We start from the raw sequence: 57424 nt of genomic DNA on the forward strand, positions 1-57424 counted from the left end.
GCCGCTCCCGCGGCGTATCGAGAGGGTTACCCTTGGCCTGGGGGAGCGCGACCTGACGGAGGGGGTCTCTCGTTACGGTTTCCTCGAAACCTACTCGAGACGGGACGGACGGGGCGAGCTGTTGGGGGAAGTGAATCTCTCGAAGGGGCCTCTGCCTGACTATCAGACTCCGACCGATCTCCTCGAGTAGCCGCTCCCGCGGCGTATCGAGAGGGTTACCGTTGGCCTGGGGGAGCGCGCTCTGCTTGACAAAGCTCGGCCGTTCCTATAGTATGAGCGGGTGAATTTGTACCCGGAGGGCGCCGTGAAGCTGTCAGTCATCACCGACGAGATATCCCAGGACTTCGAGCACGCGCTGGACGTGATGCAGGAGTACCGCGTCCCCGGCGCGGAGCTGAGATGCCTGTGGGACGTGAACATCGCGGACATGGACGAGGACGGCATCGCCCGCGCGAAGAAGCTCGTCGCGGACAGGGGGGTGGAGGTCTCGTGCATAGCGTCGCCGTTCTTCAAATGCGAGTTGTTCGGCGAGGGCGGGGAGAAGGGAATGACGCACGGGGCGCACGACCGGGGCCTCGACGAGCAGATGGAGCTGCTGGAGCGGTGCATCCGGCTGTGCGACGAGTTCGGGACGAGGTTCATCCGGGTTTTCGCGTTCTGGAAGCGGGGCGAGCTTACCGATGATATAGAGAGCCGGATCGTGGAGGCGTTTATCGAGCCGGCGGAGCGGGCTCGCCGGGCCGGGGTGGTGCTGGGACTCGAGAACGAGCATGCGTGCTACCTGGGCACGGGGGTGGAGACCGCGCGGGTGATCGAGGCGGTCGGCTCCCCGGGGCTGATGGGCGTGTGGGACCCGGGGAACGCGTTCTGCGCGGGGGAGACGCCGTATCCCGTGGGCTACGAGGCGATGAAGCATCATCTGGTGCACGTCCACGTGAAGGACGCCGTGCGCGGGGATGACGGAAAGGTGAGCTTCGTGCGGATCGGGGACGGGGAGATAGACTACCGGGGGCAGTTCGCGGCGCTGAGGGCGGACGGATACTCGGGCTTCATCTCGCTCGAGACGCACTTCAAGCCGGGCGGGAGCTCCGAGGAGGGCTCGCGGCTGTGCCTCGCGGCGCTGAATGAAATGATCGGGGACGGATAGAGGCTCGGCGGGGCATCGGATCAGGGAAACATCACCGTTTGGAGGACGTTCATGTCAATACAGGGAATGCGGACGAAGATGTCCAGGTATCTCAAGTGGCTCGTGCTGATCATCGCGGCGACATTCGCGATCGGGTTTGTGGGGATGACGCTCGGCGGAGGCGGCATGGGGGGCCGGGGCGCCAACAAGCAGGTCGGCGTGCTGGCGAAGGTCAACGGGCAGAAGATCAAGTGGGACTACTACCTGGAGATCCTGCGCAGGCAGATGGAGCAGTACGAACGGCAGAACATTCCGGTGACGACGGAGATGGAGATCCAGATGCGCGGGTCGCTCTTCGAGCAGCTCGTGGACCAGGAGATGAAACTGCAGGCCGCCAAGAAGGAGCGGGTGCGCGTATCGCGGGGCGAGCTGAACAAGAAGATAGACGAGTACACCGACATGCAGATGAAGTCCCTGCGGGAGGCGGCCCTGCGGGGGAAGAAGGTCAAGGACGACAAGGTTTTCGCGGCCGAGCTTGCGAAGGCGGAGCCGGGAATGACCATCCAGAAGAAGCGCAAAGAGATACGGAAGCAGTTCGAGGCGGTTGCTGAGGAGATTCGCAAGTCGCTGATCCTGGAGAAGCTCGACAAGAAGATCGCGGAGACGGCGAAGACGGACGACAAGGCGTTCGAGGCGAGCTTCGACCAGGTCAAACTGAGCCAGATTACCGTCGCGTCGGTCGGGAAGCGCTCCGACGAGCAGGCGAAGAAGCGCGCGGACGACGTGGCGGCCAAGATCCGGAAGGGCGAGGACTTTGCGAAGGTCGCGGGCGAGTTTTCGGACGACATGTACAAGGGCTTCGGGGGGAACCGCGGCCCGGTGGTGAGAATCCAGCTCGAGGAAGAACTCCGCGACCCGGCATTCGCGCTGAAGGCGGGGCAAGTGAGCGACCCGATCAAGACCGCGGGGGGATACGTCATCCTCAAGTCGGCGGGGGTGAGCCGCAACGTGCCGACGGAGCTGAGCGATCCGGCTAAGAAGAAGCAGTACCGGGAGCAGTTCGTCCAGCAGGAGCAGGAGCGCGCAAAGGCGGAGTATTACGGGAAGCTCAAGAAGGCGATGGCGCTCGAGATAATGGACCCTGAGATGAAGGCGTACATGGCGATGCGCGATTCGTACGCCGGCATGATGACCGCGTCGGAGTCGGAGCGGAAGGCCCTGATCGAGAAGGTGGCCAAGCTGTACCAGGCGGCCGTGGACGGGGCGGGGGAGGACACCGGGATGCGCGCGCGGTGCAGCATCCAGTTGTGGCGCCTCTACGAGATCCTCAGTTCGTCGCCGATGTTCGGCGCGACGGACGCGGAGAAGAAGAACTACGCCAAGCTCGGGCGGACGGCGCTGGAGGAGGCGCTGAACTCGACGGAGGACGTGGACCTGCGCCTCGCCCACGCGAAGATGGCGCTGGAGGCGGGTGACAAGGCGGCGGCCCTCGAGAGCCTTGACATCGCGTCGGACAACGCGTACGACAACGTGCAGGCGATGGAGCAGATCCGGGACATGTACAAGCAGATGAACCGGAACGACCTCGCGGCCGCCCAGCAGGCGGAGATCGACGATTTCAAGCGGAACAACCCTGAAGGCGACTCCTCCACCGCTACTACGGAGCCGATCCGCATCCCGGCGGGCGGCGAGTAAGATGAACGGCTGATCCCCCGGCGGCTCGCGCCGGGGGATCGGGACAACCCGATGCCCGGAACCCTTTACCTCGTGGCGACCCCGATCGGCAACCTCGCGGACATCACCCTTCGGGCGCTGGACGTCCTCCGGGGCGTGGACGTGATCGCCGCGGAGGACACGCGCGTCACCCGGAAGCTCCTCGACCACTACCAGATCCCCGTGGCGATGACCCCCTATCACCAGCACAGCCGCGGCCGGAAGGCGGAACACCTCCTCGCGCTGCTGGAGGAGGGGAAGGACGTGGCGGTCGTCTCCGACGCGGGGACGCCCGGTATCTCCGACCCGGGGCACGAGTTGATCGCCATCGCCATCGCCCGGGGGATCAGGGTGGAGGCGGTTCCCGGAGCCAACGCGATCATTACGGCCTTGGTGGTCTCCGGCCTCTCCACTCGGAGGTTCACGTTCGAGGGGTTCCCTCCCCGGCCCGTCGGAGAGCGCAGGGCGTACTTCGAATCGCTCAGGACGGAGCCCCGCACGATGATCTTCTACGAGTCGCCGCTGCGCCTCCTCGCCACGCTCAAGTCCGCGCTCGGAACGTTGGGCGACAGGAAGGCGGTCGTCGCGCGCGAGGTGACGAAGAAGTTCGAGGAGATTCACCGCGGAACGCTCTCCGACGCGATCGCGCGCTTCACAGAAGTGAAAGCAAAGGGCGAGATCACGCTGGTCATCGAGGGGTCGTGCGTCGCGGCCGAGCCGGTGTCTGACGACCAGGTGCTGGAGGCTCTGCAGTCGTTCCTCGCTCAGGGGATGTCCGAGCGGGATGCGGTGAGGCATGTAACCGCGCTCTACTCGCGGCCGAGGAAGGAAGTCTACGCGCGAATGCTCAAACTGAAGGAGGAGGTCGAGGATGAAGAGTAGGCTTGCGGTGTACGTGTTGGTGCTGATGCTGTTGGGCAGATGCGTCTTCGCGCAGGACGAGCCGGCAAAGAATGCGGCACCCCCGGACTTCGCGTCAGCGGTTGTTCTCGCTGCGGTCGGATTCCTGCCCGATGACCTGAAGGCGCAGTTCTCGGCGGTCGGGACGCAGATCATCTCGGCGGCAAGGCCGAAGGTAGAAGAGCCGGACAAGTTCTTTGGATTTGCGGAGAAGAATGACGAGGCGGCCCGCAAGCTTTTTGCGGCGCAGTATGAGAAGCTGCGGAAAGCCGTCGAATCGGGGAAGTCGGCAGCCGACCTGAAGGCGGAACTCGGGATCATCGGGTGGCAGGTGATCGCGGTATGCGATCCGTATCGGGCGGACAAGGCGTCGTTCGAGAGCGAGGCGCGCCCGGCATTTACAAAGAAACTCGATGCGCTGGCTTCGACGCTCAAGTGCACGCGCGGGACGTTCGCGCGGGTAACCGATCCGGATCGGTTCGCGCTGGAAATGTCGGCTAAGGCGAGAACGGAACTGAAGAGCCTTCTCGCCGATGAGAAGAAGGGGAAGGACGCGCCGTCCGCGGTTTTCACGCGGGCTTCGAACTCGCTGGCAGATGTGTGGCAGAGTCTCTTCACCAAAGCTGAGGTGGGAGATTTCATCGGCAACAAATCGAGCAAGAAGTTCCATCGTGCGACGTGCAGGCATCTGCCCGCCGAGAAGAACCGCGTGCAGTTCAAGTCCAGGGACGAAGCGATCGAAGCGGGTTACGATCCGTGCAAGGTCTGCAAGCCCTGACGAAGGGGGAGGTTACGCGAGACTATGAAAGGCGTCGTATTGGCGGGCGGGCTGGGGACGCGCTTGTACCCCCTCACCTACGCCACGAACAAGCACCTTCTTCCAGTGTACGATAGGCCCATGATCTACTACCCGATCCAGACGCTCGTGTCGGCCGGGATCCTTGAGGTGATGGTAGTTACGGGTGGACCGCACGCGGGGCACTTTCTCTCCGTGCTGAGGAACGGCAAGGACCTGGGGCTGAGCCACATAGAGTACGCGTACCAGGAGAAGGAGGGCGGCATCGCGGAAGCCCTCAGTCTCTGCGAGGACTTTGCCGACGGCGGTGACATTGGGGTGATCCTGGGCGACAACACTACCGATGCCGACATCTCCCCGGCGGTGAGGAGCTTTGAGTCCGGTGCCCGTCTCTTTCTGAAGCAAGTTGTGGACCCCAGGCGTTTCGGTGTCCCGGTGTTCGACGCCGCCGGCGCGATCGCGGCGGTAGAGGAGAAGCCGGAGGAACCGAAATCCGGCTACGCTGTGACGGGGCTCTACATCTACGACAGCAGGGTATTCGAATACATCCGCGAGTGCCGGCCTTCCGGGCGCGGCGAGCTGGAGATTACGGACGTGAACAACCTCTACATCCGCGCCGGGAAACTCGACTACGTGGAGCTTGAGGGCTTCTGGAGCGATGCGGGCACGTTCGAGAGCCTCTACCGCACGAACAGGTTCTGGGCGGAGAAAGCTCTCGCCGGGGGCGCGACTTAACACCGATTTAACATCCGCGAAACGGCGGCGAAACCTCGATGGCGTAGACTGGCGTCAGTGAGACTACACTTTCGGGGGTATCGAATATGCGATTTCGCGCGACATTGCGGTTCTGCGTCGGGCTTGCGGGACTGATCCTCATCACCGCGATGCCTGTGTCGGCGGCCGACAGCCGCATAAACGCCGGCGACACTGCCTGGATGTTGATGGCGACGGCGCTGGTGATGCTGATGACGCCGGGCCTCGGGCTCTTCTATGGAGGGATGGTTCGCCGGAAGAACGTTCTCGCCACTATCCTTCAGAGCTTCATCCTCATCGGAGTGGTCGGGGTGCAGTGGGTGCTCTTTGGCTACAGCCTGGCGTTCGGCCCGGACAAGTGGCATCTGATCGGGGGGCTCGAATGGGCGGGACTGCGGAACGTCGGGCTTGCCCCGAACGACACATACTCCTCGACGATACCGCATCAGGCGTTTATGATCTTCCAGATGATGTTCGCTGTCATCACTCCCGCCTTGATGACCGGGGCGTTCGCCGAGCGCATGCGATTCAAGTCGTTCCTCATCTTTACGGTCCTCTGGGCGACCTTGGTGTACGATCCCGTCTGCCACTGGGTCTGGGCGCCGGGCGGATGGTTGCGTGAACTTGGCGCGCTGGACTTTGCGGGAGGCACGGTCGTACATATCTGTTCAGGGATTGCCGCCCTGGCGTGCGCCGTCGTCATCGGGAAGCGGCAGGGGTTCGGCAAGGACGACATGGTGCCCCACAACGTCACTATGACCATCATTGGCGCGGCGCTTCTGTGGTTCGGGTGGTTCGGTTTCAACGCAGGCAGCGCTCTTGCGGCGAACGCTCTCGCCGCGAGCGCATTCGTCGTCACGAACACCGCCGCCGCAGCCGCTGCTCTGTCTTGGACCTTCGTTGAGTGGTGGCATCGAGGCAAGCCGACCGCCCTTGGGGCGGCCACCGGTGCCGTCGCCGGACTGGTGGCGATCACTCCCGCCTCGGGTTTTGTCGGCCCGCTTGCCGCCATCGCAATCGGCTCGATCGTGAGCGTTCTTTGCTACTTCGCCATCGCGATGAAGAGCAGGCTCGGTTACGACGATTCGCTCGACGTGTTCGGCATCCACGGCGTGGGTGGGACCTGGGGAGCAGTGGCGACCGGCATCTTCGCGACGGTTGCTATCAACTCTGCAGGCGGCAATGGCCTGCTGTACGGCAATGCATCGCTACTGGCAAAGCAACTGATCGCCATCGGGACCGTGTTTGCCTATTCATTCATTGCCACCGTGATTCTGTTGAAGGTTACAGGAGCGTTTTCCGACCTTCGTGTGTCGCACGAAGAGGAGGAGTCGGGCCTCGATCTCTCCCAGCACGGTGAGATAGGATACTTGTTCTGAGGAGTCGGAGATGATCAAGATAGAAGCAATCATACGTCCCGCGAAGCTGGATGACGTCAAGGACGCGCTGACCGCGCTCGGAGTGAGGGGAATGACTGTGACACAGGTCACCGGAGCCGGGAAGCAGATGGGCCAAACACAGCACTATCGCGGAACGGAGTATGTGGTTAACCTGCTTGAGAAGGTGAAGCTGGAGACGGTGGTTGTCGGCTCGATGGTAGAAGCGGCTGTGGATGCCATCATCCAGGCAGCTTCGACCGGTGACGTCGGAGACGGCAAGGTGTTCCTGACGAAGGTGGAAGATGCCGTCCGTATTCGCACAGGCGAGCGCGGAGAAGCCGCAGTCTCATGACGTCAGTACGGATGTTCTCAGGCGATGCCGGGCGAGCCGGAGGCATCTCATGCCTCCGCGGGGGCTTCTCCTGAGTCGTCTGGAGGCTTCATCATCTCCTGTTCCTGCGCGGCGGTCAGTTGCTCCAGCGCCTGCTTGGCCGCGGAGTAGCTCGGATCGAGTCCCAGAGCGCGCAGGTATTCGTCCTTCGCGAGAGTCGAGTTGTGCGCCTTCTGATAGGCCACCCCGAGGTTGTAATGAATCTGCGGTGAGGTAGGCGCTACGTCAATCGCCTTCTCGAGAATCTCGATCACGTTCTCGAGGTCGTCCTGCCGGAAATACGCCAGCCCGAGATAGAGGTAGATCTGCGGATCGGACGGGTCCAGCTCGAGAGCCTGCTTCAGGGCCTCGATTCCCTGCTCGATCAGGCCCTGCCGGAGAAACTCCAGTCCTTGGTCACGGGGGCTTTGTCCTTCAGCCGTCATCGCTTTGTCCCTCCTGTCATGGAGCGGAGCGGCCTGCTGGGGTACAGCACGCGGCTAGTCAACGATCAGAGAGTGGTTTCAACAACCGGAGAGATATTTCCTGCTTGAACGCTGCGGAAGTATGGTGCAACGCGCCTCATACCGTCAAATGAGTCCTGGCGGCTCGGCAGGTACTCCCCGGCTGCTTGACCGCAGCAGGCCCGGACCCGTATACTGTGCGTGGTATGTCCTTCAACAAGCCGACCCGTTCCATCAGCTTCGACGACGAAGGTGCGGTGCTGAGCGATTCCGGTGAGGGATCGTCGCCGCTCGATCAGCGCAGTAGCGTCCTTTCCGTGCGCCAGCTCTCTGCATGCATCCGCGCTATGTTCGAGACCGAGGAGGCGATGCAGAACGTCTGGGTGCGCGGCGAGGTGAGCAATCTCACCAGGCATTCGAGCGGGCATATCTACTTCTCTCTCAAGGACGAATCGGCCGCTATACGCTGCGTGATCTGGTCCAACGTGGCGAAGAGTGGCCGGTTCGAAATCTCGAACGGCATGAAGATCATCGTCCGCGGACGGGTGACCGTATACGAGAGACAGGGGTACTACCAGATTGCCGTGAACGAGGTCACCCCCGACGGCGTCGGCGCGCTCTACGTTGCGTACGAGCAGCTCAAAGCAAGACTCCAGGCAGAGGGGCTCTTTGAGGACGAGCGGAAGATTGCGATCCCGCGGTTTTCCAGCAAGGTCGCTGTCGTCACGTCCCGGACTGCCGCTGCCCTTCGGGACATCGTCACGATTGCGGCGCGGCGTTGGCCGGCCGCGAGCATCATCCTCGTGCCGAGCCTGATGCAGGGAGACGGTGCTGAGGATGCTGTTGTGGAGGCGGTCCGTACCGCGGACGCCCTTCCGGATGTTGATGTCGTCATCGTGGCGCGCGGTGGAGGCTCGATTGAGGACCTTTGGACGTTCAACACGGAATCGGTCGCAAGGGCGATCGCCGCCGCTGAGAAGCCTGTGGTTTCCGCGATCGGGCACGAGACCGACTACACCCTGGCCGACTTCGTGGCCGACCTCCGGGCGCCGACGCCGTCAGCCGCGGCGGAACTAGTGTTCCCGGACTCGAAGGAAGTGTTGGGGAAGATCGCCCATCTACGCGATGCTATGACCGATGCGCTCAGGCAGTATGTCGTCGACCGAAGGAGCAGGCTCGAAGCCGCGCTGCGTTCGAGGTGCTTTGCCCATCCAGAGGACTTGTTGCGCGACGACTGGCAGACGGTGGATGCCTTCTCGATGCGCATCTCCTCGTCTGCTAAGGAGTTCGTCACGCAGTGTGAGAACCGGCTCGGCAAGGCGGCTGCCCGGCTCGACGCCCTCAGCCCGCTTCGAGTGCTGGCCAGAGGATATGCCGTGGTGCGAAGGCTGGACGACGGCCGGGTTGTCCACGAGGCCTCGAACGTCGCGGCGGGCGATGTGATCGAGACGCTGCTCTCGAACGGGCGGTTGATATCCGAAGTGAAGGAGACTCATGAGAGGTGGGACTGATGGCCGATAGCGAACAGACATTCGAGGATGCCTTGGCGCGGCTCGAGGAGGTCGCGGAGCAGTTGGACGCCGGGAAGCTGCCGCTCGATGAGAGGCTTGCGCTCTACGAGGAAGGGATGAAGCTTGTTCGTGAGTGCAACCGTCAACTCACCGAGGTTCAGGGGAAGCTCGAGGTACTGATCAAGGACGGTAGCGAAGTCTCCACAGAGCCCCTGGAGTTGTAGTCCGTCGTGGCGTCTGTCAACGTACTCGCTCCGGGGCGACGATGAATGGCCTTCACGGTCGATTCGGGCCGCCGCGAGCGCGCCCGCCGTCACCTTGAGGCGGCCCACATCGCGCCTCTCCGATCAACCCTCGCTTGACACGCGAGCGCCGCTCGGTTAGACTGTACGAGCGTACGCAGCCTCGCGCAACGAAGGCTGCTTCGCCAAGACCACTCGGTGCTGAACCCTGATAAGACTTCTGTCTCGGAGGACTCATTCATGTCTGATTCATCCTCGAGCTGCTGCAAGTGCGGCTGCTCCGATCCCGCTTCAAAGACGATCTGCTGCCTCGTGCTCGGATGCGATGAGCGCGCGAAGGGTTTCATGCCCGGTTGGGACGTCGAACTTGCCCGCCAGAAGCTACTCTTCTTCACCACGCCTTCCGACTTTGCCCGAAGGTTCAACGACGCAACAGGGTGCCTCTCGACCGCGTTCCAATCGGCCGACCTCCAGGCCAGGAAGAAGTGCATCTCTTTCCTCCTCGGAGTAACCGATTCGCTCGCTTCCGTCGTCGAACTGCGCCATAACCTGCAGAGCGCGGCGCTCCACGGCGATCAGTGTTTGAGCGACGATGCCGTTGCCAAGGTGCGTGGCGAGGGCGCGAAGCTGCTCGCCGAATGGGAGGCCGCCGCCCCGGACGCCGCGCGCCTTGCCCTCGACGAGATCAAGCTCGAAGACCTTGCGGTGAACAAGGGTGACAACATCTTCATCGCGTGGGCGAAGGACTGGCAGAAGCTTACTGGGGCAGATCCGTATGCCTCGATCGCCGAGCACCTGAAGTGCTTCGCGGCTCTGTATCAGCCGAAGAACTACTACGTGAAGCTCTTCCTCGCGTGGGAGCGCGGCGATACCAGGACCCAGTTCTTCAACGACTACGGCATGCAGGCCGCCAGATGCCGCAAGATCGGGAGCCTCGGGGGTACGACGAACCCCGCGATCGCCGTCATGGGCGAGGACGACCTCGATGCCAAGGGAAACATCCACGGCGAGGAAGCGGCCGCCTTCATCACCCGCTTCCCGAACAAGTGGAAGGCCGTCCGCGCCGTTATCGCCAGGGACCAGAAGGCCCGGAACGAGGCAGACGACTGGGGGGCGACCAAGTTTACGGAGTGGGTCGTCGTGGACGCGATGCTCGCGCTCCGTCCCGTCTTTCTGATGCGGGGCCTGGGGCGCGTCGCCTTCCAACTGCGGCCCGACTGGCACGACCAGGAGGAGAAGTGCGTCCGCGCCGGCGGCGAAATATACGCCGTCCTTGGCGAGAGGGTCAGGCAGTTCGACGACATCCTGCTCGAAGGGGCCGGGGAGCCGTATGTCTCCAAGGCCGCCCCGAGGGTCGGCAAGGCTAACAACCACTTCAAGGTATCATGCACCGGCCCAGTCGCCCTGAACGTCGTCCGCGCGTTCAACGCCGGATACCATCCTGACTTCCCCGATGCGTTGAAGGAGCGGATGTTCACCAACATGACCCTGAGCTACGAAGTCCCGCAGATGGTCGCCACATGGTGCGCGGTCAACGAGGGCATCCGGCAGTGGGAGAAGCGCAACGGCGAGAAGGCGGACGACGGGCTCGGCGGATCGGTCATCACTTCGATGATCGGCCGCTTCAACGATGCCATCCGGGTCTACCGCGTCGAGCAGCTCCTCAACTCGCTTCCCCAGGATTCGCCGTTCAGGTCGGAGATCAAGCCCGCCGCCGTCAAGTCGCTGGACGCCCCCCCGCTCAACTCCGAGGAGTTCAAGTCCGCCGTCGAGCAGGCCGGGATCGAGTTCGACCCCGAGGGCGAGGAAGACGCGATCAGCCGCGCCGGGACGCTCTGCACGAAGCGCGCGGCGAGATGGATCGAGTTCAAGTACGGCTCCCTGCAGAATCGCCTGCTCACCGCCTCGAAGAGGGCCGTCCACCAGAACACCGACCTTCTTGACGTGCCGTTCTCGACGGACTTCGGCAATATCCAGGCGATGTACGTCCGAAAGATGAAGAGGGACCGGCCGCAGATCAAATCGTGGACGACGCTGGAGGACGGCATCGACTCGCAGGGCTTCCCCCTTGCGGGCACCGTCTGGCACCTGCGTCATCAGACGCTCCGCCGTATCTGGCCCGCGTGGGACGACGCTTTCCACGAGGACGGCGTGCTCCCGTCGGAGTACATCAACACGATCTACGTCCCGCCCACCCTCAATCAGTTCCTGGGCTTCTGGGCGGACAATGTCGCCCGCGCGAAGGCCGCCCGCGAGGCCCTCGGCTAGGAGTAGAACATGCCTGCGGCAGAGAACGCGGCCCAGCCTATTCGCAAGGTGTTCGTCACCGGGGGGTCGGGCTTCCTCGGGATCAACCTCGTCCGGCACCTGCTTGACAAGGGATGCGAGGTCGTCTCGTTCGACATCGCCCCGTTCGATTACCCGGAGAAGGACCGCGTGCGCTCGATCGAAGGCGACATCCGCGACCTCGATCGGGTCCGCGAGGCGATGGCGGGGTGCGATGCCGTCGTCCACTCAGCCGCCGCCCTCCCGCTCTACAGCCGCGAGGACATCTTCTCGACCGACGTGGACGGTACGGGCAACGTGCTCGAGGCCGCCTCGCAAGAGGGCGTCCGCCGCGTCGTCTTCGTCTCCTCGACTGCGGTGTACGGCGTGCCTGACCACCACCCGATCTACGAGGACGACCCCAAGGTCGGCGTGGGGCCCTACGGCGAGGCGAAGATCCGCGCGGAGGAGGTCTGCCTCCGGTACCGGGAGCGTGGGATGTGCGTCCCGATCGTCCGTCCCAAGTCTTTCATCGGCCCGGAGCGGCTGGGTGTCTTCGCGCTGTTCTACGACTGGGCCAAGGACGGCAGGGGCTTCCCCCTTCTCGGCAACGGGCGAAACCGTTACCAACTCCTGGACGTGGAAGACCTCTGCGACGCGATCTGGATCTGCCTTACCGGGCCGGACGAGACGGTCAACGACGTCTTCAACATCGGCGCGCGCGAGTTTACGACGATGCGCGAGGACTTTCAGGCCGTCCTCGACCGCGCGGGCTTCGGAAAGAAGATCAAGTGCATCCCCGCCGGCCCCGCCGTCGCCGTGCTCAAGGTCCTTGAGAAGTTGAAGCTCTCCCCCCTCTACTGCTGGGTCTACGAGACCGCCTCCACCGACTCCTTCGTCTCGACCGAGAAGGCGGAGAAGGTCCTCGGGTTCGTCCCCAGGTATTCCAACAAGGACGCCCTCATCAGGAACTACGAGTGGTACCTCGCCAACCTCTCCTCGTTCGAAGGACAGAGCGGGGTCTCCCACCGCGTCCCGTGGAAGCAGGGGATCCTCAGCCTCGCCAAACGCTTCTTCTGAACTCCCTACAGCATCCCCCGCGCTCTGCCGATAATGGAAGTGCGCCCGCCGCGGTCGGGAGCGGTCCCTTCGGCGACAGGAGCATTCCCGCCCTTGAAGGGAAGGTTCCCCGCGGCGTCGGGAACCGTCCCTTCGGCGTCGGGAACATTCCCATCCTCAGAGGGAACAGTCCGATCGGGAGGGGGACCCTTCCCTTCGGCAGAGGGAGGCATCAGATGGCGAGGAAAGACGATTACGTTCCGGTCAACGATCTCGATATGAGTGAGTGGATCGGGCTGTTTGCGGACTACGTGGCCGCGCACGGGGTCGAGTACGGTCTCACTCCCCAGCAGATCGCTTCGCTGCCGGCCGCGCGTGAGGAGTTCGACGAGGCGCTCGAAGACTACAGGCGCGCCCTTCTGCTCCAGCGGAGCGCGTGCGCCCGAAAGAAGAGCGCCCGCTCGGCCCTAGAGGAGGCCCTGCGCCCCATAGCGCGCCAGATGAACCACCACTCGGGGATGACGGCCGACGTCCGGGCAATGCTCGGCCTGAAGGAGCCGCAGCCTCACCGCGTTCGCATGGAGGTGGGAGATGAAGCCCCGCTGCTGCACGTGGAGGCGAGAAAGACCTCCGTGACGGTGCACTTCGGCAGCGATCCGGCGAACGAACAGCGCAACGGGCGCCCCAAGTGGTCGGCGGGGTGCGCAATCTATCGGCGCCGATACGGAGAGGCTCAGTACCAACTGGTGGGGTACGCCACGCAGTCGCCGTTTCGCGACCAAGTCCCTCAGGCGCTCACGGAGTACTCCTACGTCGCGCGCTACGTAGGTCGGCGGGACGGCGAGATGGGGCGGCCTTCTGCGGAGGCCTCGGTGGCGGCCGGCGTTCGGCCGGAGCTTCGGGCCGCCTAGCCGAAGTCAGGCGAGGGCCTCCAGGTGCCGTCGCATGTGGGTCGCGATCCGCTCGTAGTGCCGCGCCTCGTGCTCGGCGAGAAGCGCCCGTATCTCATCGCCCTTCTCCGCGAGCAGCGCGCCGTAAGAGATATGAAAGAGCTGGACGAGATTCCGGTCGCGGCGGTCCAGGCATTCTCCGGGCGGGATTCGGGGCGGAAGGTCTCGTAGGTTGATGTCGGTGTCGTAGTCCCGGAGGCTGTCGTGCAGGTGTGCCAGCGCGATTGTGTAGATCACTTTGTACAACTCCGGCTCGTATTCCGAGACAAGACTTAACGCCTCGAGCCAGCTCGTGCCGGAGGTCTTCACATGGAATAGCCCCTCGACGGCCTCCCCGAACGGCCGGTAGGCGAGCCACTTGTCGCTGCCGGAGTGGAGGCTCAGCTTGTACCCGCCGATCTCCCGGGCGAGTCGCGCGTGCATCCGCATCGAGGCCGCAAGGTCGGCCACGTCGCCGATGAAGTCAACTCCCTTGCGGAACTTGCCCGGGAACCTGGGCGCGAGGCTCGTAAGCGCGACGCCGGATGCGTGGAGGTACTCGGCGGCGAACAGGTGGTCTTCGAGGGTGGTCTCCTGCGAAGCCTCGTCCATCGAGACCTCGAGATCGAAGTCCGGCATCGCCGCGCGGATGATCCGGTGGAAGCGCACGGCATTCTCGAGGGGGCGCTGGTAGACCGCCGCCGAGCGTAGGAGTTCCTGCTCTGACGTCGCATGCGCCGCGACTCCCTGGCCGGAGTGCTTCCGTACGATCCGGCGGCTCAGATCCGACAAGTCCGATTCATCAAACAGGTCAGACGGATCGGACGGTGACACCCATCCGCTGAGATCGAGGGTGTACATGCTGTACCCCGCGCGCACCGCTTCCGTCAGGCGCTCCTCGTCCTTGATGTGATCCGCGTCCGCGCCCCAGGGAGCGTCGAACCCCACCTCCAGCGCGCCCATCGCGGCGTCGAGGAGGACGTCCCTGAACGTCCGGAGGGTCTTAGTCAGCTCCCTCGGCGACTGCTGAGCGATCACGGGGAAGACCGGGAAGGGCTCCGCCGCGTCCAGGTGAGCGGGCGTCGCCATCCCGAGCCGGTCTCCCATGCCGAGAGACGCGTTTCGGTCGCACCTCACGGGACCGAGGGGCATCAACTGCCGGACGGCCTGGTAGTTCTCCCACGTCGGCTCGTGCAGGCTTGCCTGTGCTCCGGAGGCGAGCGTCATCGGCCCGAACGCGCGGGAATGCATCGGCGGGAAATTGCGCTTGCAGGCGACGCCGATCAGCTTCCTCGCGCCTTGCCGCGCGACGAAGACGTGCCCGCCTTCGATCGGCTTGACGGAGCGGGGGTAGACAGCGTATCCGTGCTGTTGAAGCGGCTCGAGTAGTTGATTCATGGCAGACTCGCTGCAGTAGGGTCGCCGGACAGCCTGGGTGCCCTACTTCGGGAAGACGACCTCGGCGCGGATGCGGTCCGTTCCGGTAAGCGAGAAACGCCCGTGGAGGTCGTCGCGCACGAGGTTCTCGACGATCTGAAGGCCGAGATTGCGGTTCTTCCGCAGATCGAAGCCCTCCGGCAGGGGATTGCCGTCGTTTGTCACGGCGAGCATCAACTCCCTGCCCATGTCCTCGATCTCCACTTCCACCCGGCCCGATTCGATGCCCTGGAATCCGTGCTCGACCGCGTTCTGGATCAACTCGTTCAGGATCAACGCGACGGAGGTCGCCTTGGCGGGCGGCAGGACGATCTCGGCGCCCGCGACCGACGTCTGCACATGCTTCCCGGGCGGGATCAGGCTCTGGGAAGTCGCCTGGAGGATGTTTTCGATCACCGTCTTGACGCTCACCACGTCGAACTGCTCCTGCGAGAGGACTTCGTGGACGGCGGCGATGCTCAGTATGCGGTTGATGCTCTCCTGGAGCACCTGCTCGACCGAGGCGAACTTCGAGTAGTGCATCTGGAGGCGCAGGAGGCTCGCGATCGTCTGGAGGTTGTTCTTCACCCGATGGTGCATCTCCTGGACGATCGCGGATCGGACGACGAGCTTGGCATTGTCAATCGCGATGGCGGCGTGGCTCCCTAGCGCGGAGAGGACGTTGATCTCCTCGGGGGTGAAGACGTGCGGCTTGTCCGTGTAGCAGTTCAACACCCCTATGATCTTGTCCCGGAAGCGGAGGGGAACGCACACGAGAGAGCAGAGCCCCTCGCGCCGGGCGATGTCCGGGTATCGGTACTCGGGCGTCTCTCGCACGTCAAGGACGGTGATCGGGCGCGCCTCGGAGATCGCCTTCCCCGCGAGGCTCTCGTTCAGCTTCAGGTTCGGCTTGTGCGTGTACTCGGAACTGCTGCTCTGAGTTGCGCGGATCACGAGTTCCTGCTTGTCCTCGTCCACGAGCATGACGGTCACGATCTTGAAGTTCATTGACTCGGCGGTCATCGCCACTATCAGGTTGAGGATCTCGTCCAGGTACATCCCGGACGTGATTGAGCGGCTGACCTCCGACAGGGTGGAGAGGTGGGAGACCTGCGCCTGCATGCGGTGGTACAGCTCGGAGCTGTGGATCGCGTTGGCGACCTGCTCGGCGATCCGGTCCATCAGCCTGCGCTGGCCGTCGGTGTACTCGTGCGAAGGCTTGGTGTGGATGTTGATGACCCCGACGAGTTGGTCGTCGGCGACGAGCGGGACGGAGAGCATGGACTGGAAGGGGTCTTCGGTCTCCAGCGCCTTGTAGCGTTCGTCGCGGAAGGCGTCCTTCCCGATCGAGACGAACTGCCGGGTCTTGGCGACCCATCCGGTGATGCCCTCGCCGATCTTCAGCCGCCACTTGCCTACTATGCTCTTGGAGGGGTCTCCCTTCGCCGAGCGGAGCACGAGTTCGTCGGTGTCTTCGTCGAGAAGGTAGATGTAGCAGGTGTCGGTGCCGGTCACCTGGACCGCGATCTCCGCTACGACATCGAGCAGCCGCTGGACGTCGAACGATGATCCTATCGCCTGGCCGAGCTTCCGGAGGGCCTCGACCTCGATCTCCCTCTCCGCGAGTATGCCCTGCAGTCGGCGTATTTCAGCGTCTTGCGCTTCGCGTTCAGACATCCTGGGTGAGGATGACCGCTTCAGCGATCTCGCGCATCGTCTTGCGAGTGTTCATGCTCTGGGATTGAATCCATCTGAACGCCTCGTGCTCTTTCATCCCGCGCTTGTCCATGAGGATTCCCTTGGCTCGGTCCACGATCTTGCGGGTCTCGAGCTGCTCGGATACGTCGCCGAGCTCTTTCTCGAGTTCGAGCATCTCCCGGTAGCGGGATATGGCGATTTCGATGGCGGGAAGGAGATCGGCTTCCTTGAAGGGTTTGACGAGATAGCCGAATACGCCCGCCTCTTTCGCACGGTCAATGAGGTCGCTCTGGCTGTAGGCGGTGAGGAGGAGCACGGGAGCGATTTTCTCTTCTGTGAGCGCTTTGGCGACGTCAAGGCCGTCCATCTCCGGCATCTTGATGTCGAGGATCGCCAGGTCAACGTCGTGTGCGCGCGCGAGTTCGAGCGCCTTCGCGCCGTCGCTTGCCTCGGCGATGACCTTGTGGCCCATGCTCTCGAGGGTCTTCATGAGGTCCAATCGGATTATCGATTCGTCATCGGCGATCAGTATGCGCAGGGAGTCCATCATCACCTCCGGGGGAGTCGTCCTTGTCCGCATATTCTACATCGTGGTATAATCTTTGTCAAAGTGCCGCGTGGCGGTGCTGAAGGAGTGGAACGTGCGGCTCCACGGCGCGAGGTCTGTCCTGATAGCGGCCGCTCTGTATCTTCTGGTGCGACTCTGCGCTCAGATCGCGCCCATCCAGGATGAGCCCGGGGCGTGGGTGATACTGCTGTCGGTGGCCCTGTTCATGCTGATCCAGATGGCGATCGTGCGCGCCGCGTCCGGGCTGCCGTTCCGACAGCGGGCCTTGTGGACGCTGGCAGTAGTCTTCGCGCTGTCGGTAGTCGGGCTGAGCCTTCTGCTCGTCGGGGTGAAGATGCCCGCCGTGCCTTGGGTGCTGGTCTCGGCGCTGAGAGACTTGGAGCTCATTCTGTTCGCGGTGAGCCTGGGCAGTGCTGTGAGCGTGGTTATTCGGGAGGTCAATGTGCTCCTCCCGGTTGCGATATTTGCCGCCGTGGTGGACTTCTGGAGCGTGAACTATGGGCCGCTGGGTACGCTGCTTGCGACGAAGCCACAGCTAGTGGTGGCAGCCGCCGTCCAGGTGCCCGTCGCGGGTCGTGCGATGCCGATCAGCATGATCGGGGTAGGGGACTTCGTCTTCCTCGCGCTCTATTTCGCGGTGATGCACCGATTCAGAATGAACACCGCGGGCGCCTTCTGGTGCGGGTTCTTCTTGCTGACGGCCACGATGTTCGCCGTGATCCGCGTCGAGTGGCTGAATACGGTGCCCGCGCTGGTCCCGATCGGCGTTGCCTTGATCGCCGCGAACGTGAAGCATTTCAGGCTCAAACGCGAAGAGGTGGTCTCGACGCTGATCGTCGGACTCGGTCTCCTCGTGCTTATGGCGCTGTGGGTAGTGCTTGCCCGCCCTGGCGGCTGACGAAGAGTGCAACAAGGTGTGACAATGGCTGAGAAGTACGATTTCCGGGAGATAGAGAAGAAGTGGCAGGAGCGGTGGAAAGAGGCTGATCTATTCCGAACCGAAGACTGCGCGGACAAGCCGAAGTTCTACGGCCTCGACTTCTTCCCATACCCCAGCGGCGCGGGTCTGAGTGTCGGGCACTGCCGCAACTACATACCTACGGACGTGGCCTGCCGCTTCAGGAGGATGAACGGTTTCAACGTGCTTCACCCGATGGGCTGGGACGCGTTCGGCCTGCCCGCAGAAAACGAAGCGATCAAGCGAAAGAGCCACCCGAAGAAGACCGTGCCCGAGTATGTTGCGACCTACAAGCGCCAGATGGACCTCATCGGCATTGGATACGACTGGTCTCGCGAGGTCAACTCGTCCTCGCCCGACTACTACAAGTGGACGCAGTGGATATTCCTGCTCCTCTACGAGCGCGGCCTGGCATACCGGTCGCTCGCGCCGGCGAACTGGTGCCCTCAGTGCGCAACGGTGCTGGCCAACGAAGAGGTCAAGGACGGCCGCTGCTGGCGGTGCGACAACTTCATCGAGAAGAAAGACCTGCCTCAGTGGTTCTTCAAGATTACGGCGTATGCCGACCGCCTGATCGAGGACCTCGATACCATAGACTGGCCCGAGTCGATCAAGCTGATGCAGAGGAACTGGATCGGCCGAAGTGAGGGCGCGGAGGTCATCTTCCACTCCGAGAAGGGCGACGAGATCGTCGTCTACACCACGCGGCCCGACACTCTCTGGGGCGCGACGTTCATGGTTCTCGCGCCGGAGCACCCGCTCGTCGAGAAGCTGATGTCCCCCGATAAGAAGGCCGAGGTCGAGGCGTACTGCAAGGCGTCTCAGCGTGAGAGCGCGATAGAGCGGCAGGCCACTGACAAGGAGAAGACGGGCGTCTTCATCGGCGCACATGCGGTCAACCCGGTGAACGGCTGCAAGATCCCGATCTGGATCGCCGACTACGTGATGATGGGCTACGGCACCGGCGCGATCATGGCCGTTCCGGGTCATGACGAGCGCGACTTCGCGTTCGCTCGCAAGTTCGGGATCCCGATCGTGCCCGTCATCAGGCATCCGGACGCTCCTGCCGGCTACGTCCCTGATGATGCCGAGGACTGGGGGGGACTCACGTTCCACGCTGAATACGGCGACATGATCAACTCCGGTGAGTTTACCGGTACATCCGGGTCAGTCGCCAAGAAGAAGGTCACAGAGTGGCTGGAGGAGCAGGACAAGGGCAAGGCGGCGGTCAATTACAAGCTGCGCGACTGGCTCATCTCCCGCCAGCGCTACTGGGGCGCTCCGATCCCGATCGTCCATTGCGAGAAGTGCGGCGAGGTGCCGGTCCCGGAGGACCAACTCCCGGTCGTGCTGCCCGACGTGGAGCAATACCAACCGAGTGGCAGCGGGGAGTCGCCTCTCGCCAACATTCCTGATTTCGTGAACGTCACCTGCCCGACCTGCGGCGGTCCGGCCAAGCGCGAGACCGACACGATGGGCGGATTCGCCTGTTCGAGTTGGTACTTCCTGCGCTACGTGAGTCCGCACCTCGACACCGCCGCTTTCGACAAGGACCGGGCGGCGTACTGGCTGCCGGTGGACCTCTACGTTGGCGGCGCGGAGCACGCGGTCATGCACCTCCTGTACGCGCGGTTCTGGACGAAGGTGCTCCACGATGCGGGCTGGGTGCCGTTCGTCGAGCCGTTCAAGAAGCTGATGAACCAGGGGATGGTGCTCGCCCATACGCCTCACCGCACGATGGAGGCCGGAGAGTGCACAGAGTCCGAGGATGGCGACGAAGAGGATCGCGATCTGATCCCGCTGAGCCCAGAGGAGGCCGGAGCACTCGAACCTTCTAAGATCATCTGGAAGTTCGTGAAGATGAGCAAATCGAAGCGCAATGTCGTCACGCCGGACGCGATGGCCGAGAAATACGGCGCCGACTCGCTCCGTGTATACGAGTTGTTTGTCGCACCGTTCGAGGACGCCGTCCAGTGGAGCGAGGATGGGATGAACGGCGCGTTCCGCTTCCTCAATCGGGTGTGGCGGCTCGTCACCGACAACGCAAGTGTATTCGATGCGAACTGGCGAGATGGTCTAAAAGGCGCTCAACTAACCGCCGCCGAACGCGACATGCGGCGCAAGACACATCAGACGATTCAGAAGGTGACCGCCGACATCGAGCGCTTCCACTTCAACACCGCCGTCAGCGCCCTGATGCAGATGCTGAACGTCATGTCGGATTCCAGGAATCAGCCGTCAACCATCAACCATTCCGTCATGAGTGAGGCCATCGAGAGCCTGATCCTGCTGCTCGGCCCGATCACTCCCCATCTGGCGGACGAGCTGTGGGAACGACTCGGAAAGTCGGGCACGACCTACGAGCAGACGTGGCCGTCGTTCGATCCCGAGATCGCCCGAGCCGACGAGATCACGCTGATTCTGCAGATCAACGGGAAGGTCCGCGACCGCCTCCAGGTCCCGGCCGGCACCGACGCCGCCGAGTTGGAGCGGATCGCCATGGAGAGCGAGCGGGTGAAGTCGTTCCTGGAGGGCAAGCCGATCCGGAAGGTCGTCGTCATTCCGGAGAAGCTCGTGAACATAGTGGTCTAGAGGATGTCGCCCGGAATGGGTAATGCATCACAGAGCAACATTTCCGTCGTTCCCGGGATCATGTTCAGGCGGACGGGATATGTGTTGGCGGCCATAATCGTCATCGCCGTATTCGTCGCATACTGGCCCGCGATGCACGGTGGGTTCGTGTGGGACGACGACAAGTATGTCTCCAATAACCACCTCCTCACCGCGCCCGACGGCCTGAAGCGCATCTGGTTCTCGGTCGATCAACCGTCCCAGTACTTCCCACTCGTCTACACGACCTTTCGCTTGGAGTACGCCCTCTGGGGGCTGAAGACGACCGGCTACCACGTCACGAACATCATCCTCCATATCCTGAATGCGCTGCTTATCTGGTTCATCCTCAGGAAGCTCTCGGTGAAAGGAGCATGGCTTGCGGCGGCGGTCTTCGCCCTCCATCCGGTTCACGTCGAATCGGTCGCGTGGATCACGGAGCGAAAGAACGTCCTTTCGACGGTCTTCTACCTTCTGACGGTCCTCTCGTGGATGCGGTTCCGTGATCGGGCCGACTGGCGGTTCTACGGCCTGGCCCTGGTGCTCTCCGCTATGGCGCTCTTCGCCAAGACCACGGCATCCACCATTCCCGCAGCTCTGCTTCTCGTCTCATGGCTCCGACGTGAACGGATCGGGTGGCTTGAGTTCGCGCTGATTACGCCGTTTGTCACCCTCGGTGTCGGGGCCGGGCTTATCTCGATCTGGTGGGAGAAGAACAAACAGGGCACAACCGGCGAGATGTTCGATTTCACAGTTGCCGACCGGATTCTTATCGCGGGCCGCGCGCTCTGGTTCTACCTCGGAAAGCTCATCTTGCCCGTGAAGCTCGCATTCAGCTATTCGAAGTGGAACATCGATCTCTCGCAACCTCCTCAGTACCTCTGGCCCGCGGGATGCGCTGCAGTCGCGGGCGTTCTGTGGTGGTTCCGGCGGACGGTCGGCCGAGCACCGATCGCGGCGGGCATCTTTTTCGTCGCCGCTCTCGTCCCGATGCTTGGTTTCTTCTCGCTCTTCACATTCCGCTACTCGTTCGTGGCCGACCACTATCAGTACATCGCGAGCCTCGGTCCGATCGCACTCATCTCTGCCGGGCTGGCGAAGCTCGGTGAGCGATTGAAAGCACCGAAGGGTGTCGGATACGTCGTGCCGGGTCTGATCATCGCAGTCCTCGGAGTGCTGACCTGGAATCAGGCGCATGCGTACCAGAGCGCCGAACGACTCTGGCGCCACACCGTAGCCAACAGCCCCGAATCATGGTTGGCCCACAACAACCTGGCGACCTTGCTGAACGAGGATGGCAGGTCGGAGGAGGCGCTCGCTTACGCCGAGAAAGCCCTGCGCCTGGATCCGAATCAACCGGAGGGGCAGGATACCATGGGCTGCACGCTGCTGAATCTTGGCAGGGGCGATGAAGCACTGCCGTACTTTCGGAAGGCTATCGAATTGAATCCCGCCTGGGTTCAGGCATACTTCGATTACGGCGTTGCTCTGCAGAGGCTCGGAAGGCTCGAGGAGGCCATCGAGCAGTATGGAAAGGCGGTCAACTTCAGGCCGGACTATGCGGAGGCTGAACTGAATCTCGGGGTGGTCCTGATGGACCGAGGCCGGTTCGACGAAGCGCTTCCGCACCTTGAGAATGTCATAGGAATGAGGCCGGACTGGCCGGACGCACGTAACAACTATGGTTTCGCGCTGAGTAGGCTCGACAGGATTGATGAAGCAATCGAGCAATACAAGAGCGCGATTGAACTCAGGCCTGACTATGCCAAGGCTCGACTCAACCTTGGCGTGGCTCTCATCAGCATTGGACGATTCGATGAGGCAATCACCCACCTGCGTGAGGCGCTCAGCATCGAGCCCGATTTCGTCGGCCCCCACAGCTATCTTGCCGTTGCGCTCTACTACAAGGGTATGTACGCCGATTCCTGGAGCGAGCTCCACGCTGCTGAGAGGAACGGTGAATCGGCTAACCCCGCGTTCGTGAAGGTGCTCTCCGCGAAGATGCCCGATCCGGGAGCTGAGTGATGGCAAAGGTATCGCCCGAGCGGTCTGCCTCCATCTGTAAGTGCAGCCCCTCCCGCATGGACTACCTGCTGGTGGCGTTCATCGCTATCGCGGTATTCGTCGCCTACTGGCCTGCAGTCCACGGCGAGTTCATCTGGGACGACGAGGAGTACGTCTCAGGAAACGAGCTTCTCACCGCGCCGGACGGTCTTAGGCGTATCTGGCTCTCCACAGACGCTCCCTCGCAGTACTTCCCCCTCGTCTACACGACCTTCCGCATCGAGCGAGCGATATGGGGACTCGATACGACCGGGTACCACGTTACGAACATCGTGCTACACATCCTGAATGCACTCCTGGTGTGGCTGATTCTGAGGAAACTTTCGGTAAGAGGGGCATGGCTGGCGGCCGCCGTCTTCGCGCTGCATCCTGTGCATGTGGAATCCGTCGCGTGGATTACGGAGCGCAAGAACGTGCTCTCCACGTTCTTCTATCTGCTGACGGTCCTCTCGTGGATGAAGTTCCGTGACCGGTCCGACTGGCGGTTCTACGTACTCGCAGTCCTGGCGAGCGCGCTTGCTCTCTTCGCGAAGACGACTGCATGTACTATACCGGCGGCGCTGTTGCTCGTGTCTTGGTTCAGGCGCGAGCGGATCGGGTTGCGGGAGTGGGGCCTGATGATGCCGTTCGCTGCGCTTGGCACAGCAATGGGTCTGACCTTGATATGGTGGGAGAAGAACAAGCAGGGCACTACCGGCGAGGACTTCGACTTTACGATGCCGGAGCGTGTCCTGATCGCATCCCGAGCATTGTGGTTCTATATTGGCAAGTTGGTTTGGCCGGCGAGGCTCGCGTTCAGCTACTCACGATGGGAGATCAATTCGAGCCAGCCGATTCAGTACCTGTGGTCGGCGTGCTGGGTTTCGGTTGCGGCCGTGCTGTGGCGGTCTAGACGGATGGTCGGCCGTGGCCCGATCGCGGCGCTGGTGTTCTTCGTGGCCGCCCTCGTTCCTATGATCGGGTTCTTCTCGCTCTACACCTTCCGGTACTCATTCGTCGCCGACCACTACCAGTACGTCGCGAGCATTGGGCCGATAGCCGTCGTTGCGGCCGCCCTGGTGGTTCTGGGTGACAGGATGAAGCAGGCGGTCCGTCGGGGCTTGTCGGTGTTCGTGCTCTTCGTTCTGGCGGTCCTAACTTGGGATCAAGCACACGCGTATAAGGATTTCGAGCATCTATGGAGGCACACGATCAGGAAGAATCCGGTGTCATGGATGGCTCACAACAACCTTGCGGCCCTGCTGAACGAGCAGGGCCGATACGACGAAGCGCGGCCGTTTGCGGAGGAGTCGCTGCGGCTCAACCCGGACTCCTGGACGGCCCAGGCGACCATGGGGCATCTGCTGATGCATGAAGGCCGACCCGAGGAGTCTCTGCCGTACTTCCGGAGAGCCATCGAACTGCGTCCGGACTGGGCGACCGCGTATTTCGACTACGGTGTCGCCCTTCAGAGTCTGAACCGATACAAGGAAGCCGCGGATAAGTACTCGAAGGCAGTCGAGATCAGCCCCAACTATGCGGATGCCCTGTTGAACCTGGGAGTCGTGCTGGCCGATCTTGGGCGGATTGACGATTCGATCGCTCAGTTCCGCCGGATCATCGCAGAGCGCCCCGATTACCCGAACGTCCACGGTAACCTGGCGATGGCGTTGTACTTGAAGGGCGACTATGCGGAAGCCTGGTCCGAAACCCGGATTGCCGAGCGCAACGGAGACGCTTTGAACCCAGCGTTCATGGAGGCGTTGTCGCGCAAGATGACAAATCCCCGCCGGTAGCAGGACGATGGATCTCCACGCTCATTCAAGGGCCAGGATGCTGCCGGCGATATACCGAGTGCCGTCATCCTGGTTGAAGTAGTAGGCTACGAGGACGGTGCCGTCCGGGAGCATCGCCGCCCAGGGGTAGCCCAAGTCCCCTCCGCCGCCGTCGTCGCGGATCACAAGTTCAGGTGCGTCGGCGATGTTCGTGCAGTCCGGGTCGAGTAACCTGGCACGGATTCCGTATGGCACGTGGCGGTATCCGTACACCAGCAGCACCCGACCGTCCCGGAGTTTGAGGGCATGGTACGGATGGCCGACGATCTCCCCGTCCTCCCACTTGAAGCTCTTGCCGCGGTCTGTCGATCGCCCAACCGCGAGGTGGTCATCGAAATCCGCCGTTCGCATGAAGGCGACGATATCGCCTCTCCGAGTCTCGACCAACGATGTCTCGTTGAAAGACACCTTCTCGTCGTCGGCGATCGGGCATGCATACTCCCATGTTTCCCCTCTGTCAGATGACATGAGAAGCTGAACCGTTGAGTTCCGTGCCTTGGGATGCTCGTTGCAGCACACTGCCCAGTACAGCTTGCCGTCCTTGCCCTGCATCATCGCTCCGCGGTTATAGGCCGGAGTCGGTCTGCCCAGCGCGTCGGTCGTACCGTCGAGATCAACGTGTGGTGGCACGAACGGACCCATCCATGTCTTCGCGCCGTCGTCGGAACGCATTATGTAACCGCCGAGAAAGGCGTATGGCGGGTGAGACAAGCTCTCCTGCAGTTTCTCTACCGTCTCAGGCGGCAGGAGTGCCCATCCGTAGCTCGTGCATACAATCGAGCCGTCGCTCAGCTGAACCATACATGGGTCCTGCGATCCTCCGAGCGGGTGTGCGAAGATCAACTCAGGATCCTTCGTCCAGGTCTTTGCGCCGTCCTTGGAGCGTACTAGAACGAGGTAGCTGTTCGCGTCAGTGTGGGAAACGTTGCCCTTCCAGAGGTCGCGTCTGTTCGGCGCGCGTCGGAACGCGCACAGTATCTCGCCGCTCTTCCTCACCACGAGCGACGGGAATGCCGAGTAGTACATGTCGTCGCGATAGATGATCAAGTCTGCTTGCTTCTTCATGCCTGGAGTGCTCCTCTCGAAGGCCGGCCGGGACATAGATGATCCTGTCGCACAAGCTGCTACAGCCACTACAGCGGCAATCCGCAGGAACATGGCGTATCTCCTCTCCGGTGTCAATGATGGTCTCTCCATCACGTATATTGTGCCGGGGGGTCCGCATGTCCTCCCGCGCGGAACCTGTGAACGACAGTAGCTTCGACCTCCACTCGCCAGTGGAGATGATCAGCAGGCAAGATCCCATTTTCTTGTGCAGCACCAGGAATAGTTTTCCGCCGAACTGGGTATATGATGCGTGGCTACGGCTATAATATGACCAGCGACAAGTGAGCGGTAGAGCTGTCACCGATTGATCTGTCAGAGCTTGCTTTCTTAGCATCGGTCGCTCTCACATCTCCTGGTGAGTATACCGACAGATTCGCTGGTCGAGAAAACGCAAAGGAGGATACTGAGAAATGGCTGCGAGACTTGGATTCGGCTGGTGTCTGCTGATCATGGTGGCGATGCTTGTGTGTACGGCCGGTGCACAGGACGACGGTTGTCTAGGGCTATACTACACTGGCGATCTGTTCGACAGGTTTGGCGCCACCGCTCTCTGCGCGCAGGTAGGATGCCCCTGCGATTGTTCTCCCACACGCACCTTCCTTGCGGGTGAGGGTGTCTGGTTTCAGGCACTGGATCTCTGGAACATCAGGAGGACGCATGGGGCGTTCACAACTCGCCCCACAAACGCGGTAGGTAGCGTATGCGATCCCCAGAACTTCGGTTCGGGTGTGTTCGAGGTTCAGGCATTCGGCGCGTCCGGCGGACTGCTGGACGGAGTGACCTCTCCGCCGGTAGCGGTCACGGTGTTCAGCTGCAGACCGGGTGTCGGTATCGCGGCAGGTGGGGCGCTGATGCTCGACACATGCCGACCGAGGCCGTGCGGGCCGAGACCCCCGGATGTGCTGACGGACTCGATCCCGACGCAGCCCCTAGGGTACGGATGCATGGAGTACTCATGTCGGAGGGCGACCTTCGGCCTGTTCTATGATGTATGCAGACCGTCCATTGTCCCGAAACGACCGGTGGCGGGCACTACAGCGGAAGGCCTGAAGCTGAAGCCCATCGAGTTTTGCTTCGACGTGCCGCTGCCCCACAGTGGCAACGAGCAATTGCTCTTCCTCGATCCGTGCAATCCGGACGGCGCCGTGAAGATCAGAGTCACTAACTTCAAGAGCGCGACGCTGCCGGTCTTTGCGCACATCAACCTGTTGCCGCCGTGGTGGTATATCAGGTTCGAGGGCCTGAAGCTCATGGGCTACTGCGAATACACGGTCGGTGACGGGCCTCCTCAGACCAAGCACTTCGAGGCGATGCTTGGAGTGAACTACTGGGTGTTGTCGAGCCCGCCGTACTTCAAGTGCAGAGATGCTTCCTTCTCGATCCGGGTATGGGAGTATCCCAGCACCACTCTCTACCAGGCCGGCGGCAAGATACAGGACGGCGGCTGGCAAATCTTCTAGAGTTCCGATCTGCTTGACCGCTATGGCAACTGCGACAAAAGAGGGGCCGTCCGTTCAACCGGGCGGCCCCTGATCTTGTGGATGCGGTGTAGGTTTGGACTACTTGGCAAGCGGACAGTTTGGATTCATGCCCTGTCCCGCGCCGCGGCCCATGCCGCCTCTGCCCATGCGCATCCCCTGTCCGGGCCCCATCGCGCCGCTCTGCATTCGGCAGGCGCCGTTCCCGAATCCCTGACCGGCGCCGCCGAACTGCTGGCGAAGCTGTTGATTGTTAGCCATGTAGTCGTACAACTCCGTGCGCAGCGCCTGTCCCTCTCTCTCCAGATCGGCGATCCTCTTGGGATCGCCGTTGCCGTTTCGGAGTTGCGCCAGCGTCAACTGGTTCTCGCGGATTCGGTTGTGTAGATCGCCGACCTTCTCTATGAATGCTTTCTGCTCGGGCGTGTTCGGTTGTACTCCTGTCCACCACCCGCCCGCGTTCGGATTCGGCTGATCATAGCCGTAAGGACAGGGGAGGCCGACCTGACCGTTGCCGGAGCCTCCCATCCTGCCGCCCGGGCCTATCTGCTGGCGAATCTGATGATTGTCGAGCATGTACTGGTGAAGCTGCTCGCGGAGGCGCTGCGTGTCCTGCTCCAGAGCCTGGACGCGGTTTGCATCACCGTTCGATGCACGGAGTTGTGCTGCCTCGAACTGCCTGTCCCGAATCTGCCTGTGCAGATCGGCGACAGTCTCGGTGAAGGCGTTCTGCTCGGGTGTTGTGGTCTGAGTTCTCGTCCACCATCCACCTGCGCCCGCCGCCGGCTGGGTGTTGCCGTATAGACGCGGCTGACCGGCCCGCGCGAATCCCGCGCCTCTCCCCTGAGCATACACGAGCGTGACGCTTAGCACTATCGCCACGATAGTCAGAACTGCGATGATCGTTGTTCTCTTCATGGAAACTCACCTCCTGGAAATCGTTCTACGCTGTTTAGACGCCCGGGAAGGTGGGCGTATTCCATCAATCAGAAACTATTGGCGATTCTGCCCAACTCATCTGCGGATAGGTCCCCGACGACGACGATGGTCAGCCCCCCCGTATACGAGCATGCGATCTGCGCGTGATCTCCCTGATCGAGCATGCAGGAGGCACACCCGCGGCGCGGCGCGCCCTGTCCTCGTCCTCTCCCTCTGCCGAATCCCCAACCGTTTCCACACTGGCCCTTGCGCTCAAAGATAGAGACGGTGTTCATGCCATTCGTGTATCGCAGGCCCGCAAACCTCATGCCCCTCGGGTTCTCACGGAGATAGTATCCGCCGAATCCGTATCCGGGAGGGACGTGCGAGGGCTTCCTCGGTGTGAATCCAACCGCTGAGCGCACGGATTCGAGGCTGCTGTCCCCGGATGCGCCGAGGCGGACCGTCCTCCACCCTTCCGGTATCGAGAAGATGGAAGGATCAGGACGCTTCGAGTAATCTATGTTCGTGTATTCGGAGGACATGGTACGTCTGCCGTCAAAGCTGAATCTCTCCGTCTTCAGTGCGAGGAACGTGCCTCGATCCACCCATAGGCGCTTCGATGGGTTTCCCGAGGCCTTGGGGCGGACGGCGATCGTGTAGCAGTTCCGACCGGCTATGCTATCCTTGCCGACCAGAACGGCGGTGTAGTTGGCGAGCAACAGGTCGAGGCGCTCGGGTGCCTCCGGAGTGCCCGAGACGTATGCAGTCCTCGCGCGGGAGTCTAGCTGCGTCACGGACTTACCGTCGTCGAGTAGGACGGTTCCCGCCGAGGCTCCGGAGAGATACTCCATCCGCGTCTTCGCGCCGTTCCGGTTGATGAGCACGTCTGCGGAGGTCCCGCCCGATGCAGTGTAGACCGTGGTGCGTATGCGTCCCGAATACGATGCGCGGGCATCGGCGTAGTACGACTTCTTCAGTATCTCAGTCGCGCTCATCTCCGCGACTGCAGCAGAGATCGCTAGGCAGAGAATCAGCGGGACGAGTGCGGCAGGCAGCCGGCTCATCTGGAGGCCTCCGATCCGGACTCGGCGTGTGCGACCTGTGCGAGACCGAGGGCCGCCCTGTCTGCGAACGGTTCACGCCAACTCATTGATGCGTGGTCCAGGAGCATCGCGGAGGGCTCCCACTGCTGTGACGGCTCTCCGGTGAAGAACAAGGCTACGACTACCGCCGTGATCGCGACCGTAGCGCCGATCGCCGCCTGCACGCGGTGCCGTGCCAGCCACCAGAAGGACCTCGTGCCGACCGCGCCCGACCTCGGTTCGAGCGAGGAGCGTATTGCATCCCAGCGATCGGGCGCGGTCTCAAGCGCTGTTTGCTCAAGCAGGATGATCATCTCCCGATCTGAATCCCTGTCTGACTGCTTCTTCATCTCAGGCCTCCTCGACGTACGGCGCGAGCTTTCGACGGAGCGCTTCCCTTGCTCTGCTGAGTCTCGACATCACTGTTCCTCTTGAGATTCTGAGTGCGTCCGAGATAGCTTGAACATCCATCTCCTCAAGATGATGCATCGTGACCACGAGCCGGTGGTCCTCACTCAGCGTCCCTATCGCGCGGCGAACGGCCGCGCCCACGTCATCGGCGATCAGTTCCTGCTCAGGACCCGGCGATTCGTCCGGGATCTCGAACGACACGCCACTCGGACTCGGATCGGCCATCTCCGCAACCGGTCTGCGAGACCGACTCTTCATCGCGTCGCGGCCCCGGTTAAGGGCGATGCGGTGAAGCCAGCTTCCGAACATCGCATCTTCCCTGAGAGACGGCAGAGCCTTCCACGCTCTGATGAACGAATCCTGGACGATGTCCGCCGCGTCCTCCGGAGAGAGTTCCAGTTGCCTGACGAAGTTGTAGAGGCGGTCGTTGTACCGCCGGTACAGCGCCTCGAATGCGGAAACATCCCCGGTCTTGGCTCTTGCGACGAGTTCCCTGTCCGTGGCCTCTGTCATGTGTTGTCCTGACGCGGACGCTCTCTCCTTCAGACTTCCATCGGGCTCGATGGCATCCATGATAATTGTTCGGACCTGGGCGAAGTGCTATAATACCGTCGCATCGGCACTCCGATTCGGGCGAGTGGTGGAATGGCAGACACAAGGGACTTAAAATCCCTCGCCGCAAGGCATGAGGGTTCGACTCCCTCCTCGCCCACCAGGCGGGAGAGTGATCGGTATCGGATCAAGCTCTTTCCGCCGATCACTGCCTACGGATCAGTGATCACTTGCCCCATACACCTCGATTTCTCGGAGTGTGATCCTCTGGTCGCCCGCCTGACCGCCGGCCTCGATGACGTCCGGGGTCGCGCCGCCGCCGTTGGTGACCCTGTGAATCAGCAGCCGGATTCTCTGCGTTGTGATTGGCTCGAACTTGTGCATGAATATCCACCGATCGCTGAAGAAACTGTCAACGGTACAGCGCACGGGCGGCGTGTAAACCTTGAATGTCCTGGTCGGTTCGCGCACACGGTCCAGCGTTACCCACTGCCCGGCCTTCTCATACTGAAGTTCGTAGTTGACGAGTGTGCCCATGCCCTGCCAGGGCGGAGCCGCGAATACGTGCACCCGGCTGATCTCTCGTGCTGCCGGAAACTCCATCTCGACCCATGCGGGATATACTGTGTCCTTGGGGCTCGTCCACGGACCGGGACTCTCGCCCTGGAGGTAGTACCAGTTCTCCAATTCGCCGCTATTCACCTTCCGGATATCATCCGTGCCGGCGGTGGAGTGCGAGCAGACCGTCCCCTCCTCGCGAGCCATGTTCATCCCATAATCCATCGGCACGACCTCGATCCGCTGCCCCTTCGCAAGCTCGACATAGACCGGCAGTTCGGCGACCGGGAGTGTCGCCTTCCCGTTTATGACCGCGATGGTGGAGGTCACTCCGAACGGCGATACGACCTTGAGCCGGTTACCGCCTTTCACGAGTAGGTCCACCTCGCCGTCGGTCGCACCCGCGCTCATGAACGCCGCGACCATCTTACCCGACCCCTCGAAGAGACTGCCGACGTAAATGTCGTTCCCGCTCGGGCCAAAGTCGAAGGCGCGGACGAACCTCGTGCCGTATAGTTCCTCAGACCAGACACGCATCAGAGGCGCTGCAGGGTTCACGCCGCCGTCGTCGTTCTCCCACCAGGTCGGCATGTCCCAGAAGCCGTGGCTCTTGTCATACCAGTAGTGGTCGTGTTCCTTCGGGATGCCGTATTGCTCGTACATCATGAAACGCACCATGGTCCATCGGCCCTGGAGGCGGGGCTGGTACGATCCGTAGACCGCGGCGAAGTAGCCGTTCTCGGTCTGCCACTTCTCGATCCTCTCCGCCCCGTATTTCGCCAGAAGTTCGTTCAATCCGTCCAGCGAGGCGCGGGCAAGCCAGACATCGCCGTTGACGTTGTTGTACGCATGGAAGGAGAAGGCGTCGATATACTTCGCGCCGCCGGCCTTCAGGAAGTCCTCGATGAACGCGAGGCCGTAGGGATTGATCGTGACGGGGTTGGGCGCGACGACCTTCAGCCCGGGATCAACGCTCTTGACCACCTCGTAGAATGTCTTCAGCTCCTTCTCGACGAACTTGTCTCCCTTGTATCTGAAGTTCGGCTCGTTTCGGCACTCCCAGTACTTCACAACGTCCTTGAATCGCTCGACGATCTTCCTCACGCCCTCGAGGTCTTCCGTGCCGTTTGGGAATGCGACGAGCAGGGCGCGTCTCCTCGACTTGTCGTAAGGAAGATAGTACTTCGCCTCCATCTCGATACCCTTCTCGATATCCGCGATCGTCTCATCCGGCTTGCCCGCGTTCTGCGCCGCATGCCGCTGGGGTCCCATGCCGAGGATCGAGCGGGTGGGGGAGTCCTGGGCGGGCTGTCCACTCGGCTCGCCCAGGGGCGGAAGACGGGGGAAGTGGGGGTCGTCTCGGATCACGGCGAACATCGTACCGCCTACGCTGTCTCCCCACGGCTCGACTGCTTCGGCACCGAAGAGATAGAGCTTGTACCAGCCCGGCTCCGCGATGTTGAGCGTGAGAGTCTCGGTAGCCGCGCCCCTGTCCACGATGTTTCCGTAGTAGTTCCGCACCTCATAGCGAATGGCCGCATCGCCCCTGAGTGCAAACTTCACTGGCTCACCGGCGTAGAAAATGTTGCTGCGCCGGCCCGAGAGCGGCTCGACCTTGTTCGGTGGCTGCTCCCATTTCCAACCGCTCGTGCCGGGGCCGCTCGCGAGAATCAGGAAACAGACAGCGCACACCGAGGCCCTGATCAGTCGGGGTAACATCATCCCAACGCACCTCCTTCAACAGATCCGCATTACGGACCTGTTCGGCGACGAGCCGGCGGTTTCCTGTAGGTCGGCACGGAAGGTATGAGCGGCCTTCGCGTGGTATTATGACTCGACTGGGGCAACGGGAGCGGCCTCCGCGGAGTATGGAAGGAAGGGTGACGGGATGAAGAAGGCAGGACGCGAGATCGAGCAGAAGAACTCCTCGGTGGTTGTCGAGAGGCGCGCGGGCGGATCCCCGTCGGGCGTCACCCCGTTGGCCCTCGACAAGATCGAGGCGCCCCGAATATCCCCGGATGTGGAGATGAAGATGGCACAGATGATTTCCCCGGCTGCGGACGTGGTCGTGATCGGCGCTGGCCCGGGAGGGTACGTCGCGGCGATTAGAGCCGCCCAGCTCGGCGGCAAGGTGGTCATGGTCGAGAAGGCCAACCTGGGTGGCGTCTGCCTCAATCGCGGCTGCATCCCGACCAAGGCGATGCTCGCCAGCGCAGACGCATACGACCTCATCGCCAACCACGGCGCCGACTTCGGTGTCAACGTCGGCGGCAAGGTCACGCTTGACTATCCGAAGGTATGCGAGCGGCGGGACAAGATAGTGAAGCAGCTCATCTCCGGTGTGGGTGTGCTCATGAAGAAGCACAACGTCCGCGTCGTCGCCGGTACGGCCGGACTCTCCGGCGCGAATACCGTGGACGTTGCTCTTCCCGACGGGAAGAACGAGCAGATCACCGCCAGGAACATCATCATCGCCACCGGGTCGGAGCCGGTCCCGCTCCCGATCCCCGGGCTCGACGGCGAAAACGTTTGGGACAGCGACCGGGCGCTCGATGCAGCCGCCGTCCCGAAACGCCTCCTCGTCATCGGCGGGGGAGTCATCGGCGTCGAGTGGGGCTACATGTTCCGCAAGTTCGGCGCCGAGGTCACCATCGTTGAGATGATGGACCAGATCCTTCCTCTGACCGATTCCGAGATCGCCGGCGATCTCAAGAAGGTGCTCGACAAGATGGGCATCGAGATACTCCTCGGCGCGAAAGCATCCAAGGTCGAGCACGCCAAGAGCGGCGAAGTGGTGACGGTCGTAGTGGGAGACTCAGAGCGGGCAATCGTGGCCGACAAGGTGCTCGTCGCCGTCGGACGGAGGTCAGTCTCGGAGGGTCTCGGCCTAGAGAGCGCCGGCGTCCGGACCGAGAAGGGACGCATCATCGTTGACGAGCGCATGGAGACGAATGTCCCGGGAATCTACGCCATCGGTGACGTCGTCGGCGGTATGCTCCTCGCGCACAAGGCATCCGAGGAGGGCGTCGTCGCGGCGGAGAACTGCATGGGCCGTGAGAGCCGGATGTCGTACAAGTCCGTCCCCGCCGCCGTATACACCACCCCCGAGGTGGCGACCGTCGGCCTGACGGAGGATGAACTGAAGAAGCAGGGGACCGATTATCGTGCCGGCAAGTTCATGTTCCGCGTGAACGGCAAGGCGATGGGTATCGGAGAGCGCGAGGGCTATGTGAAGTTCCTGGCGGACGCGAAGTACGGAGAGATTCTCGGCTGCCACATGATCGGCCCGCACGTCACCGACCTGATCCAGGAAGTCGTCATCGGCATGGACGCGGAGGCGACGATCGAGACGATCGCGCATGCGGTCCACGGTCACCCGACTCTCTCAGAGGTCGTGAAGGAAGCGGCTCTCGATGTCCTCGGCGATGCGATCCACAAGGGGTAGGGGATCGCGATGACTCCCCGTCCCCTCCACGATCTTGATCTCTTCATCCGTGAGGCGGTAGAGCTCGTAGACGAGTCTGTCAGTCTCCCGGTCGGTGGCGGCTATCTGCGTCTTGTCGTTCGGGAGCGCCGCCCGTCCGCATCTCCTCAATAGTCCCGCATATACACGCGAATATCCATTTTCAGCCACTCGTCGAACCAGTTCTTGCTCTCCAACTTCCCGAAGAGCAGCTTTCCCGCGTCCATGAGCCGCGCGATCACCTCGTTCTTCGCCCTCGGCACATAGCCGAGCTTGTTGCCCGTCTGGTCGAAGATGAGTATGGCCAACTCGTCATAAGGGTTGTCCGGCTCGCGCTTGAAGAGGAGCAGGTCTGTTGGGCTGAGCGACTCCTCCACCTCCTCCAGGTCGAGGTACGAAGTCCCCGCCACGTGGCACTCCATCAGGAATATCTCCTGCACGAACGGAAGCGCCAGTCCGTCCTCGCCGAACGAGGCCCGGAGCAGCGCGAGTATTGACTTGTCGAATGGGACCAGGGAATCGCTCATCGCCTCAGTCGCTCCCCTCCAGTCGCTTCAGCATCTCCTCCAACGCCGAGAGCTGCTCCTGCTCGTGGCTGATCTGCTCTCGAATTACCTCCTGCTGCGACGATACCCAGTCCCGATCGTTCAGCTTGTCTTCCATCTGAAGGAGCGGGTGTCCGCGCAGCTTCTCCAGCCTTTCGCGCATCATGAGGATCTTGTCCATCAGGCTGCTGAGCTTGTCTCTCATCAGATTCAGCGAGTCAGGCAACGTGTAATCCTCAGGGATGTCCTCCGCGAGCAGGGCCAGCGCCCGAAGCTGTTCCAGGTCGCCGTTCTCGTAAGCCGCCTGCACCTGAAGCCAGAGGTTCTTTGCCGCCTCGCTCTGGTCGGGATTGACGTCGGGATGAAGCTTCTTCACCAGCCGGCGGAAGAGCGATCGAAATTCTTCGCTCTCCTCCTCGGTCATCAGGTGGGAAAGCCGCAGTTCGGCGTATCTCAAGTCGGCGTAACTGCTCTGCAGCCGGAGCATCCATTCCTGGAACTCGAGGTCGAGCTGGTTCTCTATCGCCCCGATATCAACCGGTTCGCCCCTGTTCAGCGCGGCCTGGATAAGCTCGCATTTCCGTCGAAGGCGGCGCACCCGAATCTGTACCTGCAGGAGTTCATACTGCAGCGTACCGATCACCGTCAGGTAAGTCGCCTCGATGTTGGGTATGAGCGTCTTGTTCAGATACTCGTACTCCTCGAAGAGCTCTGCGAGTTCCTGCCTGCGCCGTGCGCATTCCTCCGACATCCGCTCGAACTCGGGGTCGGGCCGCATGTGAGACGATTTGTCGGTCACTTCTTCATCCTCACGCTCCCATCCTACCACCCTCTCATTCTCCCACACTCCCCGCGCTTCCTGCGGCAATCAATGGTGACTTTGTCTGCATATTGAGGTATAATGCATCCGAACAGGGCTAGCCGCCGGTCCACCTGTCCCGGTTCTCCGGGGATATCAGATATCGAGGTAACAGATGAGCAAGAAGAAGCTTCACTTTCCCGTGATCATCGAGCAGGACGAAGACGGATGGTTCGTCGCCACTGTTCCGGCCTTGCGCGGCTGCCATACCCAGGCCCGATCCCTTGCCGAACTGGATGAGCGGATACGGGAAGCGGTGGCCCTCTGTCTCGACGCGGAGTCCGGCAGGGAAGGCGCGATAACCCAGAACAAGTTTGTCGGCGTGCACGAACTCGAGATCGCCGTATGACAGGGCTAACCGTCATTCCCCCAAAGAAGATGGCGGCTATTCTGCGCAGACTGGGATTCGAACTCGACCGCCAGCGCGGCAGCCACGCCTACTACAAACATCCTGACGGTCGCAGCGTAGTCGTGCCCATACATGCCGGTGAGGACCTGGGCAAGGGACTCATCCGGGAGATACTCAAGAGCATCGAGCTGTCCGTCGAGGAATATGAGAAGCTCAGACAGAGCGTCTAGCCCGTCCCCTCCACGATCTTGATCTCTTCGTCCGTGAGGCCGTAGAGTTCGTAGACGAGTCGGTCTATCTCCCGGTCGGTCGCGGCTATCTGCCTCTGTATCTGCGTCTTGTCGTTCGGGAGTGTCGCCGCGTCGAGCCTCTTGTGCAGGTCCAGCATCCGGTCCACCAGTTCCACCATCCTGTCATGCCGCGCCTTGTCGTCGGGATCGTCGAAGTTGATGGCGCGAATGGGGAGCCGGGAGACGTACTCCGTGAGATACTCGTAATAGCCACCCCGCCGCTCGACCGCGATTCTTGAGAAGTAGAAGAAGAGAGGACGAGAGTTCAGCAATCCCAGGAGATACTTGTCTGCCCTGGGGATGAAATAGCAGGTCTTGTCAACGAAAATGCCAGTGTCGTCAAGGGCGAAAGATGCTCTGCTCGCCACACTCGCGTAGACTATCTTCGGCTTCCGTATCACGTCATAGTAGCTACATGGCCGCAGCTCATACCACTTCTTCGATGGGTGCTGGATATCGGTGCGCTGTTCCAGGTCGGCCTTGTGCTTGTTGAGATAGGCCATCACGTGCGGATGGCTTTTCTCAGAGATGCCGTCCGTGAATAGAAGGTATTCGCCAGTGTGCGAATACGTATATCTCCGGACATTCCTGCCCCGAACGTACGGAAGGAAGATGGCCCGGTCGTCAGAATCGGCAATAACCTCTATCTGAGGCTGCTTGACGATAAAGACCTCATTCAGTCCGGTCAATACGCCCCGCAGGGGCTGGCATCTGCAATACTCGGGCAAGGGTATTCCGGCCGCATCCATCCGGGAAAGCACCTGCTGGTCCAGAGCTGGATGCAGTTGCCAGTCGCCATTCTTGAGCGCGGACTGAGGCACGGCAAATCCCTGGTCGGATACATACTGGCCTAGGTCACCGAAATCCAGAGTCTTGATGTTGCATACTTCCACATTGTTCCCGTCTCGACGCTCTGCAACATTCTCCTTCTGCAGGATGAAGATGCAGGGGTAGACTGTCGCACCTTGAAACACCGGCAGGTCGGCGAAATCGAGGAACTCGCGTATCACGCTCTGCGACGGCATGAGTTGACGCAACTTGCCCCCATAGCCGGAGCGGACAAACTTGCTTGAGACAATGAACGAGAACAGCCCGCTCTCCCGCGCTAGCTGCAATGAGCGTTCGATGAAATACACATACAAGTCGGCGGCACTTGCGTAGGCTTGATAGTGCGCTTGCAGGTAGGTCTTGAACTGACTGATACTCTCCTGCCTCACATACGGCGGGTTGCCGATCACCGCGTCGAAGCCGCCCGCCTTCATGATCGCGGGGAAGCCATCCTCCCAGTCGAAGGCGTTGATCCGCCGAACCTCATCATCGCTCAGGCCCGAGGTATCGAAATCCGTCCCGATCAGCGAGTTCCCACACTTGATGTTCGCCGACAGGTCCGGGAGCGCGCGCTCGTGGAACATCGAGAGCGAGACATCCAGCGTGTCCCGGCTCTCGCCCTCCAGCACCTTCAGCAGCAGGCTCAGCTTCGTGACCTCCACCGCCTGGCTGTCGATATCCACGCCGTAGATGCTGTTCAGGAGTATCCGCTTCTTCTCGCTGGTCGTCAGCCGCCACTCGCTCTCTGAGAGGTGGTAGACCGCCTTCTTGAACTTCTCCGGCTCGTGCTTCACGTAGTAATCGAGATGCCAGCTCAGCAGGAAGGCGTAGGCACTGATTAGGAACGACCCCGATCCGCAGGCCGGGTCAACGATGCGCAGCTTCTCCACCTGCTTGGGCGTCTTCCCCTCGCACAGCTTGCCGACCGTGTTCCTCACGATGTAGTCCACGATGTACGTCGGCGTGTAGTAGACTCCGCCCGCCTTCTTGACCTCGGGCTTCTCCTCCACCATGGCGGTATGCCCCGGCGTGAGCCGGATCACCTTGCCGAGGAACTGCTCGTATACGCTGCCGAGGATGTCCGCCCCGATCACGGAGAATTCATAGGGGCTCTGGGGATAGTACAGCCCGGCGATCATATCCCTCAGCGCCTTGTCGTCAATCGCCAGGCCGGGGGTGATCGTGTCCGGCGCTTCCGGGCGGCCCTTCTCCTCGCTGAAGTGAAAGAGGCCGGAGTTGTACTTCGCGTCGGCGGCATGATAGAGGTCGAGCAGCCTGCCGTATACGTTTGGGCCGCTCGTCCTTCCGAGCAGTTGGCCCTGCGGCTCAATGCCCCGATCCTCGCACATGCGCAGGAAAACGATGCGGTCAATGGTATTCTGCACCGCGTAGTTCAACTCCCTAACGTCGAGGCCTGGGTTTCGGAGCGCGAGGTTGCGGGCGAGGACGGTACGCCATTCCTCGATCTGCTTGAGGAACTCCTGGTCAACCTCCGCCGTGCCGCGCTTGCCCTTGTCGGCAGCAGCGTACTTATCGAACGAGCCGCGCCACACGGCATCCCGGCTGAATATCCCCGCGATCTCCTCCCAGCGGCTCGCATACTCCGTGTAGGGCACATACATCAGCCGTGCATGGCTTGCCTTGTCGGATGGTTTCGGTGGAGTCCGGCAGTCATAGACCGCGAACTCGTGGAAGTTGGTGAGGACGCCGAGAGGGAGCTTGGCGGTCCAAGAGTAGCGGCGGATCTGGCCGGCGGGCCCGGCATCGAGGTTGATGCTGACGGCGGGCTTCTTCGCTTCTACGAAGAACTTCCGCGTCTGGCCGACGCGGAAGGTGTAGTCGGGCGCGTTTGCGTTGCCCTCCACCCGGATCGTCCCCTCGAAGACGACATCCATATAGGCGGGTGAGTATCCCTGCTTGTTCCGCACATCCCAGCCGAGCGCCTCGAAGAAGGGATTCAGGAACTCGGCGCGGGTCTGCTCCTCGTTGTAGGAGGCGCTCCGATACTGATTGCGGTTGCTCTCATACCGCTCAACCAGTTCCTTGATGATATCCGGCGCATCGGGCATTGGGACACCTCTGTGGACGCTGGTATGCGCTGTGCTAACTATGATATTGCACGGAGGCGCGCCCGAGTCCTGCACAAGCGGGCGTATCTGCGTGGGGAGGGGCCGCCTCGGGCTCTGGGATGTCGCCGGGGAGCTCCCCGACGGCGTTGCAGAGCTCCCTGACGGCGTTGCAGAGCTCCCTGACGGCAGTGCAGAGCTCCCTGGTGTCGTTGCAGAGCTCCCTGACGGCGTTGCAGAGCTCCCTGATGACGTTGCAGAGCTCCCTGACGGCGTTGCAGAGCTCCCTGACGGCGTTGCAGAGCTCCCCGACGGCGTTGCAGAACTCCCTGGTGTCGTTCCAGAGCTACCCGGTGGGACAAGGTAGGTAACCTGACGCGTTGCGCGGCTCAGAACTCGCGGCGCGGACGGGATGACGGAGGAGGGCTAAGGGTTCGCCGGGTGCGGCCGGCGTCGCCAACCGGTCTCAGAACGAGATGCTGAAGCCGACGGACGGGGAACCTGAGCCGCTCCGATCGTGCGTGAAATGCCTCGCGATGAAGTATCCGATCAGCGCGCCGGCGACGACTTCGTCCCACCTGTGAGCGCCAACTTCAATCCGCGAGTAGCCGATCGCCGCAGCAGAACCGTAGGCCAGACCACCGGCCTTCGGTTGGTAGGCGTCAATGCAGGTCGCCATTGCGAATGCTGCTGAGGTATGTCCGCTCGGGAAGCTGTCCATGCCGTCTCCGTTGGGCCGCCGGGTCGGCACGCCGAGCTTCAAGGCCTGTGTCACGAGGGTGGTGGTAATCAGGGCCTTGGTGGTCTGTACCGCTGCCCGCATGCCACCCTGCCGGTCGGCCGCGATCGCCAATGTACCCGCTATCAGGAACGGGCCGATGGAGTCGGATAGGGCCCGATAGGTTGTGTCGCAGACCTGCTTCTCGGTGGCCAGCGCGTGGGCGGAGACGAGCAGAAGAACGGCGGCAAAGATGAATGGTCGTCCGGTCGGCGTGTGCATGTAGTTGTGTTTCTCCAGTCTTCTGTCGGCGTCTCTGCAATCCCTTGGTGGACTGCGAGTCGAATCAGGATTCCAGATGCCTTCCCCTTCGCCTCGAAGTCCTTACCGGTGAATCCGCACGAACCGTGCGAATGAGCGGTCGTAGGTTTTCTCGACGTCGTCCGGAAACGCGCAGGCGGGAAGCTCATTGTTACTCAGGTGGTAGTGCAGGCACTCGCAGCAGTTCCCCTTGCGGGAGCATCCCGGGTAGCTGCAGTTGCACCGTTGCCCATTCTTGTGAAAACTCGGACAGTCCATCGCAAGTGCTCCTTTCTATGTCTGTATTCAGGGATTCGATCCCATCACGATGCGGACCTTGTGCGTGCCCTCTGCGAAGATGGGGATGAGGTTGCCTTCAACTCGGCTGCCGTCAACTTCCATTGACTGTACGCGGTGTTGGAGGTGGTTTGGGTTGGCGACCTCGATCTCGTAGGTCGCGCGTCTGAACTTTCGGGTGATCTTGAACCCGTCCCAGGCGGACGGGATGCACGGATCAACGACTAGTCCGTCGTAGGTCGGTCGGACGCCCAGGATGTAGTCAATCCCGTCTCGGTACATCCAGACGCCTGAGCCGGTCAGCCAGGAATGGCTCGCCTCGCCGAAGGTCGGATGCTCGGGGCTGGTGACGTACTCCGAGTAGACGTACGGCTCCATCCGGTAGATGTCCGGGTCTTGCGCCTGGTTGATCGGATTGGTCTTGGTGTAGTACTCATACGCCCGATCGCCGTTCCCGAGGAGGCACTCGGCCATGATTGCCCACGCCGCCGGGTGGTTGAAGATTGCGCCGTTCTCCTTCTTGCCGGGTACGCACCGAGTCGCCAGGCCGACGCCCGGGTCCACGTGCCGATATGCCGGCCAGACGAGCTGCGGGCCGCGGGGAGTGTTCAGGAGCTTGTGGACCGAATCCATCGTCATGCGCGCGCGATCCTCCGGCGCTATGCCGCTGATCACCGCCCATGTGTTGGACTCCAGGAAGATCCGACCCTCCTCGTTGTTGCTCGAGCCTATGACCTTGCCGTCGTCCCTCGTGCCCCTGATGTACCACTGGCCGTCCCAGGCGATGGCATTCAGCGCTTCGGCGATCTGATCGTATTCCGCCCGATACTTCTCTGCCTTCGAGCTCGCTCCGATGCGTCCCAGCAGATCCGCGCTCTCCCTGAGGATGTAGCATAGGAACTCGGCAACCCACATGCTCTCGCCCTTGCCCTCGCGTCCGACGTAGTCGAGCGTGTCATTCCAGTCCCCCGGGCCGAACTTCGGAAGGTGGCGATCAGTAAGCTGGCTGAGAGGGTAGTCGATCGCCCGCGTCAGATGCTCGAGCACGTCTCCCTCGCCGTCGTCGTGGTAGGGAACGACTCTGTCGAGGAAGCCGAAGTCGCCGGTCTCCTTGATGTAGCTCATGATTGCGAGCGGGAGCCAGAGGGGCGTGTCCGAGTGCCCAGTCTTCTCCCCCTGGCCGGTCAGCCGGAAGAAGTTGTGCAGCGTGCTCCCATCCGCGAACTGGTGGGAGATGACGTCGCAGATCCGGTCGGCGATCTCGGCGGGGTGCGCGAGGAGCGGGCCCAGGAGGTCCTGGGACTGATCCCTTATACCCGTGCCGAAGAGCAGGCCGCCGTGATAGTAGCCCGCAGTGCGGTGCATGTGGAATGTCACCCACGCCTGACGCTTCGCCCAGACGTTCAGCATGAGGTTCATGTTCTCGTCAGGGGTGTCCACGGTCACTGCCGAGATATAGTCGTCCCAGTACTTCTTCACGGCATCGAGGGCCGCATCGACGTTGGCGAGGTCGCGGTACTTGCGCACGAGCGGGATCGCGGCCTCGAGACCATCATCCTCTCTGCGGTCCACGATCCCCATCAGTATGGAGAACTCGATAGTCTCTCCGGGCTTGATCTCGATATCGCTCTGGAGGGCGGCGCACGCGTCCCCCGCAGTGATCTCCGTGTTGCGGCACTTCCCTTCCTCCACCGCGACGGGATCGGACTCCGAGCGCCAGGGTCCGATGAACGCGTCCTTCTTCCCGTCGAAGCCCGTCACGGGGAGTGATGAGGCGAAGTAGACGTACTTGTCCCACGCCTGGTTCGGCTGCTTGACGGTCGCGCCCCGGTACGTGACCCAGTAGTTCTTCGTCGCATATAGGAACTCGTTGTCCTCGTCGAAACGGACAACGTTGAAGTGTTGGTCGTTCGGCTGATTGATCAGGTCTACGAGCGCGTGACCTAGACAAAGTTCAACATAGGAGAATACCTTCAGGCAGAGTGTCCTGTGAGACGTATTCCTCAGACGGACACGCCAGATCTCCAGATCTTCGTCCTGAGGAACGAAGTACGTGACCTTGCTGCGGATGCCCCGATGCTCCTGTTCGATGCTTGTGTAGCCCATGCCGTGACGGCACTCGTAGAAATCGAGCGCCCGGTTGGGTGTCGGCTGCCAGGTCAGCGACCAGCAATCGCCCTCGCCCGTGCGCAGGTAGATATAGCGTCCGGGCCGGTCCCAGGGGAGTCCGTTGTATCGGTGGCGGGTGATGCGTGAATCCTTCGGGCATATCCAGAAACTGTATCCGCCTCCCGCGTTTGTGACGAGGCCGGTGAATCGGGTGTTGCTTATGTAGTTGACCCACGGCGCTGGCGTGTCGGGTCGTGTGATGATGAACTCCTTGCCGTCATCGGAAAACCGTCCGTACTTCTCGAGTCCCATACTTCCTCCAGTGTGTCTTGCTGCGGTGTACTCTATCGGTCGACGAGGCTCCCAACGAGAAGAGCCGCTGAGCGATGGCGCATCGCATCTTCGCCCCCCGCGACATAAATCGTTGCTGCACCGTCGCCTGCAGCTGCAGTCGTGGCGACGGCACAGGGTATCGGGTCCGTCTGCAGATACCGGTCGGAATCGGTGTCATAGATCAGAGTATCGTCCAGAAACCCAGCGACGGGCGATTCCGCGTATCCGCCCACGAGGACGATCTGACGCGAATCAAGGGGCACGGCGGATGTCCAGCGTGAGGCGAGGGGGACGTTCCTGGTGGGTTGCCATGTGCCTGAGCTCACGCCGATATCGCGGACGTAAGCGTCTCCGAAGTTGCCGAGAGTCCCGTCCGCCTGAACCCCGTAACCTCCGAAGACGAACAGCTTCGTGCCCACGACCACCGCCGCCGCGCCGACCCGCCCCGACGGCATCCCGGGGCCGACCATCTGCAGCCATTCGGGCTTGACGGCGGAAACATCGAGCATCAGCAGGCTCGGGCGAGCGGCCTTCATACTGCCGGCGTCCATCCCCTGCGCGCCGCCGACGACGTAGAAGCGGCTGCCTACCGCCGCCCCGGACGCGCCCCAGATCGGCCGCGGGAGGTCCGGGAGCCGGTCCCACGTCAGGCGCCCTTCAACTCGTCGAAGCCGGAAGCACCGCTTCAGAGCGCCGGTCGAATCCGCGCCACCCGCGATGAGAAGCCGGTCGTCAATCACCGCCGATGCTCCGTACGCACCCGGCATCGGGAGGTCGGGAAACCTGATCCATCGGTTCTGGGTCGGAGAGTAGGCGATCGTTTGCTGGCCGAAGTGCTTCGCCTCGTGTTCCCAGTAAGCGCCCCCCGCAACGACGAACAGGCCGTCCGCGATGCCGCATCCCAGGTAGTCCCGCGCGCTCGGCATATCCGGCCCGCGATGCCATTCGACCGAGGGAGTGGCGTGAGCAGGCGCGCAGACAGCCAAGCCGAAGGAGAGCGCCAACAGCACTCTGAACAGATTCGAAGTCCGCAGTCCGAAACTCCAGATCATGTCTTCGTCACCCTCACCTCGCATCGTCCCATCACCGGATCGAATACCGTGGTCTCGCACCTAAACCCGAACGGCTCGATTACGTGCTTGTAGAGCACCTTGCAGTGCTCGCAGTAATCGGGGTAGGGCGTGAGGTGTTTGTTGCGCCGTAGGATCGCGGCCGATGGGCAATGGTCCATCTCGATTCGGAACTGCTCGTCCGTGAGCACCATCCGGCAATCGGCGCCCTCCTCAGATAGTGTGTGTGACCAGTACTCGTGCATCCCCTGGAGGCCCTTCTCCGCCACGAGGTCGCGCAGGTTGAAGAGGAACTCGTCCGCCAGTTTCTCCCAGAAGCGTACCAGCTCTTCCCTGCCGTGCCGTTCCTCGATGAACGCGAACAGCTCGGAGTAGGCCATGATGAACTCGGTGCACGAGATCATCGGTCCGCCTCCCTCATGAAGCGCTGGACGCACGATGCGTCTTCCTGATCATAGTCGACCTCCGAGGCGTAACCGGCTCGCCGGCAGATTTCGCCGTTCACGACACGGGTCGCCTCACAGAATCGTCTGCAGACGTCGTAACCCTGCTCCCACATGTGGGCGATTGCCGGGCACGCTCTGACTTCGAGTACGAGTATATCGTCGTTCGCGAAGCGGAGATCGAAATCAGCCTCCTCGAGCGACATGATGTTCTGCCAGTAATCCTGCAGCGCCGGGAGCCCCCGTAACCGAAGTGACTCGATCAGGGGGGCGTATGCGTTCCGTGCCAGCCGAAGGAGGTATTCCTCCATCTCGCCCTCACCGTAGTTGTCGAGCAGGAACTTCAACCCGAAGCTGAAACAACCGTGAAAGTCTTTGTGTACGTTTGGCATGATTCCGACTGCAGGTTTCCGACTCGTGGCTTTCTACTTGCTAACCATCTCCATCACTCTGAAGACACTCATCCAGATGAGCACCAGGAGCGCGATCACGGCCCATACGTTCGCCAGGAGCGAGTTGCGGTGCGCTCCGACCACGCGCTTGTCGTTCGCCAGCACGATCATCACAAGTGCGCAGAGCGGGACTGCCAGAATCGTGCTTTTCTGGGCCAGGACGATTCCGCCGATCGGGGTGTTGGTACAAAGCGTGTAGATGCCCGCTCCAAGTCCGACCGCCATGCCGATTGCAGTCAAAATGCGGGATGGGTTGGCGTTGATGTCTGAGCCCATCCCCAGGGAGTCGGCGAGCAGGCCGCCGCCGATCATCGCGTTCACGACTGTCGAACTGAACGAAGCCGCCAGGAATCCGAGGCTGAAGAGGACGACCGACGCATGTCCGAGCAGCGGCTCGAGCTGTTTCGCCAGATCGCTCGCGTCGGCAATCGTCGCGCCTCGGAATACTGATGCCGAGGTCATCGTGACTATCATCGAGATTCCGATCAGGATACTCATTCCGACAAAGGTATCGGTCAGGCCGGTGCGGAGATCATCGGATTTCCACCCCTTCTGCTGGGCCATCGTCGACTGGTAGAGCGCCGCGATCACGGAGAAGGTTGTCGCAACCATTGCGGTGATGAGGCCAGTCATCGCCCCGTCCCAGGGCCGTGGGATCAGCCCGGCGAACATCTCGCCGAGGTCCGGCTTCGACACGATCAGGTTGATGATGAACGCCGCCAGCATGAACATGACGAGCGCGAGCATCACCTTCTCCATCGCCTGATAGAGCCGCCTGGCCGCGAATACGAACAGCAGCGCTATCAGCCCGACTGCCGCCATCCAGACCATCTCGTGGATGCCGGTGAGGGTCGTGAGAGCCGTGCTGCACGCGAGGTAGTTGCCCATCTGGAAGGACGCGCACACGACGAACGCGAGAATTCCCATGATGACCGCAAGCCACCTGCCATAGTTCGTCGCCACGAGAGTGAGCAGCGACTGCTTGTTCAGCACGCCGATGCGCGCCGACATCGCCGTGTAGAGCATCATGAAACTCCCGGCGACGATCACCGCCCAGAGGAGGCTCATGCCCGCCGACGCGCCGATCTTGGATGCCACTGTAACGCTTCCCGGCCCGATCACCACGGCCGCGGTGATGAACCCCGGTCCGAGCGAGCGCAGAAAGCCGTTCCTCGTCCCTTGTGTCATTTATCTCCTATACCCTTATCAGTCAGTGTGGCAGCAATCCTCAACGCGCGATCCAAGTGTAGAGCGTTTCGTCTGCCGCAAGCATGCGCCTTACCGCCAGGGCCTCCGGATGCCCTGACGCAGCATAGGCGGCACGGATGAAGTCCGCGTCGAGCCGGCTGCGAGTATTGTGGATCAGCAGCCGTTTCGGTGCGACGAGCGCGCCCGCGGTCCGAAGGTCGCCCACCCGGCGGAGACACGGAGCATAGAGCCGTTCGATGAACTCCTGGTCGCTCGACGCATCGAATCCGGCCATGTCCACCACGGCTGATTCGATCCAGGGCGCAAACGGGAGCGCGAGCAGGCACCACAGCCCGGCATCTCCAATCCCGATCATTTTGACGGGGGTCACACCGCTCACAAACCTGGCTGCGGTCAGGATGTCCTGGACGCGCTCCATGGTGTCCGTGCGGTTGTAGGTGTCGAAGAAGCCGTATCTCTTCGTTCGGTCCTGCGGGCCGGAGTGCTCGCCGATGCCGAAGCAGTCTATCATGAGGACGTAGCGACCCTCGCTGACCAGTCTTCGGATGAGCGCCGACGGCTCGCCGTTGTCGAATAATGCGGCCTTTCCGGAGGAGTGAACGACCACGACCGCGCCAGAGGTCTTCCTGTTTTTCGGCCTATAGAGCAACGCCGGAATCGCATCGCCCTTCTCGCTACGAGCGCTCACGAGTTTCTCCAGTGTGAAGTCGTCGGAAGAGTCCTGTCCTCTGCTTATGGCTCCAGCTCCGGTAGGCAATTCAATTGCCAGCGCATGACGGAGCGCCTCGCCGTAGACGTCACGGAAGCGCTTGAGAGACTCGGCATCGTGAGGCTTCATCGAGGCCAGTTGATTCTCCGACGCCTCGATCCGGTTCTTCACGATGCCGTCGGCATCGAGCCAGTTGGTTGGGCGAGGCTCCTTCGCGAAGACGAGCAGTTCCTCGTCCGTGTGGTGATCGTACGGACGCTCCTTCAGACTTGCTGCCTCGGTGTTTCCGAGTATCCAGCGCCCGAACCAGGCGTAGACCGCTTCACGGCTATCCTTGTTGTAGTTGTGCTCTGCATCGAACCGCACGCAAGCGACCTGCTCCGATGCGCCGAGCAGGTCGTAGACGCCCTTGATCGCCGGGAACTCGACCTCCGGAGTCAGCTTCGTCCAGTCGCCGGTCGCCGATACCATAATCATTGGGCGAGGCGCGGCCATCGCCCCGATCTCCATGTTGTTCGTGTCGATCCTGACCAGCGGCGGGTTCTCGCAGACGCATCCGCCCTGCATGGTGCTCGAGATCATGTTGACCGGCGCAGAGTACTTCACCCGGTCATCGACCGCAGTGAGCAGGAACGTCTGTGTTCCCCCGCCGGACGCGCCGGTGCATGCGATCCGGTCCGGATCGACCTCCGGGAGGCTGAGCAGGAAATCAACCGCGCGGATGCTGTTCCACAACTGCAGGCCGCCCATGCTGATCCCCCAGAGCCGGAACCGCTCGCCGATAAGATCCTCGCGGTGCTTGAGCTGTGAGGAGTCGTTGTAGCCGATCATGTCATAGGCGAAGGCGATGTAACCCTGCCTGGCGAAACCGATTGCCCGTCCCGGCCCGGAACTGCGGACGGTATCCTCCAGCCGGCCTTCCGCCCCGTGTCCGTGCGGGTTCAGAACGGCCGGGAACGGTCCGGTCTTGCCCCTGGGGCGGTAGAGATTGCCAGTGACGTAGAATCCGGGGAAGCTCTCGAAGTAGACCTTCTCGACGGTATAGCCCGCATGCTCGATCCGGCCGAAGATCCGCGCATGGAGCGCCGTCTTCTCCGGCATTGGCATCAGGCCCGTGCCAGTGAGAATCTGCGCGCGCAGGTAGGCTGCCCGCTGCTCCCACGCCTCTCGGGTGGCGGGAGCCTTGAACGAGTAGGTCATATCGAGGTGGCGCACCTCATCGAAGCGCCGGTCGTCAACCGGCCCGACAGTGAACGCATGCATAGTCGCCTCCGCATATCCCAACGCCAGGGCGCATATCGTAACAGCGAGTACCGTAATACTTACCGCAAGTCGCGACGCCCGCTCATCCATCACTCATCTACCTCTCAACCGACCCGTCCGATGATGAACGCCGACAGAAAGCCCGATACGGTCGCCAGCGCCACCATCGGGCCGGCATCGTGATACGCCTCGGGCATCATCGTGTCCGCGAGCATCGCCATAATCGCGCCCGCCGCGACTGCCAGTGCCGCCGCGATGCCCGATGCCGGGAGCCCGCGGAACAGGACAAAACCGAGGACTGAACTGAGTCCTGTCACCAGGAACACGGCCGACCAGACTCCCAGCGTATAGCGCGCGCTGTGCCCGGAGTTACGAAGGCATGACGCTCCCGCCAGGCCCTCGGGCAGGTTGCTGATGAAGATCGCTGAGAGGAGCACGACGCTCACCTTGCCGCCGACGAGCAGGCTCGCCCCGATGACCATTGTCTCGGGGATGTTGTCCAGAATCGTGCCGATCAGCACGCCGGTGCCCGCCTCCGCGCAGTCGCCCTTCGGGCATTTGCGGGCACCGCCGCCGATCCGGCTTACGAGATAGCTCAGAGAGAGGAAGAAGCAGGCGCCGCCGATGAACCCGACCGACACCGGCACGAATCCCCCCTGTTTGAAAGATTCCTCGATCAGATCGTAGGCAAGCGCAGAGATCAGCGCCCCGGACCCGAAGCCCAGGACGATCCCAATGGTCCGGTGCGACATCCTGGCGTAGTAACCGACGAGCGCCCCTATCAGAGACGCCGAACCGACGACGAGTCCCCAGAGCAGAGCGTCAGTCACGGCGATTGCCCCTCTCCTGCATCAGTGTCAGGTCGGTCTTCCCTTATGCCTTCTCCAGCTTCAGGCCAATCTCCTCGCCCGCGATCTTCACTCGCGGGAACGACTCGCCATCCGACGCTGTGACGGAGTTCGCCAGCGTCTCCTGTCGGATGTAGTCCGACCACGATCGGATCGCCTCCGACAGCTTGCCGGAGGTCGCGTACTCGATCGTGATGTGGTCGTCAACGTTGAACCCGGAGTCCTTGCGCATGTTCTGGATCTGGCGGACCAGGTCGCGCACGAGGCCCTCTTGGATGAGTTCCTCGGTAAGCCGTGTGTCGATTGCCACTACAGTCGCCAGCTCTTCGCAGCAGCAGAGGTTCTCCGGCGCGGTGGTCTCCACGAGCACGTCGTCCGGCTCGAGAGTGAGCCTCTCGCCGGCGACCTCGAGCTCGAAGGACTCTCCTGCCGCGACCTTGACCGCGATCGCCGCGCCGTCCGCTTCGGTGAGAGCCGCCGAAATCTTCGACAAGAGCTTGCCGTGCTTCGGGCCCAGAGTCCTGAGGTTAGGCTTGATGCAGTAGCCCACCAGCCCCGTGGCGTCGTCCGTCAGCGTGAGTGCCTTGATGTTCAGTTCGTCGAGGATCAGCCGCTCGTTGCGCCTGACCGCTTCACGCTCGACTCTGCTTGAGGGCTTGACGGTGACTAGCGCGAGCGGTTGGCGCACCTTCATCGCCGATCCGCTTCGGGCCGCGCGTCCGAGACGGACGACCTTCATCACGGCGTCGGTCTCCTCGATGAGATGCTTGTCTATCAGTGACTCGTCGGCGGCCGGCCAGTCGCAGAGATGCACGCTCTCCGGCGCATCCGAATCGACCGAGCAGACCAGATTCCGGTACATGTCGTCGGCCATGAAGGGCATCACCGGCGCGAGGAGTTTCGTTAGCGTGACAAGCACCTCGTAGAGTGTCGAGTACGCCGATTGCTTGTCGTCGTCGCACTCGCTCTTCCAGAACCGGCGTCGGCTCAGGCGGACGTACCAGTTCGAGAGGTCGTCTACGAACTTGTCGACCAGCCGGGTGACCTCGGCCGCGTCGTAGTCCTCCAGCGACTCGGTAGTTGCCTTGACCAGCGCGTGCAGCCGCGAGAGTATCCAGCGGTCGATCTCAGACCTGTCTGACACGTCCGACTGCTCTGATCGGTCCGACGGCCGCCATTGATCCACCAAGGCATACGTCACGAAGAACGAATACACGTTCCACAGAGTCAGCACGTTTCGGACGACTTCGTCGCCCCTGCCGTAGCCGAAGTTCAGATTGTTCTGGATGTTCGCCCCAGCGTAGATCCAGCGCATGACATCTGCGCCCATCTTCTCGACCGCCTCGTCGAACCAGATCGCGTTCCCGTGGCTCTTGTGCATCGGTCGGCCCTTCTCGTCGTGGACCTTCTCATAGACGAGCACCGACTTGTAAGGCGCCTTGCCCTCCAGTGTCACGCTCATGAAGAGCATCGAGTAGAACCAGAGCCGGATTTGCTCTCGCATCTCTACCACGAACTCGGCGGGGAACCACTTCTCCCAGTACGACTTGTCCTCATCGAGGTACCCCAGGGTGGAGTAGGGGACGATCCCCGCGTCGAGCCAGCAGTCGCCGACCTCGGGAACACGCTCTGCCGTTCCTCCGCACTTCCGGCACTTCACCTTCACGTTATCTATCCACGGGCGATGCAGTTCCTTCAACTGCTCTATGCCGCTGACCGCCAGTTCGTCCAACTCCTTGCGCGACCCGATGAACGTCATCTCGCCGCACGCGCACCTAAAGATCGGCAGCGGCAGTCCCCAGAAGCGCTTCCGCGAGATGCACCAGTCGCCCATGTTGTTGAGCCAGTCCTCCATGCGCTTTCCGGCGTACTCGGGCACCCAGCGCACCCTGCGGGCCTCTTCCTTCATCGGCTCGCGGATGTGATCGCACGCGATGAACCACTCATCTACCAGACGGAACACCAACTCAGCCTGACATCTCCAGCACACCGGGTAGCGGTGTTCGTACCGCTCTGTCTTGTAGAGCATGCCTTTCTCTTCGAGGTCGAGGAAGATTCCCTCGGCGACCTCGCCAACCGATTTCTCTTCGAGCCAGCCGAATCCCGGGTAGTAGTAGCCGTTCTCATCGATCGGGACGATCACCGGCAGTTCGAGCTTCTGCGAGAGCTCATAGTCCTCAGCGCCGCAGCCCGGAGCGATATGAACGACGCCGACGCCTTCCTCCTCGCCGACGTAGTCCCAAGGGACGACTCGTGAATCGACATCCTTCTGGGCTGGCAGATCGAAGAACGGGCCCTTGTAGTGCAGGCCGACCAGTTCGCTGCCCTTGACGGTGCCAAGCATCTCGTACTCGCCGTCGAGCTTGGTGACCGTCCCGGCGGAGAGGTATAGGATGCCGTCGGTCTGCCTCACTTTCGCATAGTCGAGCTCAGGATGCACCGCCAGGGCGACGTTCGCGGTAAGCGTCCACGGGGTGGTCGTCCAGACCATAATGTACTCGTCCTCGCGATCCGTGATCGGCAGCTTGAGGAAGACCGACGTGTGCGTCATCTCGCGGTATGAGTCGATCAATTCGTGCTGAGACAGTGACGTACCGCATCGGGCGCACCAGGGCATCGCGCGCTGGCCCTTGTAGAGCCAGCCGTTGTCGTGGCACCTCTTCAGGAAATGCCAGATGTGCTCGATATTCGTGTCGGTCATCGTGTAGTAGGAGTGGTCCCAGTCCATCCACTGCCCGAGCCGTTTCGACTGCTCGCTCTGGATGGCGGAGTACTTCTCCACTCGCGCGCAGCACGCCTCGGAGAACTTGTCGAGCCCATACTCCATGATCTCGCGCTTCGAGTTCAGTCCCAGGTCCTTCTCGACCTCGACTTCCACCCAGAGTCCCTGGCAGTCGAACCCGTTCTGATAGCGCTGGTCGTAGCCCTGCATCGCCTTGAAGCGCTGGAAGATGTCCTTATACGTGCGTCCCCACGCATGGTGAACGCCCATCGGGTTGTTCGCCGTGATTGGGCCGTCGATGAACGACCAGTGCTTATTCCCGGCGTTCTTTTCGCGCAGCTTGTCGAATATGCGGCGCTCCTCCCAGAACCGGAGCACCTCGCGCTCCATATCCGGGAAGCTCAAACCGCTCTTGACCTCTTTGAACATTCGATCTCCTCCACAATCAGGTTACGGGTTGCCCGTTCTGGTCTCCGGGGTTCTCCATGATCCGAAACCCACAATCCATAGCCCCGGAAACAATAAGCCTCTCATCCCTAGTGCAGGGACGAGAGGCCTGATAAACCTTTCGCGGTACCACCCCGATTCGCGTGCGCCTCACGGCACGTGCCTTCACAGGTACTTGGGCGAACCCACATACCCTGGCTCTGTAACGGGAGCCGCCCGGGAGCAACTACTGGGTACCCACTAACCAGGTATCAGCAATCAGTGAAGCTCACTAGCCACACTGGTTACTAGATACTGGTTGCTTCCTTTCGCAACTCCGGCTCGGAGGTGATCTTCCCCGCGCGGAGCTCGGTCCCGGTTCTCAGCTCCCCCGGTTCTCTGTAGCCTATCCGCTCGTTCGAACTTCGTGCTTCGATTTTCGAATCTCCAGCCTTGTGCTGGTCGGGTACTCTTCCTCGTCATCGCCTCTGTCAACGGTGATGATCCGAGTAAACTCGATCCGTATTATAGGGGTTTCGACATCGAGTTGTCAATGCCATCGGTGGCTGTGGGCGCAGGAACACTCGGGCACGGTGTCGAATTCGTCCGGAGAGACACTAGGAACGCCTGAACTCAGGGAAGTTAAGAGCTAACCAATGCGGAGATTTCTGCCTATAATCCTGGTAATAGTAGCGTTGGGCGTGCTCGCTCGAATGATCATGCTGGACGTGGGTTCTGGCGGCGATGAGAAGAGGCCGCGACTCGTGGTGCATTTCGTGGACGTTGGTCCTGGCGGGTGCACTGTCATACGAACGCCCGATGGTCGCACCATTCTGATTGATGCGGGGAGTTCGGAGAGGTCGGACCATCTGCTCTCCTATTTGTCGGATCTGGAGATCTCTCGGATAGACCTCTTGGTGATCACGAGTTCGGACGAAGTCCGAGCCGGGGGCCTGCCGATGTTGCTTGAAGAGGTAGGTGTGTCCAGAGTGCTGGACGCGGCGCGTCGTCCCGGCGGGTCTGCGTATCAGCAGGCGATCCGCGTCATGGATGAGCGGCGGATCGACCGCGATGCGCTCGACGAGGGGCGAGATCTCGGGATATCGAACTGCGTCCAGTTCAAGGTGCTCTGGCCAGCGGTGGGAGCGACGGTCTCGGGCGACGAATCGGTGGTGCTTCGTCTGGCATACGGGGAGATTTCGTTCCTGCTGGCCGGCGATATGGCCGCACACTCGGAGGCCCGCCTGCTAGCAGAGTATCATGATCTTCGCAGCACCGTGTTAAGAGTGCCGAACTCCGGCGACCCGCTATCGGCGTCGAATGAGTTTCTGCAGATCGTGAGGCCAGAGTATGCGGTGGTGTTCACGGAAGCGGGCGCGTTTGCCGAAACCGTCATGGATAGGCTGATTGCGTCTGGGTCGAAGGTGTTCCGAACGGATGAGAATGGTGATATCGTGTTTTCGACTGACGGCCTGCGCGTCTGGACGGAGTGTGCGCAATGAGTACTGTGGGAGTTCGCGCGTCTGTCGATCGCTTCGAAGAGGATCAGGCGGTTCTGCTTCTGGGCGAACATGGCTCGGAGTCTGGAGCCTGGCCCCGGAGTCTGCTGCCGGACGACGCGGTTGAGGGCACCGTGCTTCAGGTGACTCTGGAAACCGACGCTGAAGAGTCGGCTGACGCTGCTGGGGAGATTCGTCGTCTGCTTAGCGACCTGGCCGATTCCGAATGAGAAACGGGATCATCGGAGTCTCTTTGTCTGTTCTTGGGGAAGGTAGCTGAATGGAAGAGTATTACAAGAAACCGCTGGGCGACATCCTGCTGGATCGGGGGATGATTACGGACGAGCAGCTGCATGCGGCCCTGGACGAGCAGAAACAGAGCCGAAAACGTCTGGGGGAAGTGCTAGTCTCCCTGGGGTTCATCACTGAAGAACAGGTTACGGAGGCTCGCGCCCTACAGTTCGACGTGGGATACGTCAACCTGCAGGAGCAGGAATGTGAGCCGGAGGCGATTGCGAGCGTGTCAGATGCCACCGCCAGAACCTACAACCTCGTGCCGTTCAAGATGACGGGAAACAGGTTAACCGTGGCCATGGCCAACCCCCTCGATGTCGAGGCCATTGACCTTGTGCAGTTCGAGGCGAAGTGCCGCGTCGAGCCGATGCTTGCGACGGAGTGGCGCATAGTCGAGGTACTGAACAAGCAATATGGCGGCGGTTCGAGCGAAGATCTCCAGGACATGGCGCAGGAAGCTGCCTCGACTCCGGCCTCGCTGGTGGATTCCGACGAGCACGAGGACATTGACGAGGTCAGGCGTAAGACGAGCAGTGCCCCCATCGTGCGCATGGTGAATATGCTCCTGACTCAGGCGGTTCGGCGCAAGGCAAGCGATATACACATCGAGCCCAGGCGCGATACCGTGGACGTGCGTTACAGAATTGATGGTGAGCTTCACATCGTCAGAAGTTTCCCTAAGGCCTTGCATGCAGCGATTGCTTCACGCATCAAGATCATGTCGGAGTTGGACATCTCGGAGCGCAGGCTTCCTCAGGACGGCCGTATCACCGTAAAACTCGACAAGCGGATGGTGGATCTTCGAGTCTCTACGAGTCCGATCATATACGGAGAGAGAGTGGTGCTGCGGATTCTGGACCGGGCGAGCGGCATGATCCCGCTCGATCAACTGGGATTCGCGGAGGTGGAACTGGATGCACTCACCAGGTTGGTATCCCAACCCCACGGGATTATTCTCGTGACCGGACCCACGGGCAGCGGCAAGACAACGACGCTCTATGCTGTACTGAACGTTATCAAGTCAGAGTCTACGAATATCATGACTGTTGAAGATCCTGTAGAATACGAACTGGAGGGGATTAACCAGACCAACGTGCACCATAAGATCGGACTGACATTCGCCAACCAACTTCGCGCGATACTGCGTCAGGATCCGGACGTTGTACTCGTAGGTGAGATCAGAGATACCGAGACCGCGGACGTCGCGTTCCGAGCCGCGCTGACGGGCCATCTCGTCCTGAGCACCCTACACTGCAATGACGCCCCCAGTGCCATCACGCGCCTGGTCGATCAGGATGTCGAGCCGTTCCTGGTGGGCTCGGCTATCAACGGAGTGGTCGCTCAGCGACTGGTCCGGGTGCTCTGCCCGGACTGCAAGGAGGCTTATTCCGCCGACGAGAAGACCGTGGCTCTGCTCGGACTCGATCCAGGGTCTATAGTGACGCTATACAGGCCGGGCACATGTGCAAACTGCGACGGAACGGGATATAAGGGCCGCATCTGCATCAACGAACTCATGGTGATGGACGATGAGTTGAGGCGCCTGACGATGCTAAAGTCGCCTGCGTCCGAGTTACGAAAGGCAGCGATCGCCTCAGGGATGAGACCGATGGCTCAGGATGGCACCGAGAAGGTCCTTGCCGGGATCACGACCATTGAGGAAGTGCAGCGAAAGGTATTCGTGGAGACCGAGGATACGATCCTGAACGTGCGAGCTGCGTGAAATCCGTCAACTCAGTGCTGCCAGACCGCGATCGGAACCCGCCTTCCTTCGGCGCGAGTGTGCGCCACTTGTTCCATGTAACGGCGCATCCGCAGGGGCTCGTCTCGCTCGAACTCACGGGCGCGCCGGAAAAACTCGGATGCCGCGTCCGGATCGCCACATGCGAGGCGGTCCAGCCCCCTGAGCATATTCAATCGAGCCTCTGCTTCCGGTGAGTCCGCGGACGGATTGGCGGGAAGGATCATCGCATAGGCGTCCCGCGCATCGTGTCTAGCCAGCCTGTCTCTCGCTCTTCCGACGTAGTACGCCTGTTCAGTCCCGCGTATCGGCATGTCATCGGCAGCCGATCCGTATGCCGACCGCGCCCCCGTGGAATCACCCAGGCAAGTGAGAGCATCTCCATGCAGGCAGAACGCCTGTGCGTCGCTGGAGTCGTGAAACCTGCTCGCGCCGAGGTTGGTCGGGTACTCGGTGGCTGCTCGGAAATCCCTTGAGGCTTCAGTGTAGTGTCTCCGATCCATGGACCTCAGTCCCCGCCGTACCATAGCCCAGACGTAGAGGATGCGAGTCTGATAGGCCAGTTCGGCTACGAAGAAGTTCTTGTTGGCCAGAATCTCAACGGCCTCGTCCAGTTCGTCTGCCGCGAGATGAGCGCGCACCGCCCTCTCGAGGCATTCGCTGTCATCGGGCGCGTGCAGCAGTATACGGCGAGCGATGTCGGACCTGATGGCCTCTTCACCGCTAAGCTCTGCCAGTATGTCGAGATCGCGGAGAATACTCGGATTGTCCGGGCACAGGTCGCTCGCCCGACGCATGAAGTCAAAGGCAGCCGAAAGATCGTCCAGTTTGTGCCAGTACGCTATGGCCAGATTCCGGCACGGTCGGTAATCGGATGGTTCACTCTTGTACGCGTACAGCCACTTCCCGACAGCCTCATCCGTCCGCCCCCGGTCATAGAGCATGTTGCCGTACTCTATCAAGGACTCCTTGTCCGATCGGTTTTCGAGCAGTCGCATCAGTACGTCCCCGTGCGCAAAGCAACTCACGACGCCCCACTCGTCGTACCCGTACGCCCGCGGTGGCTCGCCGTCCAGTTCCTCAAGTAGCACACGCAGGAACGGGTCACAGGGAGGCACTGCTTCGACCCAACAGTCTGCTATGCTTCGCGCCTCCTCACCTCTTCCCAGTTCGAGGTACATCGCTGCCGCATCCATGTCTTCCTGGAAGCTCTCGATCGCCAGTGGAGGCGGCTCACCTTGCTGACTCGAGAAGAAGCTCTCCCAGAGGGCATGTCTCCACAGCGGATCGGCCTCCACCAGCGCCGAGACCTTGTCGTTCTTCTTCCCAAGGATTCTGGCCGCGATTGCGCCAAGCAGCGAGAGCAGCGGATCGGCTGAGTTCGTCACGAGGTTAGCGACCGCAGCGCAGTCCCCACTGCGGATACAGTTCCCTGCCAGCCGACACCTCGCCAGCACGCCGAGCGACGGGTCGCTGATGAGCCGCGTCCACCGATCGCTCGCATCATCTCCCAGCCCTTCGATCGAGAGGGCTAGCAGAGCCTCAGACTCCGAGTCAGGCCTGATGACCGTTCTTGCCTGATCGCCGGCATCGCCCCATCGCCCCGCCCTGAGGGCGAAGCGAGCCAAGCCCTTTCGTGCCTCAGGCTCATGGTCGGTGCCGATGAGCTTCTCAAAGCGCTTGATCGCAGCTTCCGACGAGTCGTGTCGCTCCGCCGTTCTCGCTGCATCGAGGACGTCGTCGGGAGTGTCGAGATACTCTCTCGATAGACTCGTTCGCGGGACAACGTCGCGTACCCGTTCCGTCCGTCGAGGATCGTAAGCAAGAAGCACGTTTCGAGCGGCATC

General features: G+C 61.7%; 50 protein-coding genes and 1 tRNA gene (1 of these 51 cut by a window edge). 26 read left to right on the forward strand and 25 right to left on the reverse strand.

Annotated elements, in window-relative coordinates:
• The 8 genes from KBC96_09405 to KBC96_09440 all read left to right on the forward strand — a co-directional run.
• A partial coding sequence (locus KBC96_09405; GenBank protein MBP6964609.1) for a hypothetical protein occupies positions 1 to 190 on the forward strand: 190 nt, incomplete at its 5' end.
• Between the two features lie 114 nt (positions 191 to 304).
• Positions 305 to 1147 (forward strand): sugar phosphate isomerase/epimerase, encoded by an 843-nt coding sequence (locus KBC96_09410; GenBank protein MBP6964610.1) that lies wholly within the window; start codon positions 305 to 307, stop codon positions 1145 to 1147.
• Between the two features lie 51 nt (positions 1148 to 1198).
• The gene (locus tag KBC96_09415; protein ID MBP6964611.1) at positions 1199 to 2821 is read left to right on the forward strand and encodes a peptidylprolyl isomerase; all 1623 of its coding nucleotides are present in this window, start codon (positions 1199 to 1201) and stop codon (positions 2819 to 2821) included.
• A 51-nt stretch (positions 2822 to 2872) separates the two neighbouring features.
• Positions 2873 to 3721 (forward strand): 16S rRNA (cytidine(1402)-2'-O)-methyltransferase, encoded by an 849-nt coding sequence (gene rsmI / locus KBC96_09420; GenBank protein MBP6964612.1) that lies wholly within the window; start codon positions 2873 to 2875, stop codon positions 3719 to 3721.
• Entirely contained in the window at positions 3711 to 4517 is an 807-nt protein-coding gene (locus tag KBC96_09425; GenBank protein ID MBP6964613.1) for a hypothetical protein, read from the forward strand. Before rsmI ends, KBC96_09425 begins: the two co-directional genes overlap by 11 nt.
• Before the next feature lie 24 nt (positions 4518 to 4541).
• Positions 4542 to 5270: an NTP transferase domain-containing protein gene (locus tag KBC96_09430; protein MBP6964614.1), complete on the forward strand. Its 729-nt coding sequence runs from the start codon at positions 4542 to 4544 to the stop codon at positions 5268 to 5270.
• 149 nt (positions 5271 to 5419) lie between these two features.
• Positions 5420 to 6667: an ammonium transporter gene (locus KBC96_09435; GenBank protein MBP6964615.1), complete on the forward strand. Its 1248-nt coding sequence runs from the start codon at positions 5420 to 5422 to the stop codon at positions 6665 to 6667.
• A 10-nt stretch (positions 6668 to 6677) separates the two neighbouring features.
• Positions 6678 to 7019, forward strand: a complete 342-nt coding sequence (locus KBC96_09440; GenBank protein ID MBP6964616.1) for a P-II family nitrogen regulator — start codon at positions 6678 to 6680, stop codon at positions 7017 to 7019.
• Between the two features lie 47 nt (positions 7020 to 7066).
• On the opposite strand, the gene KBC96_09445 is transcribed toward KBC96_09440, so the two are convergent.
• Positions 7067 to 7483, reverse strand: coding sequence for a tetratricopeptide repeat protein (locus KBC96_09445; protein ID MBP6964617.1), 417 nt, complete (start codon positions 7481 to 7483; stop codon positions 7067 to 7069).
• A 224-nt stretch (positions 7484 to 7707) separates the two neighbouring features.
• Here KBC96_09445 and xseA point away from each other — a divergent pair, with 224 nt between their 5' ends.
• The 5 genes from xseA (at position 7708) to KBC96_09470 (ending at position 13489) form a co-directional block, all read left to right on the forward strand.
• Positions 7708 to 9012 carry an exodeoxyribonuclease VII large subunit gene (xseA, locus tag KBC96_09450; protein ID MBP6964618.1) on the forward strand — a complete coding sequence of 435 codons (1305 nt, stop codon included), beginning with the start codon at positions 7708 to 7710 and terminating at the stop codon, positions 9010 to 9012.
• Positions 9012 to 9236 carry an exodeoxyribonuclease VII small subunit gene (gene xseB / locus KBC96_09455; protein MBP6964619.1) on the forward strand — a complete coding sequence of 75 codons (225 nt, stop codon included), beginning with the start codon at positions 9012 to 9014 and terminating at the stop codon, positions 9234 to 9236. Before xseA ends, xseB begins: the two co-directional genes overlap by 1 nt.
• A gap of 258 nt (positions 9237 to 9494) precedes the next feature.
• Entirely contained in the window at positions 9495 to 11522 is a 2028-nt protein-coding gene (locus KBC96_09460) for a hypothetical protein (GenBank protein ID MBP6964620.1), read from the forward strand.
• Positions 11523 to 11531: 9 nt separating this feature from the next.
• Positions 11532 to 12599: an NAD-dependent epimerase/dehydratase family protein gene (locus KBC96_09465; protein ID MBP6964621.1), complete on the forward strand. Its 1068-nt coding sequence runs from the start codon at positions 11532 to 11534 to the stop codon at positions 12597 to 12599.
• 215 nt (positions 12600 to 12814) lie between these two features.
• Positions 12815 to 13489: a hypothetical protein gene (locus KBC96_09470; GenBank protein MBP6964622.1), complete on the forward strand. Its 675-nt coding sequence runs from the start codon at positions 12815 to 12817 to the stop codon at positions 13487 to 13489.
• A 6-nt stretch (positions 13490 to 13495) separates the two neighbouring features.
• Here the strand turns inward: KBC96_09470 and KBC96_09475 are convergent, their stop codons facing one another.
• Genes KBC96_09475 through KBC96_09485 form a run of 3 tightly spaced genes read right to left on the reverse strand, consistent with a single transcriptional unit; the run spans position 13496 to position 17168 of the window.
• The gene (locus KBC96_09475) at positions 13496 to 14905 is read right to left on the reverse strand and encodes a hypothetical protein (GenBank protein MBP6964623.1); all 1410 of its coding nucleotides are present in this window, start codon (positions 14903 to 14905) and stop codon (positions 13496 to 13498) included.
• 42 nt (positions 14906 to 14947) lie between these two features.
• Positions 14948 to 16600 carry a GAF domain-containing protein gene (locus KBC96_09480; GenBank protein MBP6964624.1) on the reverse strand — a complete coding sequence of 551 codons (1653 nt, stop codon included), beginning with the start codon at positions 16598 to 16600 and terminating at the stop codon, positions 14948 to 14950.
• Positions 16593 to 17168, reverse strand: a complete 576-nt coding sequence (locus tag KBC96_09485; GenBank protein MBP6964625.1) for a response regulator — start codon at positions 17166 to 17168, stop codon at positions 16593 to 16595. The genes KBC96_09480 and KBC96_09485 overlap by 8 nt, the downstream gene beginning before the upstream one ends.
• 55 nt (positions 17169 to 17223) lie before the next feature.
• Here KBC96_09485 and KBC96_09490 point away from each other — a divergent pair, with 55 nt between their 5' ends.
• From KBC96_09490 to KBC96_09505, 4 genes are read left to right on the forward strand one after another with little or no spacing between them, the layout of a single operon-like run.
• Entirely contained in the window at positions 17224 to 18087 is an 864-nt protein-coding gene (locus KBC96_09490) for a hypothetical protein (protein MBP6964626.1), read from the forward strand.
• A gap of 24 nt (positions 18088 to 18111) precedes the next feature.
• Positions 18112 to 20739, forward strand: a complete 2628-nt coding sequence (locus KBC96_09495) for a leucine--tRNA ligase (protein MBP6964627.1) — start codon at positions 18112 to 18114, stop codon at positions 20737 to 20739.
• Between the two features lie 15 nt (positions 20740 to 20754).
• Positions 20755 to 22782, forward strand: coding sequence for a tetratricopeptide repeat protein (locus KBC96_09500; protein MBP6964628.1), 2028 nt, complete (start codon positions 20755 to 20757; stop codon positions 22780 to 22782).
• Positions 22782 to 24596: a tetratricopeptide repeat protein gene (locus tag KBC96_09505; GenBank protein MBP6964629.1), complete on the forward strand. Its 1815-nt coding sequence runs from the start codon at positions 22782 to 22784 to the stop codon at positions 24594 to 24596. Before KBC96_09500 ends, KBC96_09505 begins: the two co-directional genes overlap by 1 nt.
• Before the next feature lie 21 nt (positions 24597 to 24617).
• Here the strand turns inward: KBC96_09505 and KBC96_09510 are convergent, their stop codons facing one another.
• The gene (locus KBC96_09510) at positions 24618 to 25736 is read right to left on the reverse strand and encodes an exo-alpha-sialidase (GenBank protein ID MBP6964630.1); all 1119 of its coding nucleotides are present in this window, start codon (positions 25734 to 25736) and stop codon (positions 24618 to 24620) included.
• A 416-nt stretch (positions 25737 to 26152) separates the two neighbouring features.
• On the opposite strand from KBC96_09510, the gene KBC96_09515 reads away from it, so the two are divergent.
• Positions 26153 to 27202 (forward strand): hypothetical protein, encoded by a 1050-nt coding sequence (locus KBC96_09515; protein MBP6964631.1) that lies wholly within the window; start codon positions 26153 to 26155, stop codon positions 27200 to 27202.
• A gap of 99 nt (positions 27203 to 27301) precedes the next feature.
• On the opposite strand, the gene KBC96_09520 is transcribed toward KBC96_09515, so the two are convergent.
• The 4 genes from KBC96_09520 to KBC96_09535 all read right to left on the reverse strand — a co-directional run bounded on the left by KBC96_09520 (position 27302) and on the right by KBC96_09535 (position 30147).
• Complete coding sequence (locus KBC96_09520) at positions 27302 to 28138, reverse strand: hypothetical protein (GenBank protein ID MBP6964632.1); 837 nt, start codon at positions 28136 to 28138, stop codon at positions 27302 to 27304.
• Between the two features lie 68 nt (positions 28139 to 28206).
• Complete coding sequence (locus tag KBC96_09525; GenBank protein MBP6964633.1) at positions 28207 to 29205, reverse strand: hypothetical protein; 999 nt, start codon at positions 29203 to 29205, stop codon at positions 28207 to 28209.
• Positions 29202 to 29573, reverse strand: a complete 372-nt coding sequence (locus KBC96_09530; GenBank protein ID MBP6964634.1) for a hypothetical protein — start codon at positions 29571 to 29573, stop codon at positions 29202 to 29204. The genes KBC96_09525 and KBC96_09530 overlap by 4 nt, the downstream gene beginning before the upstream one ends.
• A 1-nt stretch (position 29574) precedes the next feature.
• Positions 29575 to 30147 (reverse strand): sigma-70 family RNA polymerase sigma factor, encoded by a 573-nt coding sequence (locus tag KBC96_09535; protein MBP6964635.1) that lies wholly within the window; start codon positions 30145 to 30147, stop codon positions 29575 to 29577.
• A gap of 118 nt (positions 30148 to 30265) precedes the next feature.
• Between KBC96_09535 and KBC96_09540 the strand changes: the two genes are divergently transcribed.
• A tRNA-Leu gene (locus tag KBC96_09540) sits at positions 30266 to 30349 on the forward strand.
• A 56-nt stretch (positions 30350 to 30405) separates the two neighbouring features.
• Here the strand turns inward: KBC96_09540 and KBC96_09545 are convergent.
• Positions 30406 to 32466, reverse strand: coding sequence for a hypothetical protein (locus KBC96_09545; GenBank protein ID MBP6964636.1), 2061 nt, complete (start codon positions 32464 to 32466; stop codon positions 30406 to 30408).
• Between the two features lie 166 nt (positions 32467 to 32632).
• On the opposite strand from KBC96_09545, the gene lpdA reads away from it, so the two are divergent.
• Positions 32633 to 34189, forward strand: a complete 1557-nt coding sequence (lpdA, locus tag KBC96_09550; GenBank protein ID MBP6964637.1) for a dihydrolipoyl dehydrogenase — start codon at positions 32633 to 32635, stop codon at positions 34187 to 34189.
• Here lpdA and KBC96_09555 read toward each other — a convergent pair.
• The 3 genes from KBC96_09555 to KBC96_09565 are packed head-to-tail and all read right to left on the reverse strand — an operon-like array spanning position 34130 to position 35551.
• A complete protein-coding gene (locus KBC96_09555) occupies positions 34130 to 34339 on the reverse strand; it encodes a hypothetical protein (GenBank protein MBP6964638.1) in 210 nt (69 codons plus the stop codon). The two genes, lpdA and KBC96_09555, sit on opposite strands and share 60 nt — an antisense overlap.
• Positions 34336 to 34734, reverse strand: coding sequence for an HIRAN domain-containing protein (locus KBC96_09560; protein ID MBP6964639.1), 399 nt, complete (start codon positions 34732 to 34734; stop codon positions 34336 to 34338). Before KBC96_09560 ends, KBC96_09555 begins: the two co-directional genes overlap by 4 nt.
• A 4-nt stretch (positions 34735 to 34738) precedes the next feature.
• Positions 34739 to 35551, reverse strand: a complete 813-nt coding sequence (locus tag KBC96_09565; protein MBP6964640.1) for a hypothetical protein — start codon at positions 35549 to 35551, stop codon at positions 34739 to 34741.
• A gap of 175 nt (positions 35552 to 35726) precedes the next feature.
• On the opposite strand from KBC96_09565, the gene KBC96_09570 reads away from it, so the two are divergent.
• Complete coding sequence (locus KBC96_09570; protein MBP6964641.1) at positions 35727 to 35960, forward strand: type II toxin-antitoxin system HicB family antitoxin; 234 nt, start codon at positions 35727 to 35729, stop codon at positions 35958 to 35960.
• Positions 35957 to 36190 carry a type II toxin-antitoxin system HicA family toxin gene (locus tag KBC96_09575; protein ID MBP6964642.1) on the forward strand — a complete coding sequence of 78 codons (234 nt, stop codon included), beginning with the start codon at positions 35957 to 35959 and terminating at the stop codon, positions 36188 to 36190. Before KBC96_09570 ends, KBC96_09575 begins: the two co-directional genes overlap by 4 nt.
• On the opposite strand, the gene KBC96_09580 is transcribed toward KBC96_09575, so the two are convergent.
• Positions 36187 to 39147 carry an N-6 DNA methylase gene (locus KBC96_09580; protein MBP6964643.1) on the reverse strand — a complete coding sequence of 987 codons (2961 nt, stop codon included), beginning with the start codon at positions 39145 to 39147 and terminating at the stop codon, positions 36187 to 36189. The two genes, KBC96_09575 and KBC96_09580, sit on opposite strands and share 4 nt — an antisense overlap.
• Positions 39148 to 39178: 31 nt before the next feature.
• Here KBC96_09580 and KBC96_09585 point away from each other — a divergent pair, with 31 nt between their 5' ends.
• Entirely contained in the window at positions 39179 to 39511 is a 333-nt protein-coding gene (locus KBC96_09585) for a hypothetical protein (GenBank protein MBP6964644.1), read from the forward strand.
• A gap of 99 nt (positions 39512 to 39610) precedes the next feature.
• Here the strand turns inward: KBC96_09585 and KBC96_09590 are convergent, their stop codons facing one another.
• From KBC96_09590 to KBC96_09635, 10 genes are all read right to left on the reverse strand, one after another.
• Complete coding sequence (locus tag KBC96_09590) at positions 39611 to 40144, reverse strand: phosphatase PAP2 family protein (GenBank protein MBP6964645.1); 534 nt, start codon at positions 40142 to 40144, stop codon at positions 39611 to 39613.
• Positions 40145 to 40246: 102 nt separating this feature from the next.
• Positions 40247 to 40441: a cytosolic protein gene (locus tag KBC96_09595; GenBank protein ID MBP6964646.1), complete on the reverse strand. Its 195-nt coding sequence runs from the start codon at positions 40439 to 40441 to the stop codon at positions 40247 to 40249.
• A gap of 27 nt (positions 40442 to 40468) precedes the next feature.
• Positions 40469 to 42880, reverse strand: a complete 2412-nt coding sequence (locus tag KBC96_09600; protein ID MBP6964647.1) for a glycosyl transferase family 36 — start codon at positions 42878 to 42880, stop codon at positions 40469 to 40471.
• A 32-nt stretch (positions 42881 to 42912) separates the two neighbouring features.
• A complete protein-coding gene (locus tag KBC96_09605) occupies positions 42913 to 43977 on the reverse strand; it encodes a hypothetical protein (protein MBP6964648.1) in 1065 nt (354 codons plus the stop codon).
• Entirely contained in the window at positions 43950 to 44375 is a 426-nt protein-coding gene (locus tag KBC96_09610) for a hypothetical protein (GenBank protein MBP6964649.1), read from the reverse strand. The genes KBC96_09605 and KBC96_09610 overlap by 28 nt, the downstream gene beginning before the upstream one ends.
• Positions 44372 to 44806 carry a hypothetical protein gene (locus KBC96_09615; GenBank protein ID MBP6964650.1) on the reverse strand — a complete coding sequence of 145 codons (435 nt, stop codon included), beginning with the start codon at positions 44804 to 44806 and terminating at the stop codon, positions 44372 to 44374. The genes KBC96_09610 and KBC96_09615 overlap by 4 nt, the downstream gene beginning before the upstream one ends.
• A 33-nt stretch (positions 44807 to 44839) precedes the next feature.
• Positions 44840 to 46054 (reverse strand): Nramp family divalent metal transporter, encoded by a 1215-nt coding sequence (locus KBC96_09620; protein ID MBP6964651.1) that lies wholly within the window; start codon positions 46052 to 46054, stop codon positions 44840 to 44842.
• 40 nt (positions 46055 to 46094) lie between these two features.
• A complete protein-coding gene (locus KBC96_09625; protein MBP6964652.1) occupies positions 46095 to 48047 on the reverse strand; it encodes an acetylxylan esterase in 1953 nt (650 codons plus the stop codon).
• Positions 48048 to 48151: 104 nt separating this feature from the next.
• A complete protein-coding gene (locus tag KBC96_09630) occupies positions 48152 to 48877 on the reverse strand; it encodes a ZIP family zinc transporter (protein ID MBP6964653.1) in 726 nt (241 codons plus the stop codon).
• A gap of 43 nt (positions 48878 to 48920) precedes the next feature.
• Positions 48921 to 52046, reverse strand: coding sequence for an isoleucine--tRNA ligase (locus KBC96_09635; GenBank protein ID MBP6964654.1), 3126 nt, complete (start codon positions 52044 to 52046; stop codon positions 48921 to 48923).
• Positions 52047 to 52699: 653 nt separating this feature from the next.
• Between KBC96_09635 and KBC96_09640 the strand changes: the two genes are divergently transcribed.
• From KBC96_09640 to tadA, 3 genes are read left to right on the forward strand one after another with little or no spacing between them, the layout of a single operon-like run.
• Entirely contained in the window at positions 52700 to 53545 is an 846-nt protein-coding gene (locus tag KBC96_09640; GenBank protein MBP6964655.1) for an MBL fold metallo-hydrolase, read from the forward strand.
• Complete coding sequence (locus tag KBC96_09645; GenBank protein ID MBP6964656.1) at positions 53542 to 53772, forward strand: DUF3006 domain-containing protein; 231 nt, start codon at positions 53542 to 53544, stop codon at positions 53770 to 53772. Before KBC96_09640 ends, KBC96_09645 begins: the two co-directional genes overlap by 4 nt.
• Positions 53773 to 53822: 50 nt before the next feature.
• A complete protein-coding gene (tadA, locus tag KBC96_09650; GenBank protein MBP6964657.1) occupies positions 53823 to 55559 on the forward strand; it encodes a Flp pilus assembly complex ATPase component TadA in 1737 nt (578 codons plus the stop codon).
• An 11-nt stretch (positions 55560 to 55570) separates the two neighbouring features.
• On the opposite strand, the gene KBC96_09655 is transcribed toward tadA, so the two are convergent.
• Positions 55571 to 57424: the 3' portion of a DUF5107 domain-containing protein gene (locus tag KBC96_09655; GenBank protein MBP6964658.1), read on the reverse strand. Its footprint extends 1212 nt past the window's final position; the window shows 1854 of its 3066 coding nt (coding positions 1213-3066); its start codon lies beyond the right edge, outside the window — the gene reads right to left on this strand; the stop codon is at positions 55571 to 55573.

This window comes from Armatimonadota bacterium, assembly GCA_017993055.1.
Lineage (GTDB): Bacteria > Armatimonadota > UBA5829 > DTJY01 > DTJY01 > JAGONM01.

What these genes read in the sequence shown, in the direction of transcription:
- KBC96_09425 (MBP6964613.1), top strand. Translation starts at nt 3,711, where the DNA reads ATGAAGAGTAGGCTTGCGGTGTACGTGTTGGTGCTGATGCTGTTGGGC.
- KBC96_09590 (MBP6964645.1), bottom strand. Translation starts at nt 40,144, where the DNA reads ATGCACACGCCGACCGGACGACCATTCATCTTTGCCGCCGTTCTTCTG.
- KBC96_09465 (MBP6964621.1), top strand. Translation starts at nt 11,532, where the DNA reads ATGCCTGCGGCAGAGAACGCGGCCCAGCCTATTCGCAAGGTGTTCGTC.
- KBC96_09615 (MBP6964650.1), bottom strand. Translation starts at nt 44,806, where the DNA reads ATGCCAAACGTACACAAAGACTTTCACGGTTGTTTCAGCTTCGGGTTG.
- lpdA (MBP6964637.1), top strand. Translation starts at nt 32,633, where the DNA reads ATGAAGAAGGCAGGACGCGAGATCGAGCAGAAGAACTCCTCGGTGGTT.
- KBC96_09430 (MBP6964614.1), top strand. Translation starts at nt 4,542, where the DNA reads ATGAAAGGCGTCGTATTGGCGGGCGGGCTGGGGACGCGCTTGTACCCC.
- xseB (MBP6964619.1), top strand. Translation starts at nt 9,012, where the DNA reads ATGGCCGATAGCGAACAGACATTCGAGGATGCCTTGGCGCGGCTCGAG.
- KBC96_09525 (MBP6964633.1), bottom strand. Translation starts at nt 29,205, where the DNA reads ATGAGCCGGCTGCCTGCCGCACTCGTCCCGCTGATTCTCTGCCTAGCG.
- KBC96_09445 (MBP6964617.1), bottom strand. Translation starts at nt 7,483, where the DNA reads ATGACGGCTGAAGGACAAAGCCCCCGTGACCAAGGACTGGAGTTTCTC.
- KBC96_09635 (MBP6964654.1), bottom strand. Translation starts at nt 52,046, where the DNA reads ATGTTCAAAGAGGTCAAGAGCGGTTTGAGCTTCCCGGATATGGAGCGC.
- KBC96_09470 (MBP6964622.1), top strand. Translation starts at nt 12,815, where the DNA reads ATGGCGAGGAAAGACGATTACGTTCCGGTCAACGATCTCGATATGAGT.
- KBC96_09460 (MBP6964620.1), top strand. Translation starts at nt 9,495, where the DNA reads ATGTCTGATTCATCCTCGAGCTGCTGCAAGTGCGGCTGCTCCGATCCC.
- KBC96_09580 (MBP6964643.1), bottom strand. Translation starts at nt 39,147, where the DNA reads ATGCCCGATGCGCCGGATATCATCAAGGAACTGGTTGAGCGGTATGAG.
- KBC96_09625 (MBP6964652.1), bottom strand. Translation starts at nt 48,047, where the DNA reads ATGCATGCGTTCACTGTCGGGCCGGTTGACGACCGGCGCTTCGATGAG.
- KBC96_09640 (MBP6964655.1), top strand. Translation starts at nt 52,700, where the DNA reads ATGCGGAGATTTCTGCCTATAATCCTGGTAATAGTAGCGTTGGGCGTG.
- KBC96_09570 (MBP6964641.1), top strand. Translation starts at nt 35,727, where the DNA reads ATGAGCAAGAAGAAGCTTCACTTTCCCGTGATCATCGAGCAGGACGAA.
- KBC96_09600 (MBP6964647.1), bottom strand. Translation starts at nt 42,880, where the DNA reads ATGGGACTCGAGAAGTACGGACGGTTTTCCGATGACGGCAAGGAGTTC.
- KBC96_09415 (MBP6964611.1), top strand. Translation starts at nt 1,199, where the DNA reads ATGTCAATACAGGGAATGCGGACGAAGATGTCCAGGTATCTCAAGTGG.
- tadA (MBP6964657.1), top strand. Translation starts at nt 53,823, where the DNA reads ATGGAAGAGTATTACAAGAAACCGCTGGGCGACATCCTGCTGGATCGG.
- KBC96_09495 (MBP6964627.1), top strand. Translation starts at nt 18,112, where the DNA reads ATGGCTGAGAAGTACGATTTCCGGGAGATAGAGAAGAAGTGGCAGGAG.
- KBC96_09605 (MBP6964648.1), bottom strand. Translation starts at nt 43,977, where the DNA reads ATGCGAGGTGAGGGTGACGAAGACATGATCTGGAGTTTCGGACTGCGG.
- KBC96_09485 (MBP6964625.1), bottom strand. Translation starts at nt 17,168, where the DNA reads ATGGACTCCCTGCGCATACTGATCGCCGATGACGAATCGATAATCCGA.
- rsmI (MBP6964612.1), top strand. Translation starts at nt 2,873, where the DNA reads ATGCCCGGAACCCTTTACCTCGTGGCGACCCCGATCGGCAACCTCGCG.
- KBC96_09595 (MBP6964646.1), bottom strand. Translation starts at nt 40,441, where the DNA reads ATGGACTGTCCGAGTTTTCACAAGAATGGGCAACGGTGCAACTGCAGC.
- KBC96_09480 (MBP6964624.1), bottom strand. Translation starts at nt 16,600, where the DNA reads ATGTCTGAACGCGAAGCGCAAGACGCTGAAATACGCCGACTGCAGGGC.
- KBC96_09435 (MBP6964615.1), top strand. Translation starts at nt 5,420, where the DNA reads ATGCCTGTGTCGGCGGCCGACAGCCGCATAAACGCCGGCGACACTGCC.
- KBC96_09545 (MBP6964636.1), bottom strand. Translation starts at nt 32,466, where the DNA reads ATGATGTTACCCCGACTGATCAGGGCCTCGGTGTGCGCTGTCTGTTTC.
- KBC96_09475 (MBP6964623.1), bottom strand. Translation starts at nt 14,905, where the DNA reads ATGAATCAACTACTCGAGCCGCTTCAACAGCACGGATACGCTGTCTAC.
- KBC96_09560 (MBP6964639.1), bottom strand. Translation starts at nt 34,734, where the DNA reads ATGAGCGATTCCCTGGTCCCATTCGACAAGTCAATACTCGCGCTGCTC.
- KBC96_09510 (MBP6964630.1), bottom strand. Translation starts at nt 25,736, where the DNA reads ATGTCCCGGCCGGCCTTCGAGAGGAGCACTCCAGGCATGAAGAAGCAA.
- KBC96_09645 (MBP6964656.1), top strand. Translation starts at nt 53,542, where the DNA reads ATGAGTACTGTGGGAGTTCGCGCGTCTGTCGATCGCTTCGAAGAGGAT.
- KBC96_09620 (MBP6964651.1), bottom strand. Translation starts at nt 46,054, where the DNA reads ATGACACAAGGGACGAGGAACGGCTTTCTGCGCTCGCTCGGACCGGGG.
- KBC96_09515 (MBP6964631.1), top strand. Translation starts at nt 26,153, where the DNA reads ATGGCTGCGAGACTTGGATTCGGCTGGTGTCTGCTGATCATGGTGGCG.
- KBC96_09520 (MBP6964632.1), bottom strand. Translation starts at nt 28,138, where the DNA reads ATGAAGAGAACAACGATCATCGCAGTTCTGACTATCGTGGCGATAGTG.
- KBC96_09500 (MBP6964628.1), top strand. Translation starts at nt 20,755, where the DNA reads ATGGGTAATGCATCACAGAGCAACATTTCCGTCGTTCCCGGGATCATG.
- xseA (MBP6964618.1), top strand. Translation starts at nt 7,708, where the DNA reads ATGTCCTTCAACAAGCCGACCCGTTCCATCAGCTTCGACGACGAAGGT.
- KBC96_09535 (MBP6964635.1), bottom strand. Translation starts at nt 30,147, where the DNA reads ATGACAGAGGCCACGGACAGGGAACTCGTCGCAAGAGCCAAGACCGGG.
- KBC96_09575 (MBP6964642.1), top strand. Translation starts at nt 35,957, where the DNA reads ATGACAGGGCTAACCGTCATTCCCCCAAAGAAGATGGCGGCTATTCTG.
- KBC96_09530 (MBP6964634.1), bottom strand. Translation starts at nt 29,573, where the DNA reads ATGAAGAAGCAGTCAGACAGGGATTCAGATCGGGAGATGATCATCCTG.
- KBC96_09610 (MBP6964649.1), bottom strand. Translation starts at nt 44,375, where the DNA reads ATGATCTCGTGCACCGAGTTCATCATGGCCTACTCCGAGCTGTTCGCG.
- KBC96_09440 (MBP6964616.1), top strand. Translation starts at nt 6,678, where the DNA reads ATGATCAAGATAGAAGCAATCATACGTCCCGCGAAGCTGGATGACGTC.
- KBC96_09505 (MBP6964629.1), top strand. Translation starts at nt 22,782, where the DNA reads ATGGCAAAGGTATCGCCCGAGCGGTCTGCCTCCATCTGTAAGTGCAGC.